This is a genomic window from Actinotalea caeni (assembly GCF_009733795.1).
In the GTDB taxonomy this organism is placed as follows: Bacteria; Actinomycetota; Actinomycetes; order Actinomycetales; family Beutenbergiaceae; genus Pseudactinotalea; species Pseudactinotalea caeni.
Genome location: NZ_WNXX01000018.1, coordinates 1 through 55177, shown reverse-complemented (window position 1 = coordinate 55177; position 55177 = coordinate 1). Strand labels below are relative to the sequence as shown.

The 55177-nt window shown below is 73.6% G+C and carries 58 protein-coding genes and 1 pseudogene (1 of these 59 cut by a window edge); 36 read left to right on the top strand and 23 right to left on the bottom strand.

Going from position 1 to position 55177, the window contains the following annotated elements; all coding sequences use genetic code 11:
• From GPA02_RS14570 to GPA02_RS14545, 6 genes are all read right to left on the bottom strand, one after another.
• On the bottom strand, positions 1–407 hold the start of the coding sequence (locus tag GPA02_RS14570; protein ID WP_156200907.1) for a hypothetical protein. Its footprint begins 520 nt before the window's first position; the window shows 407 of its 927 coding nt (coding positions 1–407); it begins with the start codon at positions 405–407; its stop codon lies off the left edge, out of view.
• A gap of 62 nt (positions 408–469) precedes the next feature.
• Positions 470–1081 carry an HdeD family acid-resistance protein gene (locus GPA02_RS14565; RefSeq protein WP_156200905.1) on the bottom strand — a complete coding sequence of 204 codons (612 nt, stop codon included), beginning with the start codon at positions 1079–1081 and terminating at the stop codon, positions 470–472.
• Between the two features lie 232 nt (positions 1082–1313).
• Entirely contained in the window at positions 1314–2327 is a 1014-nt protein-coding gene (locus tag GPA02_RS14560) for a sugar phosphate isomerase/epimerase family protein (RefSeq protein WP_156200903.1), read from the bottom strand.
• Between the two features lie 90 nt (positions 2328–2417).
• On the bottom strand, positions 2418–3518 hold the full coding sequence (locus GPA02_RS14555; protein ID WP_275689728.1) for a Gfo/Idh/MocA family protein: 1101 nt from the start codon (positions 3516–3518) through the stop codon (positions 2418–2420).
• Complete coding sequence (locus GPA02_RS14550; RefSeq protein WP_156200901.1) at positions 3515–4615, bottom strand: Gfo/Idh/MocA family protein; 1101 nt, start codon at positions 4613–4615, stop codon at positions 3515–3517. Before GPA02_RS14550 ends, GPA02_RS14555 begins: the two co-directional genes overlap by 4 nt.
• Complete coding sequence (locus tag GPA02_RS14545) at positions 4612–5388, bottom strand: sugar phosphate isomerase/epimerase family protein (RefSeq protein WP_240134064.1); 777 nt, start codon at positions 5386–5388, stop codon at positions 4612–4614. Before GPA02_RS14545 ends, GPA02_RS14550 begins: the two co-directional genes overlap by 4 nt.
• 122 nt (positions 5389–5510) lie before the next feature.
• On the opposite strand from GPA02_RS14545, the gene GPA02_RS14540 reads away from it, so the two are divergent.
• The 4 genes from GPA02_RS14540 (at position 5511) to GPA02_RS14525 (ending at position 9313) form a co-directional block, all read left to right on the top strand.
• Positions 5511–6746, top strand: a complete 1236-nt coding sequence (locus GPA02_RS14540; RefSeq protein ID WP_156200897.1) for an ROK family transcriptional regulator — start codon at positions 5511–5513, stop codon at positions 6744–6746.
• Positions 6743–7861 (top strand): Gfo/Idh/MocA family protein, encoded by a 1119-nt coding sequence (locus GPA02_RS14535; protein ID WP_156200895.1) that lies wholly within the window; start codon positions 6743–6745, stop codon positions 7859–7861. The genes GPA02_RS14540 and GPA02_RS14535 overlap by 4 nt, the downstream gene beginning before the upstream one ends.
• A gap of 3 nt (positions 7862–7864) precedes the next feature.
• Entirely contained in the window at positions 7865–8593 is a 729-nt protein-coding gene (locus GPA02_RS14530) for a ThuA domain-containing protein (RefSeq protein ID WP_156200893.1), read from the top strand.
• Between the two features lie 375 nt (positions 8594–8968).
• Positions 8969–9313 carry a YciI family protein gene (locus GPA02_RS14525; protein WP_156200891.1) on the top strand — a complete coding sequence of 115 codons (345 nt, stop codon included), beginning with the start codon at positions 8969–8971 and terminating at the stop codon, positions 9311–9313.
• 166 nt (positions 9314–9479) lie between these two features.
• On the opposite strand, the gene GPA02_RS14520 is transcribed toward GPA02_RS14525, so the two are convergent.
• Positions 9480–10130, bottom strand: coding sequence for a maleylpyruvate isomerase N-terminal domain-containing protein (locus GPA02_RS14520; protein WP_156200889.1), 651 nt, complete (start codon positions 10128–10130; stop codon positions 9480–9482).
• A gap of 53 nt (positions 10131–10183) precedes the next feature.
• On the bottom strand, positions 10184–11545 hold the full coding sequence (locus GPA02_RS14515) for an FAD-binding oxidoreductase (protein ID WP_156200887.1): 1362 nt from the start codon (positions 11543–11545) through the stop codon (positions 10184–10186).
• A 47-nt stretch (positions 11546–11592) separates the two neighbouring features.
• On the opposite strand from GPA02_RS14515, the gene pdxR reads away from it, so the two are divergent.
• Entirely contained in the window at positions 11593–13005 is a 1413-nt protein-coding gene (pdxR, locus tag GPA02_RS14510; protein WP_170296855.1) for a MocR-like pyridoxine biosynthesis transcription factor PdxR, read from the top strand.
• Here pdxR and GPA02_RS14505 read toward each other — a convergent pair.
• Positions 12924–14186 carry an MFS transporter gene (locus tag GPA02_RS14505; protein ID WP_156200885.1) on the bottom strand — a complete coding sequence of 421 codons (1263 nt, stop codon included), beginning with the start codon at positions 14184–14186 and terminating at the stop codon, positions 12924–12926. The genes pdxR and GPA02_RS14505 overlap by 82 nt on opposite strands.
• 32 nt (positions 14187–14218) lie before the next feature.
• Between GPA02_RS14505 and GPA02_RS14500 the strand changes: the two genes are divergently transcribed.
• The 4 genes from GPA02_RS14500 (at position 14219) to GPA02_RS14485 (ending at position 16915) form a co-directional block, all read left to right on the top strand.
• A complete protein-coding gene (locus GPA02_RS14500) occupies positions 14219–14605 on the top strand; it encodes a MerR family transcriptional regulator (protein ID WP_156200883.1) in 387 nt (128 codons plus the stop codon).
• Positions 14606–14664: 59 nt separating this feature from the next.
• Complete coding sequence (locus GPA02_RS14495) at positions 14665–15672, top strand: PHP domain-containing protein (RefSeq protein ID WP_156200881.1); 1008 nt, start codon at positions 14665–14667, stop codon at positions 15670–15672.
• Positions 15673–15743: 71 nt separating this feature from the next.
• On the top strand, positions 15744–16145 hold the full coding sequence (locus tag GPA02_RS14490) for a DUF2243 domain-containing protein (RefSeq protein WP_156200879.1): 402 nt from the start codon (positions 15744–15746) through the stop codon (positions 16143–16145).
• Positions 16142–16915, top strand: coding sequence for a cytochrome c oxidase assembly protein (locus GPA02_RS14485; protein WP_204986628.1), 774 nt, complete (start codon positions 16142–16144; stop codon positions 16913–16915). Before GPA02_RS14490 ends, GPA02_RS14485 begins: the two co-directional genes overlap by 4 nt.
• Before the next feature lie 22 nt (positions 16916–16937).
• On the opposite strand, the gene GPA02_RS14480 is transcribed toward GPA02_RS14485, so the two are convergent.
• The gene (locus GPA02_RS14480; protein ID WP_156200875.1) at positions 16938–19274 is read right to left on the bottom strand and encodes an AAA family ATPase; all 2337 of its coding nucleotides are present in this window, start codon (positions 19272–19274) and stop codon (positions 16938–16940) included.
• A gap of 26 nt (positions 19275–19300) precedes the next feature.
• Between GPA02_RS14480 and GPA02_RS18845 the strand changes: the two genes are divergently transcribed.
• Complete coding sequence (locus GPA02_RS18845; RefSeq protein WP_162457792.1) at positions 19301–19651, top strand: VOC family protein; 351 nt, start codon at positions 19301–19303, stop codon at positions 19649–19651.
• On the opposite strand, the gene GPA02_RS14470 is transcribed toward GPA02_RS18845, so the two are convergent.
• Positions 19572–19910 carry a winged helix-turn-helix transcriptional regulator gene (locus tag GPA02_RS14470; protein ID WP_156200871.1) on the bottom strand — a complete coding sequence of 113 codons (339 nt, stop codon included), beginning with the start codon at positions 19908–19910 and terminating at the stop codon, positions 19572–19574. The genes GPA02_RS18845 and GPA02_RS14470 overlap by 80 nt on opposite strands.
• Positions 19911–19986: 76 nt before the next feature.
• Here GPA02_RS14470 and GPA02_RS14465 point away from each other — a divergent pair, with 76 nt between their 5' ends.
• Positions 19987–20892, top strand: a complete 906-nt coding sequence (locus GPA02_RS14465) for an imine reductase family protein (protein WP_156200869.1) — start codon at positions 19987–19989, stop codon at positions 20890–20892.
• Positions 20893–20896: 4 nt separating this feature from the next.
• Here the strand turns inward: GPA02_RS14465 and GPA02_RS14460 are convergent, their stop codons facing one another.
• Positions 20897–21430 carry a putative immunity protein gene (locus GPA02_RS14460; protein ID WP_156200867.1) on the bottom strand — a complete coding sequence of 178 codons (534 nt, stop codon included), beginning with the start codon at positions 21428–21430 and terminating at the stop codon, positions 20897–20899.
• Positions 21427–21870 (bottom strand): DUF6194 family protein, encoded by a 444-nt coding sequence (locus GPA02_RS14455; protein WP_156200865.1) that lies wholly within the window; start codon positions 21868–21870, stop codon positions 21427–21429. The genes GPA02_RS14460 and GPA02_RS14455 overlap by 4 nt, the downstream gene beginning before the upstream one ends.
• A gap of 72 nt (positions 21871–21942) precedes the next feature.
• Here GPA02_RS14455 and GPA02_RS14450 point away from each other — a divergent pair, with 72 nt between their 5' ends.
• The 8 genes from GPA02_RS14450 (at position 21943) to GPA02_RS14415 (ending at position 31082) form a co-directional block, all read left to right on the top strand.
• Entirely contained in the window at positions 21943–22701 is a 759-nt protein-coding gene (locus GPA02_RS14450) for a MerR family transcriptional regulator (protein ID WP_156200863.1), read from the top strand.
• A gap of 10 nt (positions 22702–22711) precedes the next feature.
• Entirely contained in the window at positions 22712–25003 is a 2292-nt protein-coding gene (locus tag GPA02_RS14445) for an HAD-IB family hydrolase (protein ID WP_240134063.1), read from the top strand.
• On the top strand, positions 25000–25788 hold the full coding sequence (locus GPA02_RS14440) for an SDR family NAD(P)-dependent oxidoreductase (protein ID WP_156200861.1): 789 nt from the start codon (positions 25000–25002) through the stop codon (positions 25786–25788). The genes GPA02_RS14445 and GPA02_RS14440 overlap by 4 nt, the downstream gene beginning before the upstream one ends.
• Entirely contained in the window at positions 25785–26528 is a 744-nt protein-coding gene (locus tag GPA02_RS14435; protein ID WP_156200859.1) for a lysophospholipid acyltransferase family protein, read from the top strand. Before GPA02_RS14440 ends, GPA02_RS14435 begins: the two co-directional genes overlap by 4 nt.
• Positions 26529–26628: 100 nt before the next feature.
• Positions 26629–28311 (top strand): FAD-binding oxidoreductase, encoded by a 1683-nt coding sequence (locus tag GPA02_RS14430; protein ID WP_156200857.1) that lies wholly within the window; start codon positions 26629–26631, stop codon positions 28309–28311.
• A 235-nt stretch (positions 28312–28546) separates the two neighbouring features.
• Positions 28547–29479: a metal ABC transporter substrate-binding protein gene (locus GPA02_RS14425; protein WP_204986627.1), complete on the top strand. Its 933-nt coding sequence runs from the start codon at positions 28547–28549 to the stop codon at positions 29477–29479.
• Entirely contained in the window at positions 29476–30213 is a 738-nt protein-coding gene (locus tag GPA02_RS14420) for a metal ABC transporter ATP-binding protein (protein WP_156200855.1), read from the top strand. The genes GPA02_RS14425 and GPA02_RS14420 overlap by 4 nt, the downstream gene beginning before the upstream one ends.
• Positions 30213–31082 carry a metal ABC transporter permease gene (locus GPA02_RS14415; RefSeq protein WP_240134069.1) on the top strand — a complete coding sequence of 290 codons (870 nt, stop codon included), beginning with the start codon at positions 30213–30215 and terminating at the stop codon, positions 31080–31082. Before GPA02_RS14420 ends, GPA02_RS14415 begins: the two co-directional genes overlap by 1 nt.
• Here GPA02_RS14415 and GPA02_RS14410 read toward each other — a convergent pair.
• Complete coding sequence (locus GPA02_RS14410; RefSeq protein WP_156200853.1) at positions 31066–31743, bottom strand: metal-dependent transcriptional regulator; 678 nt, start codon at positions 31741–31743, stop codon at positions 31066–31068. The two genes, GPA02_RS14415 and GPA02_RS14410, sit on opposite strands and share 17 nt — an antisense overlap.
• A gap of 89 nt (positions 31744–31832) precedes the next feature.
• On the opposite strand from GPA02_RS14410, the gene GPA02_RS14405 reads away from it, so the two are divergent.
• The 7 genes from GPA02_RS14405 (at position 31833) to GPA02_RS14375 (ending at position 39141) form a co-directional block, all read left to right on the top strand.
• Positions 31833–32180 carry a hypothetical protein gene (locus GPA02_RS14405; RefSeq protein WP_156200851.1) on the top strand — a complete coding sequence of 116 codons (348 nt, stop codon included), beginning with the start codon at positions 31833–31835 and terminating at the stop codon, positions 32178–32180.
• A gap of 167 nt (positions 32181–32347) precedes the next feature.
• On the top strand, positions 32348–33865 hold the full coding sequence (locus GPA02_RS14400; RefSeq protein WP_156200849.1) for a sulfatase-like hydrolase/transferase: 1518 nt from the start codon (positions 32348–32350) through the stop codon (positions 33863–33865).
• Positions 33862–35184 carry an ABC transporter substrate-binding protein gene (locus GPA02_RS14395; RefSeq protein ID WP_156200847.1) on the top strand — a complete coding sequence of 441 codons (1323 nt, stop codon included), beginning with the start codon at positions 33862–33864 and terminating at the stop codon, positions 35182–35184. The genes GPA02_RS14400 and GPA02_RS14395 overlap by 4 nt, the downstream gene beginning before the upstream one ends.
• 49 nt (positions 35185–35233) lie before the next feature.
• Entirely contained in the window at positions 35234–36244 is a 1011-nt protein-coding gene (locus tag GPA02_RS14390) for a LacI family DNA-binding transcriptional regulator (RefSeq protein WP_156200845.1), read from the top strand.
• A 64-nt stretch (positions 36245–36308) separates the two neighbouring features.
• The gene (locus GPA02_RS14385; protein WP_156200843.1) at positions 36309–37448 is read left to right on the top strand and encodes a Rossmann-fold NAD(P)-binding domain-containing protein; all 1140 of its coding nucleotides are present in this window, start codon (positions 36309–36311) and stop codon (positions 37446–37448) included.
• Positions 37448–37747, top strand: a complete 300-nt coding sequence (locus GPA02_RS14380) for an NAD(P) transhydrogenase subunit alpha part 2 (RefSeq protein ID WP_156200841.1) — start codon at positions 37448–37450, stop codon at positions 37745–37747. The genes GPA02_RS14385 and GPA02_RS14380 overlap by 1 nt, the downstream gene beginning before the upstream one ends.
• Positions 37744–39141 carry an NAD(P)(+) transhydrogenase (Re/Si-specific) subunit beta gene (locus tag GPA02_RS14375; protein ID WP_156200839.1) on the top strand — a complete coding sequence of 466 codons (1398 nt, stop codon included), beginning with the start codon at positions 37744–37746 and terminating at the stop codon, positions 39139–39141. Before GPA02_RS14380 ends, GPA02_RS14375 begins: the two co-directional genes overlap by 4 nt.
• Here the strand turns inward: GPA02_RS14375 and GPA02_RS14370 are convergent.
• The 3 genes from GPA02_RS14370 to GPA02_RS14360 are packed head-to-tail and all read right to left on the bottom strand — an operon-like array spanning position 39128 to position 40556.
• Positions 39128–39718: a maleylpyruvate isomerase N-terminal domain-containing protein gene (locus GPA02_RS14370; protein WP_204986626.1), complete on the bottom strand. Its 591-nt coding sequence runs from the start codon at positions 39716–39718 to the stop codon at positions 39128–39130. The genes GPA02_RS14375 and GPA02_RS14370 overlap by 14 nt on opposite strands.
• Positions 39715–40206, bottom strand: coding sequence for an SRPBCC family protein (locus tag GPA02_RS14365; protein ID WP_156200837.1), 492 nt, complete (start codon positions 40204–40206; stop codon positions 39715–39717). The genes GPA02_RS14370 and GPA02_RS14365 overlap by 4 nt, the downstream gene beginning before the upstream one ends.
• Positions 40203–40556: an ArsR/SmtB family transcription factor gene (locus GPA02_RS14360; RefSeq protein ID WP_156200835.1), complete on the bottom strand. Its 354-nt coding sequence runs from the start codon at positions 40554–40556 to the stop codon at positions 40203–40205. The genes GPA02_RS14365 and GPA02_RS14360 overlap by 4 nt, the downstream gene beginning before the upstream one ends.
• Positions 40557–40763: 207 nt before the next feature.
• Here GPA02_RS14360 and GPA02_RS14355 point away from each other — a divergent pair, with 207 nt between their 5' ends.
• Complete coding sequence (locus GPA02_RS14355) at positions 40764–41732, top strand: hypothetical protein (protein WP_156200833.1); 969 nt, start codon at positions 40764–40766, stop codon at positions 41730–41732.
• A gap of 129 nt (positions 41733–41861) precedes the next feature.
• On the opposite strand, the gene GPA02_RS14350 is transcribed toward GPA02_RS14355, so the two are convergent.
• Genes GPA02_RS14350 through GPA02_RS14340 form a run of 3 tightly spaced genes read right to left on the bottom strand, consistent with a single transcriptional unit; the run spans position 41862 to position 43829 of the window.
• Positions 41862–42272, bottom strand: coding sequence for an NUDIX hydrolase (locus GPA02_RS14350; RefSeq protein WP_156200831.1), 411 nt, complete (start codon positions 42270–42272; stop codon positions 41862–41864).
• A 47-nt stretch (positions 42273–42319) separates the two neighbouring features.
• A complete protein-coding gene (locus GPA02_RS14345; protein ID WP_240134062.1) occupies positions 42320–42550 on the bottom strand; it encodes a hypothetical protein in 231 nt (76 codons plus the stop codon).
• Positions 42551–42557: 7 nt separating this feature from the next.
• Positions 42558–43829, bottom strand: a complete 1272-nt coding sequence (locus GPA02_RS14340) for an amidohydrolase (protein WP_156200829.1) — start codon at positions 43827–43829, stop codon at positions 42558–42560.
• Between the two features lie 123 nt (positions 43830–43952).
• On the opposite strand from GPA02_RS14340, the gene GPA02_RS14335 reads away from it, so the two are divergent.
• Positions 43953–46955, top strand: coding sequence for a glycoside hydrolase family 2 TIM barrel-domain containing protein (locus tag GPA02_RS14335; protein ID WP_156200827.1), 3003 nt, complete (start codon positions 43953–43955; stop codon positions 46953–46955).
• Positions 46952–47683, top strand: a complete 732-nt coding sequence (locus tag GPA02_RS14330; protein ID WP_204986625.1) for a glycerophosphodiester phosphodiesterase — start codon at positions 46952–46954, stop codon at positions 47681–47683. Before GPA02_RS14335 ends, GPA02_RS14330 begins: the two co-directional genes overlap by 4 nt.
• Positions 47684–47702: 19 nt before the next feature.
• On the opposite strand, the gene GPA02_RS14325 is transcribed toward GPA02_RS14330, so the two are convergent.
• Entirely contained in the window at positions 47703–48356 is a 654-nt protein-coding gene (locus GPA02_RS14325) for a response regulator (protein WP_156200825.1), read from the bottom strand.
• Complete coding sequence (locus tag GPA02_RS14320; RefSeq protein ID WP_156200823.1) at positions 48353–48610, bottom strand: hypothetical protein; 258 nt, start codon at positions 48608–48610, stop codon at positions 48353–48355. Before GPA02_RS14320 ends, GPA02_RS14325 begins: the two co-directional genes overlap by 4 nt.
• A 135-nt stretch (positions 48611–48745) precedes the next feature.
• Here GPA02_RS14320 and GPA02_RS14315 point away from each other — a divergent pair, with 135 nt between their 5' ends.
• The 7 genes from GPA02_RS14315 to GPA02_RS14285 all read left to right on the top strand — a co-directional run bounded on the left by GPA02_RS14315 (position 48746) and on the right by GPA02_RS14285 (position 55056).
• Positions 48746–49030 (top strand): hypothetical protein, encoded by a 285-nt coding sequence (locus GPA02_RS14315; protein WP_156200821.1) that lies wholly within the window; start codon positions 48746–48748, stop codon positions 49028–49030.
• 91 nt (positions 49031–49121) lie between these two features.
• Positions 49122–49616 (top strand): DoxX family membrane protein, encoded by a 495-nt coding sequence (locus tag GPA02_RS14310; RefSeq protein ID WP_156200819.1) that lies wholly within the window; start codon positions 49122–49124, stop codon positions 49614–49616.
• 573 nt (positions 49617–50189) lie between these two features.
• Positions 50190–50441, top strand: coding sequence for a glutaredoxin-like protein NrdH (gene nrdH, locus GPA02_RS14305; RefSeq protein ID WP_156200817.1), 252 nt, complete (start codon positions 50190–50192; stop codon positions 50439–50441).
• A gap of 187 nt (positions 50442–50628) precedes the next feature.
• Positions 50629–51054, top strand: coding sequence for a class Ib ribonucleoside-diphosphate reductase assembly flavoprotein NrdI (gene nrdI / locus GPA02_RS14300; RefSeq protein WP_170296854.1), 426 nt, complete (start codon positions 50629–50631; stop codon positions 51052–51054).
• A 44-nt stretch (positions 51055–51098) separates the two neighbouring features.
• Positions 51099–53204 (top strand): class 1b ribonucleoside-diphosphate reductase subunit alpha, encoded by a 2106-nt coding sequence (nrdE, locus tag GPA02_RS14295; RefSeq protein WP_420809364.1) that lies wholly within the window; start codon positions 51099–51101, stop codon positions 53202–53204.
• 149 nt (positions 53205–53353) lie between these two features.
• Positions 53354–54340, top strand: coding sequence for a class 1b ribonucleoside-diphosphate reductase subunit beta (gene nrdF, locus GPA02_RS14290; RefSeq protein WP_204986631.1), 987 nt, complete (start codon positions 53354–53356; stop codon positions 54338–54340).
• A 119-nt stretch (positions 54341–54459) separates the two neighbouring features.
• A complete protein-coding gene (locus GPA02_RS14285) occupies positions 54460–55056 on the top strand; it encodes a GNAT family N-acetyltransferase (RefSeq protein ID WP_156200811.1) in 597 nt (198 codons plus the stop codon).
• A 10-nt stretch (positions 55057–55066) separates the two neighbouring features.
• Here the strand turns inward: GPA02_RS14285 and GPA02_RS14280 are convergent.
• Positions 55067–55177, bottom strand: a pseudogene (locus GPA02_RS14280) (IS481 family transposase); the annotation flags it as partial.

The following is a 55177-nucleotide window of genomic DNA, read 5'->3' as shown; positions in this document are numbered from 1 at the left end:
GCCGCGTGCAGCGTGGCCTGCACCTGCTCGACGACGGCGGGCGTGAGCCGCTGCCCCAGCTCGGCGGCGAGCTCGGCGCCCTCCCGCGCGACGCGGGTGGTGAGCGCGCGCCGCTGCGAGGTCAGCATCCGCAGCGTCGCGGCGTCCATGTCCTCCTGCGCCGCGCGCATCTCCTCGCCGAGGGCGACCAGGTCCCCGATCCGCTCGGGCAGCTGCCGCACCATGAGGTTGACGACCCAGCCGGCCACCGCGGGCTTGCGCAGCGCCTTGACCGCGCTCGCCAGCCCGGGGTCGCCCTCGGCCTTCGCGCGCGCGGCGCGGGCGTTGCGGGCAGCGGTGAACTCCCCGGGCGGCAGCCCGTAGAGGTCGTGCGCGATGCCGGCCAGCGCACGCTCCGCCGTCGTCATCCCTCACGCTCCCCTGCCGCCGCGGCGGGCCCCACGACCCGTCGGCCCCGACGTTACGGCAGTCAGGCGTTCGAGTTGTTGATGAGCCCGTCGTCGGCGAGGTCCTCGACCACCTTGCGCACCAGGAACGCGTTGACCACGAGCGCGATGCCGAACACCAGCGCCGTCACGCCCACCAGCCAGATGAGGGTCGCGGCGCCGTAGCCGGGGTTGATCACCAGCGCGAGGCCGAACAGCACCGCGGCGACGCCCGCGACCAGCGCCCACAGCCAGCCGCGTGCGCCGAGCCGGCGCAGCTCGAAGGCCCCGACGATCCGGATGACGCCGATGACCAGCGCCCAGAACGCGACGAGCAGGGTGAGCGCGACCGCCGTCGTGCTCGGGTAGCGCAGCGCGATGATGCCGACGGCGACGCCCGCGATGCCCTGGAACACCAGCCAGCCCCAGCCCTCCTCGCGGTTGCGCACGCCGCCGACGAGTGCGAGCACGCCGTCGAGCAGGGAGTACACGCCGAAGAACACCATGATCGTCACGAGCGTCGCGCCCGTGAAGAACATCGCGAGCAGGCCGAAGACGATCGCGAGGACGCCCTCGAGGAGGACGAGCCACCACACGGTGGTGGCGAGCCTGCGCACCTCGGGCGGCGCGGCTCCGGGGACGACGGGCGAGGTCATGCGTGCGCTCCGATCGTTGAGACGTCCGGTGACCCGGACGCTACACCGCCGCGGCACCCCGGCGCCCGGGTTCGGCGCCCACGACCGTCCTCGCCGTCGTCCGGGCCCACCCCCGCCACGAGCCGCGAGCTCGTACACCCGTGCCGAGCTCGTACGGTGCACGCTACGAGCTCGGCACGGGCGTACGAGTCGGCGACCGGGCGTCGCGCACCCGGCCGCCGTCGCGACAGGCCTATTGGTTGCTGAAGGCGGCGTCGAAGGACGCCTCGGGCAGGTTCCACAGCAGCGAGCGGATGTACCCGACCGCCTCGGCGGCGCCGTGCAGGCGGTCCATCCCGGCGTCCTCCCACTCGACCGAGATCGGGCCGTCGTAGCCGATCGAGGCGAGCGCGCGGAAGGCGTCCTCCCACGGGATGTCGCCGTGACCGGTCGAGACGAAGTCCCAGCCGCGGCGCGGGTCCCCCCACGGCAGGTGCGAGCCGAGGATGCCCGAGCGGCCCGACGCCGGGCGGATCCGGGTGTCCTTGCAGTCGACGTGGTAGATCCGGTCGGCGAAGTCGGTGATGAACGCGACCGAGTCCACGCCCTGCCACGCCATGTGCGAGGGGTCCCAGTTGAACCCGAACGCCTCGCGGTGGTCGATCGCCTCGAGCGTGCGCACGCTCGTCCAGTGGTCGTAGGCGATCTCGCTGGGGTGCACCTCGTGCGCGAACCGCACGCCCTCGGCGTCGAACACGTCGAGGATCGGGTTCCACCGGTTCGCGAAGTCCTCGTAGCCCTCGTCGATGACCGACTGCGGCACCGGCGGGAACATCGCGACGTAGGGCCAGATCTTCGACCCCGTGAACCCGACGACGACGTCGACGCCCAGCTTGCGCGCGACCCGCGCCGCCCGCTTCATGTCCTCGGCGGCGCGCTGCCGCACGCCCTCGGGGTCGCCGTCGCCCCACACGTAGTCGCGCAGGATCGCCTGGTGGCGGAAGTCGATCGGGTCGTCGCAGACCGCCTGGCCGCCCAGGTGGTGCGAGATCGCCCAGCACTTGAGGCCGTGCCGGTCGAGGATCTCCAGGCGCTCGCGGACGTAGGCGTCGTCCTCGTCGGCGCGCTTGAGGTCGAGGTGGTCGCCGGACGCGGCGATCTCCAGGCCGTCGTAGCCCCACGCCGCCGCCTTCTCGGCGAGCTCCTCGAACGGCATGTCGGCCCACTGGCCGGTGAACAGCGTGACGGGCAGTCGGGACTCGGTCATGTGCTCTCCTTCGAGTGGGCGGAACCGGGTTGAAACCCCTGGAGGGGGCAGAAGTGGGTTGAAACCGTGCGGGGTCGGCGGGACGACGGGCTAGGCGGGTACGTCCACCCAACCATCGGTGGCCGCCGCGCGCAGCACGCTCTCGGTGACGACGGCGGCGCGCAGCCCGTCGGCGAACCGCGGCAGCCCGTCGGGGTCCTCGCCGCGCGCGGCGGCGTAGGAGTCGGCGACGAACGCCGCGAACGCGTCCGGGTAGCCCTGCGGGTGGCCGGACGGCACCACCGAGTAGCGGTTCGCGGCGTCGCTGTTCTGCGCGGCGTCGCGCGGCAGCAGCACGCTGCCCTCGCGCCGGCCGAGCCACAGCGTCTCCGGGTGCTCCTGGTCGAACGCGAGCGACTCGGCGGCCCCCGCGACCTCCAGGTGCAGCCGGTTCTTGCGCCCGGGCGCGACCTGCGAGACCAGCAGCGTGCCGACGGCGCCGCCCGCGGTCTCGACGACGAGCGCGGCGGCGTCCTCGTTGGTGACGCCGCGGTGCTGCGCCCGGTCGGCGACGAACGTGCGGGTCCGGCCTGCGATCCGCACGATCCGGTCGCCGGTGACGAACTCGACGAGGTCGACCAGGTGCGAGCCGATGTCGGCGAAGGCGCGCGAGGCACCCCCGAGGTCGGCGTCGACGCGCCAGTTGTCGTCGTCGGCGGTGAGCAGCCAGTCCTGCAGGTAGCTGGCCGCGACGGTCAGCATGCGGCCGGTGTCGCCGCGCGCCACCCGGTCGCGCGCCTCGCGCACCAGCGGGTGGAACCGGTAGACGAACGGGACGGTCGCGGTGCGGCCCGCGCCCGCCGCCTGCTCGACGAGCGCGGCGGCGTCGGCGACCGTGGTCGCCAGCGGCTTCTCGCAGACGACGTCGCGACCGGAGGCGAGCACCGCGGCCGCCTGCTCGGCGTGCAGCGCGTTGGGCGTGCACACGTGCACGACGTCGATCGACTCGTCCGCGAGCAGGTCCTCGAGCGAGGCGTGGCCACGATCGAACCCCAGCTGCTGCGCCGCCCGGGCAGCGGACTCCGGCGACGACGAGCTGAGCCCGACCAGCCGGGCACCGGCCAGCCGCGCCGATCGCGCGTGCACCTGCGCCATGAAGCCGCCGCCGACGACGCCGACCCCCAGCCCGGCCCCGGGCAGCGCGGCCGTCACAGCGTGGCCTCGGTCGGGTCCCAGGACACCTCCAGCGGCGGCGGCACCACCACCGTGCTGGCCACCTCGACCGGCCGCCGTGCCTCGCCGGCCTCGATGACCGACTGCATGACGTCGAGCACGTGGAACGCCAGGTCGCCCGATGCGCGCTCCGGCACCCCGGCGCGGATCGCCCGCACGAGCTCGACGACGCCGCTGCCACGACCCGCCGCCGAGCCCTCGCTCGGGCGCGTCTCGACGTCGTCGCGGCCCCGCGTGATCACGAGGTCGCCCGCGAACGTGTTCGGGTCGGGCACCGTGAGCGTCGCGTCGTCGCCGGTCACCTCGAACTGGGTGCGCGCGAGCTTGGAGTCGAAGGAGAAGATGCTCTGCGCCGTCGCGCCGCTCTCGAACTCCAGCAGCGTGGCGACGTGCGTGGGCACGTTGACCGGGAAGGTCTGACCCGCGAGCGGGCCGGACCCGATGACCCGCTCGGTCCGGGCGCGCGACGTCACCGCGTGCACCCGGGCGATCGGACCGAAGATCTGCACGAGCGCCGTCAGGTAGTAGGGGCCGATGTCGAACAGCGGGCCGGCTCCGATGTCGAACAGGAACGCCGGGTTCGGGTGCCAGGACTCCGGGCCGGCCGACTGCATGAGCGTCAGCGCGCCGTGCGGCGTGCCGATGCCGCCCTCGCCGATCAGCCGCAGCGCGGACTGGATGCCGGCGCCGAGGAAGGTGTCGGGCGCCGTCGCCACCCGCAGCCCGGCGTCGCGCGCGGCGTCGAGCAGCCGCTGCCCGCTGTCGCGGTCGAGCGCGAACGGCTTCTCGTTCCACACGTGCTTGCCGGCGGCGAGCGCCTGCTGCGCGACCTCGACGTGCACCGACGGCACGGTGAGGTTGACGACCACCTCGATCTCGTCGTCGGCCAGCAGCTCGGCGACCGTGCCCGACCGGGGCACCCCGTAGGCCTGCGCCTGGGTCGCGGCCCGCTCGGTGTCGAGGTCGGCGACGAACCGCACCTCGACGTCGGGGAACGTCGTGAGGTTCTTCAGGTACTGGTTGCTGATGTTGCCCGCGCCGATGATCCCGACGCCCGCGCGCCCGGTCCGGCTCATCGCTCGCCCCCGGTGAGGAAGCGGAAGCTCTCGGCGATCGCCTCGAACCGGTCGGAGCGGCTGTCGTCGAGCTCGACGACGTGCAGCGCGTGCGGCGTCGCGGCGAGGATCTCCCCGATCGGCTGGCTGCCCTGGCCGACGGCGACCTGGTCCTTGTTCTCCTTGGTGCCGGGGCCGTCCTTGACGTGGACCGCGACGACGCGCTCGCCCAGCCGGCGCAGCAGCTCGACGGGGTCGGCGCCGCCGACCGCGGCCCAGTAGGCGTCGACCTGCAGCCCGACCTCGGGCGCGAGCTGGTCGGCGAGCAGCTCCAGCCCGGTGCGGCCGTCGCCGCCCTCGGGGCGAGCCTCGAGCTCGAACGCGTGGTTGTGGTAGCCGACCGCGACGCCGTGCCGCGCCGCGACCGCCGCGGCCGCGTTGAGGCGCGCCGCGGTCTCGGCGACCTGGTCGGCGGTCTGCCAGTTCTCGGCGGCGTGGTGCGGGTCGATCACGGTCGTCACGCCGACCTGGGCGGCGGCCGCGAACAGCGCCTCCTGCTCGCCCTCGTCGGCGGTGATGAAGCTCTGGTGCGTCGTCGGTGCGCGCAGCCCGCTGGCCTGCAGCGCCTCGGCGAGCGCGGGTCCCCAGCTGGTGAAGCCGTAGGGCTCGACGAGCTGGTAGCCGATGTCGGCGATCCGCGCGAGGGTCCCGGTGAGGTCCTCCGCCGCGGCCTCGCGCACCGTGTAGAGCTGGACCGACAGGGCCGAGGGGGCCGCCAGGGGTGAGGTGGGCACACGTGCTCCTTCGTCGTCGTGCCGGCGCGTCCGGCTGAGACCACGGTCACACACTTCTGCGTAACGGTCAATCAGAAGTTCGATCATTGAACAGCAGTAGTGCGGTGTGCTGTACTCAAAAGATGCCGTCTGCCGCCCGCCGTGGACGCGCCGCCGGTCCCGGGCCCGGCGGCGTGCTCGAGCTGCTGCTCGACGGCGAGCCGCGCACCCGCGCCGAGATCGCCGCGCTCACCGGGCTGTCGCGCTCGACGGTCTCCGCCCGCGTCGACGCGCTGCTGCGCGCGGGCGTGCTCGCCCCGGCCGGCTCGGCGGCCTCCTCCGGCGGTCGACCGCCGGCGCGGGTGGCGTTCAACGCGGTCGCCCGGGTCGTCGTCGGCATCGACCTCGGCGCCACCCACGGCACCGTCGCGGTCTGCGACCTCGCCGGCGGCATGCTGGCGGCGGCCACCGTCGACCTCGACATCGCCGACGGCCCCGACCCCGTGCTCGACCTCGTGCTCGACACCGCTCGCGGCCTGCTCGACGGCGTCGGCCGGCCGGTCGCCGACGTCGCCGCCGTCGGGCTCGGCCTGCCGGGACCCGTCGAGCACGCGACCGGTCGCCCCGTGAACCCGCCGATCATGCCCGGCTGGGACCGCGTCGACGTCCCGGCGCTGGTCGCCGCCCGGCTCGCGACCGACGTCCCGGTGCTGGTCGACAACGACGTCAACGTGCTCGCGCTCGGCGAGCACGCGACGTCGTGGCCGGACGCCGACGACCTCGTCTACGTCAAGGTCGCGACCGGCATCGGCGCCGGCATCGTCGCCGGCGGCGTCCTGCAGCGCGGCGCGCGCGGCTCGGCCGGCGACCTGGGTCACGTGGTCGTGCCCTGGCACCCCGGCAGCCCGCGCCCGGCCACCGAGGTGCGCGACCTCGAGGACGTCGCGAGCGGCCCCGCGATCGCCGCTCGGCTGCGCGAGGCGGGGCTCGAGGCCCGCACGGGCGCCGACGTCGCCGCGCTCGCCCGCGCGGGCGAGCGCACCGCGCTGGAGCTGGTGCGCGACGCCGGGCGCGAGATCGGCGCGGTCGTCGCCGGCGTCGTCAACCTGCTCGGACCCTCGGTCGTCGTCATCGGCGGCAGCGTGTCGCGCGCCGGCGAGGAGCTGCTGGCCGGCGTGCGCGAGGTCGTCTACCGGCGGTCGCTGCCGCTGGCCACCGAGCACCTGCAGATCGTGGCGGCGCGCAGCGACGCCAACGCCGGCGCGCTCGGGGCGGCGATCATGGCCGCCCGGCACGCGCTGGCCCCCGAGACCATCGAGTCCTGGATCGACCCCGAGGCCGACCGCGCCGCGGGCACCGAGAGCGAAGGAGCCCCATGACCGCCGCCCCCTCCGGAGCCTCCGAGACCGAGCCGAGACCGCTGCGCGTCGGCGTCGTCGGCCTGGGCTGGGCCGGCCAGCAGCACATGAACCGCTACGCCGAGCGCCCCGACGTCGAGCTCGTCGGCATCGCCGGCCTGGAGGACGAGCGCCGCGCCGAGCTCGCCGAGCGCTACGGGGTGCAGGTCGCGGTGGCCGACTGGCAGGACCTGCTCGCGCAGGGCGAGCTCGACGCCGTCAGCGTCGCGACACCGACGTTCCTGCACGCGCCGGTCGCGATCGCGGCGCTCGAGGCGGGTGCGCACGTGCTGACCGAGAAGCCGATGGCCCGCACCAGCGCCGAGGCCGACGCGATGGTCGCCGCCGCGCGTGCGGCCGGCCGGGTGCTGCAGGTCGCCTTCAACTACCGCTACCGCGGAGACATCTCCGCGCTGCGCGAGCAGGTCGAGGCCGGCACCCTGGGCCGCGTCTACCACGCGCGCGCCTGGTGGCTGCGGCGCGCGGGCATCCCGACGCTCGGCTCGTGGTTCACCAACCGCGAGATGGCCGGCGGCGGCCCGCTCATCGACCTCGGCGTGCACGTGCTCGACGCGACCCTGCAGCTCATGGGACGCCCGAGCGTCGAGGCGGTCAGCGCCGTCACGCACGCCGAGCTGGGGCCGCGCGGGCTCGGCGGCGCCGCCACCGAGAAGTCGGGCGTCGGCTCGGCGTACGAGGTCGAGGACCTCGCGGTCGTGCTGCTGCGGATGTCGAACGGGGCCTCGCTCGCGCTGGAGTCCTCGTGGGCGACCCACCGCCCCAGCGGCGACGAGCTCGCGATCACCCTCTACGGCACCGACGCCGGTGCGGAGCTCAAGGTCGTCGACTACGCGCCCCAGACCGTGGTGCGCATCCACGGCGCGGCGCCGGACGGCGTCGACGACGTCGAGCTGCCCGAGCGGCCCGGCACCGGGCACGCGGGCGTCGTCGACGACTTCGTGGCCACGGTCGCCGACCCGGCGACCTGGCCCGAGCACGACGGCGCCCCGGCCGCGGAGCTGACCCGCGTGATCGAGGCCTGCTACCTCTCCGCCACGCGCGGGACCGAGATCCGACTCGACGAGCTGAAGGGCTGACCTGTGACGACCCGAGTCCTGGTGTGGAACGAGAACTGGCACGAGCAGACGCAGCCGGAGATCGCCGCGCTCTACCCCGCCGGCATCCACGGCGCGATCGCCGGCGGGCTGGTCGAGCTGCTGGGCGACGAGGTCGAGGTGGGCACCGCCACCCTCGACGACGCCGAGCACGGCCTGACCGAGGAGGTGCTCGCCCGCACCGACGTGCTGCTGTGGTGGGGGCACATGAAGCACGACGAGGTCTCCGACGAGGTCGTGGCGCGCGTGCAGCGCCACGTGCTCGGCGGGATGGGCCTCATCGTGCTGCACTCCGGCCACTACTCGAAGATCTTCAAGGCGCTCATGGGCACCACCTGCGGGCTGTCGTGGCGCAACGAGGGCGAGCGGGAGATCGTGTGGACGATCGACCCGACGCACCCGATCGCCGTCGGGGTGGAGCAGCCGTTCGTCATCGAGGCGCAGGAGATGTACGGCGAGCACTTCGACGTGCCACCGCCCGACGAGCTGGTGTTCGCGTCCTGGTTCGCCGGCGGCGAGCTGTTCCGCTCCGGCATGACGTTCCGGCGTGGCCGCGGCAAGGTCTTCTACTTCTCCCCCGGCGACCAGGAGTACCCGGTGTACTTCCACCCGCAGGTGCGCCGCGTGCTCGCCAACGCGGTGCGGTGGGCGGTCCCGGTCCCCGGCGAGCGCGCCGCCCGCGAGGCCCCCAACCAGCCCCGCACCTACGCCTGACCCCCACCCCACTTTCACCGCACTTTGCAACACCACGCGGTTTCACCGCACTTTGGAACATCACGCGGATTCACCGCACTCTGGAACACCTGCTATCGGCGCACTTCTTGACGCGGTGCCCAGGCGTGATGCCGTGGCGGTGTTGCACAGTGCGGTGTAAGAGGGCCGTGTTGCAAAGTGCGGTGAAAGTGGGCCGTGTTGCAAAGTGCGGTGAAACCAGGGGTGGTGGTGCCAGGGTGGGCGGAGCGTGGTCGGGGCTTCCGCGTGTGGTTCGACTCGTCGTCTCGCGTCCGTCGAGCCCCTTGCCCTGCGTTTGTCGAGTTCCGGCGGTGGTCGGCGTCACCACGGTGTCCGACACCCACGAAGGAGAGCACGATGCCGAAGTACCTGCTGCTGATCACCACCGACACGACGGTCCCGGCGAGCGAGGAGGACCACCAGGGCGCGCCCGACGTCGAGGCGTGGGCGCAGCGCCTGATCGACGCCGGCCGCTACGTCACCGGTGACCCGCTGGTGCCGGCCGCGCAGGCGCAGACCGTGCGCGTGCGCGGCGGCAAGATCCACCGCACCGACGGCCCGTTCACCGAGGCGGGCGAGGTGATCGCCGGGCTCGACGTCATCGAGGCCGACTCGCTCGCCGACGCCATCGAGGTCGCCGCCGGGCACCCGATGGCCTGGACCCACGCCGTCGAGGTGCGGGAGTTCACGCAGCTGCCCTGACCGCGCCGCGCGACCTCTGTGGACAGCATGGAGACGACGTTCGAGGCCTTGTCGCACCAGCTGCGGCTCGACGTCCTCGACCGGCTCCGGCGTGGCCCCAGCTCCGCGACCGTCCTGCTCGCGGAGCTGGGGGTCGGCCAGCCCCGGGTCGCCCGGCCCGCCCGCGTCAGAAGGCCGAGATCGGGCCGCCCCGCTCGGCCCGCGACAGCGCGCGTACGAGTGCGGGCTGGTCGTGCCGCCTCGACGCCAGCGCGAGCAGCAGCCGCGTCACCGGCTCGACGGCGGCGTCGGCGAAACGCGGCGTCGGCAGCCCCACGCTGACCGCGAGGTCGTCGGCGTGCACGACGATCTCCATGAGGCGCACCACGAGGAAGTCCTCGGTGGGGATGGCGACCTGCTGCCAGGGCACGAACGTCAGCGGACCGGCGCTCGCGAGCGCCGCCGGGAGCCGCGCGGCCGCGGAGTCCAGCGCCTCGACCGAGTCCCGCGCACCCGCCCGACCCATCGCGTTGAACTCGTCCCGGATCGAGATGTTGGCCTCGTGGCCGACGGGCGCGTCCAGCCAGTCCCAGGAGGCTGCGTAGGCCAGCAGCGACGGCCGCGGCGCCTCGGCCGGCACGGGGATCCCGAGGAAGTCCACCGCCGTCTCGGGCTGGCTGACCAGGTGGCGGGTGAGGCCGCCGACCGTCATCCCGGGCAGCGCCGACTCCTGCGACCAGGCGGCCGCCACCTCGGGCGCGCGCACGAGCGGGCCGATCTCGTCGACGGCGTCGAGCACCGTGCCGTGGTCGAGCGTGCCGACGAAGGTCAGGTCCATGACGTCACGCTAGGACCGCGCACCGACCCCGTGCTGGGAACCGGCCGGTCACCTCACATGACGTCGGCGCCGTCGCGTACCCGTGACGGCGTGATGTTGGCGTTGAGGCGGAACACGTTGTCGGGGTCGTAGGCGTCCTTGACGGCGGTGAGCCGCTGGAGCTTCGCGGGCGGGTAGGCGCGCCGCACGCCCGCCGCGTCGACGTCGCCGAGCGCGTTGACGTAGACGCCCGCCGCGAACGGCTCGACGGCGGCCGCGCACCGCCGCGCGACGGCCATCCGCTCGGCGTCCTCGGCCGGGTCCTCCCACCGGGCGCCCGCGATGTACTCGAACCTGCTGTCGCGGTGGCTGAACGGTGTCTCGTCCTCGCCGACGTCGGAGATCGCACCGCCGTAGGCCTGCAGGCTCCAGCTCGGGAGCAGCTCGGTCTGCCCGCCACGGCCGAGCATCGCGTCGATCGCGGCGTCGCTCAGGTCCGGCAGCAGGTGGCCCTTCCAGTAGCGCCGGTACTCGTGCCCGCCGACGGTGTCGTCGCGCGTCTGCAGCGCGAGGTAGGACAGCTCCTCGGTGCGCTCGGCCAGCGGGGTGCCCAGCGCCCCGAACGTCTGCCGCAGGCGGTACCCGCCGGCCGGGTCGCCGACCCACACGAAGCCGAGGGTGACGACGTCGCCGGCCGCGAACGCGGTGAACGTCGCCTGCCGGGGCGCCGTCGCGCTCAGGTCGCGCCAGGCGCGCATCGCCCCCGCGGCCTGCTCGACCGGCAGGTCGAGCTCGACCGACAGCGCCCGGGTGCCGACGGGGTGCAGCCGGAACTCGAACTCGGTGACGACCCCGAAGTTGCCGCCGCCGCCGCGCAGCCCCCAGTAGAGGTCGGGGTGCTCGTCGCGGCTCGCGCGCACGACCTCGCCCGAGGCGGTGACCACCTCGTAGGAGATGACGTTGTCGCAGGCCAGCCCGTGCTGACGGGCGAGCCAGCCCATGCCGCCGCCCAGCGTGAGCCCGCCGACGCCGGTGTGCGAGACGTTGCCGGCGGTCGTCGCGAGCCCGTGCTGCTGCGCGGCGACGTCGAGCGCACCCAGCAGCGCTCCTCCCTGCACCCAGGCGACGCGTCGTGCGGGGTCGACGAGCACGCCACCCATCGGCGTGAGGTCGATCATCAGCCCGTCCTCGGGCACGCCGTGCCCTTGCACGCTGTGCCCGCCGCAGCGGACACCGATCTCGAGGTCGAGCTCGCGCGCGGCGCGCACGCTCGCGACGACGTCGGCCACGGTCGTGCAGCGCACGATGAGTCGCGGGCGCCGGTCGATCATCGCGTTCCACACCGTGCGGAGGTCGTCGTAGCGGGGGTCGTCGGGGAAGACGCGCTCGCCGACGATGCCGTCGGTGAGCGCGGTCAGCCGTGCTCGGTCAGCCATGCCGAGGAGACTGACAGCGACTGGTCCGCCGGTTAAGGTCCAGTGGGGTGGGCGGATCTCGGACCGGTTCGGTGATCACCGGAGCGCTGCACCTCGACCTCGACCGCGACCGACCGGTCGCCCTGCACCGCCAGATCGAGACCGCGATCCGCGACGCGATCCGTTCGGGCCGGCTGCCGCTCGGGGCCGCGCTGCCCTCGACGCGCACGCTCTCCGCCGACCTCGGTGTCTCGCGCGGCACCGTCGTCGAGGCGTACCAGCAGCTGACGGCGGAGGGGTACCTGAGCAGCCGCGGCGGCGGCTACACCTACGTCGCGGCGGGGGCGCGGCCACCGCGCCCGACCCCACGGCCCGCACCCCCGTCGCGGCCACGGATCGACTTCGGCTACGGCCGTGCCGACGTCTCCAGCTTCCCGCGCGCGGCCTGGCTGCGCTCGGTCCGGCGCGTGCTGAACGACGCCCCCGGCGACCGGCTCGGCTACCTCAACGGGCGCGGCTCGCCGGAGCTGCGGGACGCGCTGTCCGGCTACCTCAACCGGGTGCGCGGCACCGACATCGACCCCGACCACATGGTGATCTGCAGCGGCTTCGCGCAGGGCGTCTCGCTCGTGCTGCACGCCGCCGCCGCGCGGGGGGCGCGCCGGCTCGCGGTCGAGGACCCGACGTCGCAGGACGCCGTCCAGGTCGCCCGGGCGCTCGGCCTGCAGGTCGTCGGGATCCCCGTCGGGGAGGACGGCGCCGACGTCGCCGCGCTCGCGGCCTCCGACGCCGACGTGGTCGTGCTGACGCCGTCGCACCAGTGGCCCCTCGGCGCGGTGCTGCCGCCCGAGTCGCGTGCGGCGGTGATCGAGTGGGCGGTGCGTCGCGGTGCGCTCGTCGTCGAGGACGACTACGACGCCGAGTACCGCTACGACCGGGCGCCGATCGGGGCGATGCAGGGGCTGGCGCCGGACCATGTCGTTCACGCGGGCTCGGTGTCGAAGACCCTGGCGCCCGGGCTGCGGCTCGGGTGGCTCGCCGTCCCCCACGACCTGGCGGACGCCGTCGCGGACGCCAAGATCCTCGCCGACCGCGGGTCGTCGTCGATCGAGCAGCTCGCGCTCGCCGACTTCCTGGAGCGCGGCGAGCTCGACCGGCACCTGCGCCGGATGCGCCCGGTGTACCGGCGCCGGCGCGACGTGCTGCTCGCCGCGCTGCGCGAGCGCCTCCCCGACCTCGAGCCGACCGGCGTCTCCGCCGGCATCCACCTCGTGGCGTGGCTCCCGCCCGACCTCGACGAGGAGTCCGTGATCGCCGCTGCCCGCGCCCGCGGCGTCGGCATCGCCGGGCTCCGGCCGCACCGGATGAGCCCCGCCGGGCGCGACGCGCTGATCTTCGGCTACTCCTCGATCGGCGAGCGCGCGATCGCCGAGGGCGTCGCGCTGGTCGCCGAGGCGATCGCCGACGTGCGCGGCCGCTGACGGCGGCTCCGTCGTACCGTCGACACCGCGAGCCCGAGCGCCGCGACGGCGGCGATCCCGGCGGCCGGGACCGGCAGCGCCGCGACGCCGGCCTGGACGACGACGAGGCTCGCCGTCGCTGCGCCGACGGCGATGCCGCCGTTGAAGACGACCGGGATCAGCGCGGCGGCGAGGTCCCGACGGCCGGTGCCCGCCCGTCGCAGGATCTCGGTCTGCGCGAGCGGCGGCAGAGCGCCGCTCGCGACGCCGAGCGCGAGGATCGCGACGAGGCCGAAGCCGGCGTGGCCCGCCCACGCCAGCGCGAGCAGCCCGGCGGCCGTCGCCGCCGCGGACCCGACGAGGGCGACCGTCGTGCGGCCGGAGAGCCGGCCGGCGACCACGATGCCGGCCGCGGACGCGAGCCCGAACGCGAGCAGCAGGGTGCCGACGCCGCCGGGCAGCAGCCCCGCGGCCGGCTCGCCGATCCGGGTGATGAACGTGTAGACGGCGTAGTGACCGACCAGCAGCAGCCCCACCAGGCCGATGACGGCGAGCACCGGGCCCAGCGGCCCCGCGGGCCTGCGCGCGGCGCCGTCGGCGGAGGTCGCGAGCCGTGGCCGGGTCGGCACCAGCGCGCGCACGAGCAGGGCGATGACCACCACGGCGACGGCGAGCAGGACGAACGCCGTCCGCCAGCTCGTCAGGTCCGCGACCAGGCGCGCCGCGGGCGTGCCGACGACCATGCCGAGCGTCGCGCCGCCGAGGACGACCGCGACCGCCGAGCCGAGCTGCTCCTCGGGCACGAGATCGGCGACGTGCGCGTTCGCGGTCGCCCACAGCAGCCCCACCGCCGCCGCCCCGACGAGCCGCGCGCCGAGCGCGATGCCGTAGCTCGGTGCCAGCGCGGTCAGCACCGACGACACCGCCAGCCCCAGCAGCCCCGCGACGACCAGCGCTCGCCTGTCGATGCGGCGCGTGGCGTGCGCGAGCGGCAGGCTCACGACCACGACGGCCAGCGCCCACACCGCCACCAGCTGGCCCGTGAGCGCCTCCGAGACGCCGAGACCGGCGCTCATCGGCAGCAGCAGGGCGGTCGGGAGCATCTCGGCCGTGACCATCACCAGGGTGGCGGCGCCGAGCGTGAGCAGCGCGGGCCACGGCAGGCCGGTGCCGGTCGGGACGGGAGACGTCTGCGTCGTCATGCGCTCGACGCTAGAGTCTGACACTGATGTCAATGTCAAGCACGGCTCTCAAGATCGGCGAGGTCGCCGAGCGCACCGGCGTCGCACCGCGCCTGATCCGGTACTACGAGCAGCAGGGCCTGCTCGCGCCGGACCGCGCCGACAACGGCTACCGCTCCTACCGCGAGGAGCACGTCGAGCGCGTGCAGCGGGTGGCCGGGCTGGTCCGCTCCGGACTGCCGACCCGGCTCGTCAAGGTCCTCCTCGACGCCGAGGACGCCGCCGCGAGCCAGCAGCCGACGTGCCCCCGCGAGGTCGCCGAGATGCTCGCGACCGAGCTCAGCGGTCTCGAGAGCCGGATCGCGTGCCTGTCACGCAGCCGCGACACGATCCGCACGTTCCTCGAGCGCACCCGCAACGGCGTCCTGCTGCCGGGCTGACGTCGGTGTCGGTCCCGGTTGTCCGGGTCCGCAGCGAGCGCCGCTGCCAGGATGGACGGGTGGATCCCGTCGCCGCGCTCCGTCGCATCGCGTTCCTGCTGGAGCGCCAGCTCGCCGAGACCCACCGCATCCGTGCCTACCGCCGCGCCGCCGACACCCTCGAGCGCATCGGCCCGGTCGAGGTCTCCCGGCTCGCCGCCGCGGGCGAGCTGACCTCGCTCGCCGGCATCGGTGCCAAGACGGCGCGCATCGCGCAGGAGGCGCTCGACGGCGGCGTCCCCGCCTACCTCGCCGAGCTCGAGGCGGGCGCGGGTCCGCTCGCCGACGGCGCCGCCGAGGTGCGGTCGTGGATCCGCGGCGACCTGCACACCCACTCGGAGGAGTCCGACGGCGGCTCCCCGATCGAGCACATGGCCGCCGCCGCGATCGAGACCGGCCTGGAGTACATCGCGCTCACCGACCACTCGCCGCGCCTCACCGTCGCCAACGGGCTCTCGCCCGAGCGGCTGCGCGACCAGCTGCGCCGGGTCGCCGCACTCAACGCCGAGCTCGCGCCCTTCCGGGTGCTCACGGGCATCGAGGTCGACATCCTCGACGACGGCTCGCTCGACCAGGAGCCTGAGCTGCTCGACCAGCTCGACGTCGTCGTCGCCTCGGTGCACTCGAAGCTGCGCATGGAGTCCGAGCCGATGACCCGCCGGATGGTGCGGGCGATCGCCAACCCGCGCGTCGACGTGCTGGGGCACTGCACCGGGCGGCGCGTGCTCACCGGCCGCGGCTTCCGCCCGGAGTCGACGTTCGACGCCGAGATCGTGTTCGAGGCGTGCCGCCGCTTCGACGTCGCGGTCGAGATCAACTCCCGCCCGGAGCGGCGTGACCCGCCGACCAGGCTCGTCGAGCTCGCGCTGGAGACCGGCTGCCTGTTCAGCGTCGACACCGACGCCCACGCGCCGGGCCAGCTCGACTTCCTCGACTACGGCTGCGCGCGCGTCGCCGACCTCGGCATCCCGCGCGACCGCATCGTCAACACGATGAGCGCCGACGACCTGCTCGCCTGGACGGCCTGAGGTGTCCGACGGCCCGCGCCCCGAGCCCCGCCGCAAGCGCCTGGTCCGCGGCGCTCGTCGGCGTCGGCGCCATGGCCGCCGTCGACGAGATCGTGTTCCACCAGCTGCTCGCGTGGCACCACTTCTACGACCGCGGCACGCCGCAGCTCGCGCTGCTCTCCGACGGCCTGCTGCACGCCGCCCAGCTCGTCGCGCTCGTCGCCGGCGGGTTCCTGCTCGCCGACCTGCACCGCCGCCGCGCGCTCGTGCGCCGGTCCGCGTGGGGCGGCCTTCTGCTCGGCGCGGGTGGCTTCCAGCTCTTCGACGGTCTCGTCAACCACAAGGTGCTGCGGGTCCACCAGGTCCGCTACGACGTCGAGCTGCTGCCCTACGACCTGGGATGGAACCTCGCCGCGGTGCTGCTGCTGGTGGCGGGCGCCGCGCTCGTGCTGACCGCCCGCCGTCGCCACCTCGACGGCGAGGGGTCCGGGTGACCTGGTGGGCGCCGGCACTCGTGGTCGGCGGGCTGCTCGCCGGCTACGGCACCGCGCTGCGGCGCCGTCCCGCCGGGCTGCCGGCGTGGCCGGTCGCGCGCACCGTCGCGTGGCTGCTGGGCGCGCTCGCGGTCGTGGTGGCGCTCAGCCCGCCGCTGGCCGGGCTCGTGCACGACGACCACCGCGCCCACATGGCTCAGCACCTGCTGCTCGCGATGTACGCGCCGCTCGCGCTGGTGCTGGCGGCGCCCGTCGAGCTCGTGCTCTCCGCCCTGCCTCGGGTGGGTGCGCGACGGTTTGCCCGCGTGCTGCGGTCGCCGGTGGTACGCGTGCTCGCGCACCCGGTCACGGCGGCGCTGCTCGACGTCGGTGGCCTGTTCGTGCTCTACCTGACGCCGCTGCTCGAGGCCACCGCGACCCGGCCGTGGCTGCACGCGCTGGTGCTCGCGCACATGCTGCTCGCCGGGTGCCTGTTCACGTGGGCGGTCCTCGGCCAGGGGCCGGGCCCGCGGCGGCCGCGGCTCGCGGTCCGGCTCGCCGTGCTCGTCGCCGCGGCCGGTGCGCACGCCTACCTCGCCACCCTGCTCTACGCGCGCGCCGAGATCCACGCCCACCACGACGCCCACGCCGCGACCATGCAGCAGGCCGCGCTGTGGATGTACTACGGCGGCGACGTCGCCGAGATCCTCCTCGCGGTCGCGCTGCTCGCCGCCTGGTACCGCCGCGGCGCCCGACGGCGTCCCGCACCGGCGGCCGCCGTCGCCACCTGACCTCGTGCTCGGTGGGCGGTCCTCACGCGGGGACGCGGTCGCCGACCCAGGCGAGGAACTCCTCGGCCGTGTAGACCGGGGTGCCGAGCTCGAGCGCGCGGCGGGCCTTGCCGCTCTGGGTGCCGGCCTCGGCGACGACGAGGGCGTCGCAGCGGGTCTTCGTGACCGTGCGCACCGGCTGTAGCCCGGCACGCTCGGCGAGGTCGTGGACCTCGTCGCGGTCGAGCGCGCCGCCGTCGGGCAGGTGGATCGTCCCGGTGAAGCACACGCGGGCGCCGGCGAGGAGCACGGCGTCGATCTCGGGGCGTGCGTGCTCGGCCAGCACGTCCTCGTCCAGCACCACGGTCCCGAGCGTGCGCTCGACCGCCCGCAGCCGTCGCACCACCTCGGGCGTCAGCGGGGTCGCGGCCGCCGCCTCGCGCAGCTGCGCGGCCACGACCGCGCGCGCCGGCCCGGTGTCGGCGTCGTCGGGCAGCGCCGCGTCCGGCTCGGCGCCCAGCAGCGCCGGGCCGAGCCGGCGGCTGAGCTCCAGGTAGGCGCTCAGCATCGGCAGCTCGGTCGTGCTCGGCGCCCTCACGTCGGTGTCGCGGCTCACCAGCATGCCCGCGTCGGGCAGCTCCTCGGCCCGCTCGAACGCGGTCGCGGCGGCGCCGGTCGTGCCCTCGGCGAGCGCGAGCGCCGAGCGCGCACGCTGCAGCGCCGTCCGGCCCTGCACCGGGCCGCGGCACTCGACGCCGAGCGGTAGCGGCACCACGTGCCCGAGCCGCTTGAGCTCGTGGTCCAGCAGCCCGATGGTGCGGTCGACGTCGGGCCCCACCGGCGTCCAGCCCTCCAGCAGCGGCGCGAGCACGGCCCACGCCTGCGCGAGCGTCGGCGCGAGCAGCACGTCGTCGACCCCGATGCCGTACGCGCCGCGCGCGTCGGCGAGGTCGCGCTGCGGGTTGACGAGCGTGCTCACCGCGGAGCCGTCGTCGAAGGCCACCGCCAGCTCGACCGGCCGCGGCCGCGACCGCATGCCCTCCTCCCCGACGGTGAGCAGCCCGATCGCGCAGCGCCGCTGCCCCACCCGGGCACCGGTGGTCTCGCGCAGGAACCGCACCACCCGCCGGTCGGTCTTCATGTCCTTGGGCAGCACCGGGCGCCGCAGCACAAGCCCGTCCAGCGAGGTGCAGCGGCTCAGCGCCACGTACAGCTGGCCGAAGTCGAAGGTGCCGCCGCGCAGGTCGACGACCAGCCGGTCGATCGTCTGCCCCTGGCTCTTGTGGATCGTGATCGCCCACGCGAGCGTGAACGGCAGCTGCGTGTAGGTACCGACCACCTCGCGGCGCAGCGTCCCCTGCCGCACCACCGGGCGCGTGACGTCCCACGTGTGGTGCCCGACGGCGACCGCCCGCCCGTTCTGCAGCCGCACCCGGGCCTCGGCCTCGTCCGGGTCCCACCCCGTGACGGTGCCGAGCGTGCCGTTCGCCCACCGGTCCGAGGGGTCGTTGCTCACGAGCATCACCTGGGCGCCGACCTTGAACCGCAGCAGGTCGGGCACCGGCGGCTCGAACCCCTCGAGGTCCCCGCTGGCCCACGCGTGGTGGACGATCTCGGGCTCCTCGATCGCCGCCAGCCGCGCGGTGTTGCGCGCCTGCACCATCCGGTTGGTGGGCGCGACGGTCAGCCACATCTCGCCGTCGGGCGGCTCGAAGTCGGGCTCGACGCGGGCGTCGAGGTCGTGCCGCGCCGAGCTCAGCAGGGTGCCCTCGCGGATCGCGTTGAGGGTCGCCGTCAGCCGGTCGTCGCCCTGCTGCCGGAACACCGTCGTCAGCGAGACGGTCGGGAACTCCTCCGGCCGGTAGCAGTCCGCGGAGAAGAAGTACGGCGTCGGGTAGGTCTCCAGCACGTGGCCGGCCTCGCCGGGCGGCACCACGGGCGGCAGCTGGAACAGGTCGCCCACCAGCACCACCTGCACGCCGCCGAAGGGCTCGCCGCGGCGCGGCCCGTACCGCGCCAGCGCGGCCTCGACGGCGTCGAGCAGGTCCGCCCGCACCATCGACGCCTCGTCGATGACGAGCGTCTCCAGCCCGGCGATCGTCTCGGCGAACCGGCCCGGGTGGTACCGCCCGGTGCGGACGTCGGCGAGCGCGGTGTCGGGCCGGAACCCGAACAGCCGGTGCAGCGTGTAGCCGTCGACGTTCAGCGCCGCGATCCCGGTCGGCGCCGCGACCACCACCTGTCGGCGGGTCTCGGCGACGAACCGCCGCACCAGCGTCGACTTGCCCGTGCCGGCCCGGCCGGTGAGGAAGAGGTTGCTGCCGCCGTGCAACAGGTCGAGGGCGCGGGAGAGCTCGGCGGTCTCCTGCGCGTGCGCCATGCCTCTCACCTCCGGACGGGCCCCACATCATCCTGGACCCTGGTGCTGCCTCGACCCACCCGCCCGGGGCCGGCTCTCAGCTGGGCCTCCGGTTCGTCGACGACGACGCCCCGCCGCAGGCCCGCCACCCGATGCACCTGCACCTGACCAGCGCCAGCCCGTCCGACCAGCAGGAGATCGTCGCTCGAGCGCTCGATCTCGGTGCCGGCCACCTCGACGTCGGGCAGCAGCCCGACGAGGCCCACGTCGCGCTCGTCGAGCCTGGCGGCTACGAGCCCTGTGTGATCGAGCCGGAGGTCAGCCGCCTGTTACCTCGGCGAGCGCGCCCGCGCCGTAGGCGTCGCCCCACTCCGCCAGCGGGTCGAGCAGGGCGTTGAGCTGCTCGCCCAGCGGCGTCAGCGCGTAGTCGACCCGCAGCGGGAAGCCCTCGTGCGCCGTCCGGCTCACCAGGCCGTCCCGCTCCAGCTCGCGCAGCTGGTCGGTGAGCACCTTCTCGGTGATGCCGCCGACGCCGCGGCGCAGCTCGGCGAACCGGTGGTCGCCCTCGTCGAGCCGCCACAGGATCGACGGCTTCCACTTCGAGCCGATCAAGCCGATGACGACGTTGACACCGCACTCCTGCGCGTCCCTGCTCATGGGGCTCACCTCCGGGTCGGTACCCACATGATTGTGCGTACTGGTGCGACATCGGCACCGGACCCAGCATGGACGCATGACCGCTACCACCACCACGGTCGCCGTGCTCGGGCTGGGCCCGATGGGTGTCGCGCTCGCCCGCGCGCTCGCCGCCGGGGGCAGCCGGGTCCGCGTCTGGAACCGCACCCCGCGCACCCTCGCCGAGCACGGGCTCGCCGACGTCGAGCGCGACGGCTCGCCCGCGCCGATCGAGCTCGCCGACGACCCCGCGGCCGCCGTCGCCGGCGCCGACCTCGTCGTCGTCTGCGTGCGCGACCACACCGCCAGCCGCGCGCTGCTCGAGACCGTCGCGCCGCACCTCGACGGCGCGGTGCTCGTCAACGTCTCCACGGGCTCGCCCGACCAGGCGACCCGGTCCGCGCGGCACGCCGAGGCGCTCGGCGTGCGCTACGTGACCGGCGCCGTCATGGTCCCCACCCCGATGGTCGGCACCGACGACTGCCTCGTCCTCTACGCGGGCGAGGAGGACGACGTCACGGTCGCGACCGCCGCGCTGACGCCGCTCGGCGGCACCGCCGACGTCGTCGGCAGCGATCACGCGGTGCCGCCCGTGCTCGACCTGGCGATGCTCGACATCTACTTCGCCGGCATGTACGCGTTCATGCACGCGGCCGCCCTCGTCGGCCGGCAGGGCGTCACACCGGCGCGCTTCCTGCCCTACGCCCAGGCGATCACCGAGACGCTCAACGGCTCGCTCCCGGGGCTCGCGGCGTCGGCGACCGAGCGGACCTACCGCACCGGCGACGCCCGCCTCGGCATGTGCCTGGCGTTCCAGGAGCACATCCTCACAGCCAGCGAGGAGGCCGGGGTGCCGAGCGAGCTGCCCGCCCTCATGCGCGACGCCTCCCGCCGGGCGGAGCGGGCCCACGGGTCCGGCATCGACTGGGACGTCGTCGCCGAGGAGCTGCTCGGCCCGCGATGACGCGTCACGGGGCCGCGACCCGCGCCTGCAGCTCGCGCACCACCTCCCCGAGCGCGCCCGAGGCGAGCAGCCCGGGCCCCAGCGGGCCGCTGGTGTGCGTGCCGACCGCGGGCAGCGCCCGCAGCGCGCGTCGGGTCGGCCCGGTCAGCTGCGCGAGCTGCCAGGCGATCTCGGTCGCGGCGGCGTCGGGCCGGTCCGGCTCGGCGAGCGCGCGTGCCCGCACGGCGTATCCGGCGGCACCGAGGGCGTGGGCGCCCATGTGCGCCACCGCCGCTGCCTGCGCCGCGGCCCGGGCAGCCGCCCTCCCGGCCGCGGTGCGTGCGGCGTGCGCGGCCCGCCCTGCCTCCAGCCGCCGGCGGATCTCGCCCGCGGCGTCCAGCTCGCCGCGGGCGAACCGCTCGGCGCGCTCGACGGCGTCCCGCACGCGGGGGTCGTCGGCCTCCGCCTCGTAGATCGGCAGCACCCGGGCGGCGCACGCCGCGGCCCAGCCGGCCAGCAGCCGCCGCTCCGGTAGCTCGAGGGTCTGCACCGAGGTCACGAGCGGGCCCGCTCCCGGCGCGCGGCCCGGGCTCGGGTCGCCTCGTGGGCCTCGTGGAGCAGTCGCCGCAGGGTCGCGGCGGTGCGCTCGCCCGGGTTGACGATCGACACCCAGCCCAGCGCCCCGTACGCGGGGTGCGCGGCGATCGCGTCGACCTCGGCCGGGTCCTCGGTGCTCACGACCTCGGCGGCGCGGTCGCGCCCCACGTGGACGTTGACCCGGAACCGGCCCGGCCCGAGCCGGGACGCCTCGTCGCCCGGGTAGTCCTTGGTCGTGATCGTCGCCCAGGGCTGGGTGCGCTCGGGCACGACGCCGTCGGGCGCGTGGTAGAGGAACGTGTCGCCCCACGCGAGCGTCGGCGACCCGTCGCCCTCGGCGGGCTGCACGACGAGGGCGCCGTCGAGCCCGCGGACCGTCTCGATGACCTGCTCGATCTCCATCCCTCTATCGTGAGGTTCACCTCCATGTGTGGATCTGACCGGCCACGATCGGCGAGATCACGGGCGGAGACGATGCCGAACCCTACAGAGCGCCTCACAAGCACCGCCCTCGGTCGGCTGGTCGGTTACTCGCCGCAGCAGGTGCGCGACCTCGAGCGGCTCGGGGTGCTGCCGCCCGCCGCGCGCGACCCCAACGGGTACCGTCGATGGACCAAGGAGCACGTCGTCGTGCTCCGCGCCTACCGGGCGCTCGCGGCCGCCATCGGCCCGGAGCCGGCCCGGCGGCTGCTGCCGGTGCTGCGCACGAGCCCGCTCGCCGAGGCGGCCGGGCAGGTCGACGAGCTGCACGCCTCGCTCGCGCGAGAGCGGGCTCGTGTGGTCGAGGCCCTGCGCGGCCTCGCCGTCGTGGTCGGCGAGCCCGACCTCCCCGCGGTGGAGGGCGATGCGATGACGATCGGCGAGCTCGCGCAGGCGCTCGACGTCCGTCCCTCGGCGCTGCGCCACTGGGAGCGCGCCGGGCTGCTCGCACCACGCCGTGCGGCCGCGGCGCGCCGCTACGACCCGCCCGCGGTCGCGGCGGCCCGCGTCGTCGCGGCGCTGCGGTCCGGCGGCTACCCCGTCCCGACGATCGCCCGCGTGCTCGACGAGCTCGCCCGGCACCGCACGACCCGCGACGCCCAGGACCTCCTCGACGCGCGGCTGTCCGACCTCGCCCGCCGCAGCCTCGCGCTGCTGGAGGCGGCCGCGGCGCTGCACGCGTTCCTGAGCGCTCGTGCGGAGCCCGGCCGTCGGCCCGGGGAGGGGTCGGCGGAACCGCGCCCACCCGCGTAAAGTGCGTTCGGTGTCGGATCCCTTGAGCAACGCCCATGTCCTGCTGACAGGGGCGACCGGTTTTGTGGGCCAGGCGGTCCTCGAGAAGCTGCTCTCGGCCTACCCCAGCACGCGCATCACGGTGCTCGTCCGGCCCCGCGGTGCGCTCACGGCGCAGATGCGCGTCGACAAGCTGATGCGCAAGCCGGTGTTCTCCGCCTGGCGCGAGAAGGTCGGTGCCGAGACCGCGGACGCGGAGGTCGCCCGTCGCGTCACCGCGCTCTCCGGCGACCTGGGCGACGTGCCGGACCTGCCGGGCGACATCGACGTCGTCATCCACTCCGCGTCCTCGGTCTCCTTCGACCTGCCGATCGACGAGGCCTTCGCCGCCAACGTCGACGGCCCGGTCAGCCTGTACGAGGCGCTGCTGCGATCGGGCTCCGACCCGCACGTGGTGCACGTGTCCACCTGCTACGTCGCCGGGCTGCGCAAGGGCGTCTCCGAGGAGCGCTCGCTCGACCACACGATCGACCGGCGGCTCGAGACCGCCCGTGCGCTCGCGGCCCGCGACGAGGCCGAGGCCGCGTCCCGCCGGCCGGACGTGCTCAAGCCGCTGCTGGCGCAGGCGCGCGCCACGCACCGCCGCGCCGGCGCGCAGGCCGTCGCCACCGCCGCCGAGGACGCCCGCAAGGCGTGGGTGAACGACCGACTCGTCGAGGCCGGGCGCACGCGCGCGCTCTCGCTCGGCTGGCCCGACGTCTACACCTTCACCAAGGCGCTCGGCGAGCGCGTGGCCGAGGAGCTGTGGGGTGCCGAGCACCGGCTCTCGGTCGTGCGGCCCACGATCATCGAGTCCTCGCTCGCCCACCCCTACCCGGGCTGGATCGACGGCTTCAAGGTCGCCGACCCGCTGATCGCGGCCTACGGCCGCGGCATGCTGCCGGAGTTCCCGGCGCTGCACGACACGATCCTCGACGTCATCCCGGTCGACCACGTCGTCAACGCGATCCTCGCCGCCGCGGCCGTGCCGCCCGCGCCCGGCGACGCGCAGTACTACCAGGTCGGCTCCGGGCTGCGGAACCCGCTGCGCTTCGGCGAGGTCATCCGGCTCGTGCGCGACTACTTCCGCGAGCACCCGCTGCTCGACGACGAGGGCAGCCGGGTGCAGGTGCCGAACTGGACGTTCCCGAACGGACCCGCCGTCGAGCGCAGCCTGCGCCGCCGCGAGGTCGCGGTCGAGGTCGCCGACAAGCTCGTCGGGCGGCTGCCGGCCAACGACACCACCCGCACCTGGATCTCCGGGATCTACAAGGCCAAGCGGGACCTGCGCACGCTGCGCAAGTTCACCGACCTCTACCAGCCGTACACGCAGACCGAGGTGGTCTTCGACGACGCCCGCACGCGTGCGCTGCACGACGCGCTGCCCGAGGACCGCAAGGCCGAGCACGGCTTCGACGTCACGGCGATCGACTGGCCGTACTACCTGCAGCAGGTGCACATCCCCAACGTGCCCGGCCTGATGCGGGCCCGCGAGCAGCGGCACCGTCCCGTCAGCGCCGGCGGCGCCGGGCTGCCGCAGCGCAGCGACGTGCTCGCGGTGTTCGACCTGCACGGCACGATCGCGGCCGCCAACCTGCTCGAGACCTACGTGTGGGTCGAGATGGCGCGCGGCCCGCACAAGGCGCTGGTCGACGTCTCCGGCATGGTCGGGCGGTCGATGGTCTATCTGCAGGCCGAGCAGCGCGACCGCGGCGACTTCATCCGCTCCTTCATGCGCCGCTACGCCGGCACCGAGGAGGCCGAGCTCAGGCGCCTCGTCGCGACCAAGGTGGCGCCGCTGCTGCGGTCGCGGATGCTGCGCGAGGCGCTCGAGCGCATCGAGGCGCACCGCGCCGCCGGGCACCGGCTCGTGCTCATCACGGGCCAGATCGACGTGTTCGTCGAGCCGATCGCGCACCTGTTCGACGAGGTGGTCGCCGGCTCGATGGAGACCGATGCGCAGGGTCGCTGGACCGGGCACCTCGCGATCTCGCCGCTCGTCGACGAGGCGCGCGCCACCTGGTTGCGCCGCTACGCGCGCGACCACGGCATGGACCTCACCGGGTCCTACGGCTACGGCGACACCTACGCGGACCGGCCCTGGCTCGAGCTCCTCGGGCACCCGACCGTCGTCAACCCCGACGCCAGCCTGTACCGGTACGCGCGCGAGAAGCGCTGGGCCGTGGAGTCGTGGACCACCGTGGCGGACAGTCGCTTCGGCACGATCGCCCGCAGCGTCGTCGGCGGCCTCACGGGGTCGCTGCCCACCCGGAGCCGGTCATGACCGGGTCCCCGCTCCGCGGCCGCGCCCTGGTCACCGGCGGCACGTCCGGCATCGGGCTCGCCTTCGCACGCGCGCTCGCCGCCCGCGGCTGCGACCTGCTGCTCGTCGCGCGCGACCCCGCCCGGCTGGAGGCGACCGCGGAGGAGCTGCACCGCCGCTTCGGCGTCGACGTCCAGACGATGAGCGCCGACCTCTCCGACCGCGACGACACCGAGCGGGTCGCGCAGCGGCTCGTCTCCGACTCCGACCCGATCGAGGTGCTCGTCAACAACGCGGGGCACGGCCTCCACGACCCGATCGCGCAGCGCGACCTCACCGTCCACCTGCGCGCGCTCGACGTCATGGTGCGTGCGGTGCTGGTGCTCGGCGGCCGTGGCGCCGCCGCGATGGCCGAGCGCGGGCACGGCGTCATCATCAACGTCGGGTCGGTCGCCGGGCTCATCGCGCAGAACAACTACTCGGCGATCAAGGCCTGGGTGAACACGTTCTCCGACGCCCTCGGCCTCGAGCTCGAGGGCACCGGCGTCCGGGTGCTGACGCTGCTCCCGGGCTGGGTGCGCACCGAGTTCCACGACCGCGCCGAGATCCGCACCTCGAAGATCCCCGACTGGCTGTGGCTCGACGCCGACCGGCTCGTCGGGGACGCGCTCGACGCGATCGACGCCGGCAAGAACCGCTCGATGCCGTCCAAGCGGTTCGCCGTCCTCGCCTTCCTCATCAGGATCGCGCCGCGACCGCTCGTGCGCGCGGCGACCGCGAAGCTGCGGAAGGGGGCCGCCCGGTGAGCCGACGACCGACCGACCGCTACCATTGGGCCTGGCACCGCGCCGTCCGGCGGATCTGCCAGCGCGTCATCCTCAAGGCGGTCATCGCCGCCGAGGTGAGCGTCACGGTCGAGGGCGAGCGCAACGTCGAGGGTCTGCAGGCGCCGTTCATCGTCGTCGGCAACCACTCCAGCCACCTCGACGCCGCGACGATGCTGTCGTACCTGCCCTACTCGCTCACGCGCGACCTGGCCACCGCCACCGCGGGCGACTACTTCTACAACAACAAGATCCGCAGCAACCTCGTCGGGCTGTTCTTCAACTCCTACCCCGTCGACCGCGGCGGCCGGAAGTCGAAGAACGCCGGGCTGAGCGTCTCGTTGCTGCGCTCGGGCGTGCCGCTGTGCATCTTCCCCGAGGGCACCCGCTCGCGCGACGGCGTGATGAAGTCGTTCAAGCCGGGCGCCGCGGCGCTCGCCCGCGCCCTGCGCGTCCCGGTGGTGCCGGTCGCGATCGTGGGCGCGCACGAGGCGATGCCCGTCGGCCGCAACTGGCCCAAGCCCGGCCGGCCGCCCGTCAAGCTGCTGATCGGCAAGCCGCTGCGGGTGCGCGCCGGCGAGTCGCTCGCGGACTTCAACGCACGCGTGGAGAACCGGGTCCGCGCGATGTACACCACCCAGTCGACGACCGTGCTCATCCACGACGAGGACCGGACGCGACGCCGCGGCCGTCACCTCGACGCGGCGGAGGACGCCTCGTGACGACCCCGGTGCGCCGGCGGCGAGCCACGAGACCAGCCTCCGGCGACGCACCACGACCCGCCGTCAAGGCCCGCACCCGGCAGGAGGAGCAGGAGCACGCATGACAGACGTGACGCACCAGAAGTGGTGGGGGTGGGGTGTCGAGGGCATCGCCTTCCACCACGAGGACAAGCCCCACTTCGCCCCGTTCGTGCTGGAGAAGATCGGCATCGATCTCTCCCAGCCCGGCACCCCGCCGCCGGACTTCGACGACATCGACGTCCCCGCGTCGCGGCTGAGCGACGAGCTCGGCGCAGCCCTGCGGGCCGCCGTCGGCGACCACCACGTCGTCACCGACGACATGGACCGGGTGGTGCACACCTACGGCAAGGGCATGCGCGACCTCGTGTGGGTCCGCGCCGGCCACCTGCCGCGCGTGCCGGACGTCATCGTCTACCCGGCCACCGAGGCCGAGGTGCAGGCGGTCGTCGACCTCGCCGTCGAGCACGACGCCGTCCTCATCCCGTTCGGCGGCGGCTCCAACATCTCCGGCAGCCTCACCCCGCCCGCGCGGGAGGAGCGCCAGATCATCTCGCTCGACATGGGCCGCATGAACCGTGTGCTCGAGATCGACGAGGGCTCCGGCCTCGCCCGCATCCAGGCCGGTGGGCTCGGCCCGGACATCGAGGCGCAGCTCAACCCGCGCGGCTGGACGATGGGCCACCAGCCCGACTCGTTCAAGCACTCGACGCTCGGTGGCTGGATCGCGACCCGCTCCTCGGGCATGCAGTCCGACCGCTACGGCGACATCGCCGACATCACGCGCGGCATGCGCGTCGTGCAGCCCGGCAAGGTGCTCGTGCTCCGCCCGCTGCCGTCGACGTCGACCGGGCCGAGCGTGCGCGAGATGATCCTCGGCTCCGAGGGTCGCCTCGGCGTCATCACCGAGGCGTGGGTGCACGTGCACCGGCTGCCGGAGAACCGCGAGGTCATCGCCTACCTGTTCCCCAACTGGGCGGCGGGTCTCAAGGCGATGCACGACATCTCGGTCTCCGACGCGACGCCGTCGATCACGCGCGTCTCCGACGCGAACGAGACCGGGTTCTCGCTCGCGACCCGCAAGGAGTCCTCGTCGCTGAGCAGCAAGGTCGGGCCGCTGCTGTTCGACCTGCTCGCCAAGCGTGGCTGGGACATGGACAAGGTCTGCATCTCCTACATCGGCTACGAGGGCGGCGCCGCCAAGGTGCGCGCCGACAAGTCGACGGTGGGGAAGATCATCGCCAAGAACGGCGGCATCAAGCTCGGCAAGGGCCCCGGTGCGCTGTACGACCAGAAGAAGTTCGACACCCCCTACATCCGCGACTTCCTGCTCGACCGCGGTGCGGTCGGCGACGTCAGCGAGACCGCGGCGCCGTGGGAGCGGCTGGGCGAGGTCTACCATCGCGCGATCAAGGCGACCAACGCGGCCTTCGAGGAGATCGGCGTCAAGGGGTACGTCATGTGCCACCTGTCGCACAGCTATCACGCGGGTGCGTGCCTGTACTTCACGTTCGGCTTCCCGCCCAACCCCGACGGCGACTTCCTCGAGCAGTACGACGTCGTCAAGCGCGCCATCCAGCAGGCGTTCATCGACGGCGGCGGCACGCTGTCCCACCACCACGGCGTCGGCACGGACCACGCCCCGTGGCTGGAGCAGGACATCTCGGTCGCGGGCGTCGACACGATGGTCGGGCTGCTGCGCTCGGTCGACCCGAAGCGCAACCTCAACCCCGGCACCCTCATCCCCGAGCACCGGGAGTGGTGACGGCGTAGCGCCTTCTCCTCGACGACCCCCGGCCGCCTCGTGGCGCCCGGGGGTCTCGTCGTCTCCGGCGGCGGAGAACGGGCGCTCGATGCCGGTGCACGCGGTTGCGGTGCTGGACGTCGGCATCGAGCGACGGATATCCGCCACTCGCCCCACCGGCCAGGGGGACTTGGCAAACCCGTCGCACCGAACTACGTTGAGCCGAAGTTGGTAGTTCTACCCACCGGAGGCACAGGTGCGAGGGGTGCGGTCGGCCGGCTCCGCGGTCGCAGGGCTCACGACGGTGCTGCTGGCTCTGCTGCTCGCCGGCTGCGGCGGCGCCGGCGCGGGCGAGCCCGACGACGACCGGCCGGTCGTGCTCACGACGTTCACCGTGCTCGCGGACATCGCCGCGAACGTCGCCGGCGACCGGCTGCGCGTGGAGTCGATCACCCGCCCGGGCGCGGAGATCCACGGGTACGAGCCGACGCCGAGCGACGTCGCGCGCGCCAGCGACGCCGACCTGATCCTCGACAACGGGCTCCACCTCGAGGCCTGGTTCGAGCAGTTCGTCACCGACCTCGACGTGCCGCACGTCGTGGTGTCCCAGAAGGTGGAGCCGATCGACATCGCCTCCGACGCCTACGCAGGCACGCCGAACCCGCACGCGTGGATGAGCCCGCTCAACGTCATCTCCTACGTCGAGGTCATGGTCGAGGCGTTCACCGAGCTCGACCCCGACGGCGCCGCGACCTTCCAGGCGAACGCTGACGCCTACACCGCCGAGCTGCAGGCGGTGCACGACGATCTCGTCGCCGCGCTCGCCGAGCTGCCGCCCTCCCACCGCACGCTCGTCACGTGCGAGGGCGCGTTCTCCTACCTCGCGCGCGACGCCGGCCTCACCGAGGCCTACATCTGGCCGGTCAACGCCGAGCAGCAGGCGACGCCCGCGCAGGTCGCGGCGGTCATCGAGCTCGTCGAGGACACGGGCGTGCCGGCGGTGTTCTGCGAGTCGACCGTCTCCGCGCGGCCGATGCAGCAGGTGGTCGACGCCACCGGCGCCGCGTTCGGCGGCACCCTCTACGTCGACTCGCTCTCGGAGCCCGACGGCCCCGTCCCCACCTACCTCGACCTCGTCCGCCACGACGTCGAGGTGATCGTCACGGCGCTGGCGGGAGGGGCCGGGTGAGCGCCGCCGTCGACGTCCGCGACGTCACCGTCCACTACGGCGACGTGCTCGCGCTCGACGGCGCGACGCTCGCGGTCGGGCACGGCCGGGTGTGCGGCCTCGTCGGCATGAACGGCTCGGGCAAGTCGACGCTGCTCAAGACGGTCACCGGTCTCGTCCGCCCGGACACCGGCGCCGTCGCGGTCGACGGCGTCCCTCCCGACGTCGCACGCCGCCAGGGCGTCGTCGGCTACGTGCCGCAGACCGAGGACATCGACTGGGACTTCCCGCTCTCGGTGCGCGACGTCGTCATGACCGGTCGCTACGGCCGCATGGGGCCGACCCGGCGCCCGCGGGCGGCGGACCGCGAGGCCGTCGCGCACGCGCTCGCACGGGTCGAGCTCACCGACCTCGCCGAGCGCCAGATCGGCGCGCTCTCCGGCGGTCAGCGCAAGCGCGCTTTCGTGGCGCGCGGGCTCGCGCAGGGCGCGACCGTGCTGCTGCTCGACGAGCCGTTCGCGGGCGTCGACAAGCGCTCGGAGGCCACGATCACCCGGTTGCTGCGCGAGCTCGCCGCGGGCGGCGCCACCGTGCTGGTCGCGACCCACGACCTGCACGCGCTGCCCGGGCTCGCCGACGAGGCGGTGCTGCTGATGCGGCGCGTGCTGCGCCACGGGCCCGTCGAGGACGTGCTGCGCCCCGAGCACCTCGCGCTCGCCTTCGGGCTCGACCCGCTGCGGGGGGAGGCGTCGTGATCGACCTGCTGCTGGAGCCGGTGAGCTACGAGTTCATGCAGCGCGCGCTCGCGACCGCGGTCGTGGCCTCGGTCGTGTGCGGCGTGCTGTCGTGCTGGCTGGTGCTCGTCGGCTGGTCGCTCATGGGCGACGCGGTGTCGCACTCGGTGCTCCCCGGGGTCGTGCTCGCGCACGTGCTCGGGATCCCGCTGTCGATCGGGGCGGCGGCGCTCGGCTTCCTCGCGGTCGCCCTCATCGGGGTGGTGCGCTCGACCAGCCGGGTCAAGGAGGACGCGGTGATAGGCATCGTGTTCACGACGCTGTTCGCGCTCGGGCTCGTGCTGGTGTCGGTGACGCCGAGCCAGACCGACCTCAACCACGTGCTCTTCGGCAACCTGCTCGGCGTCTCCCGGTCCGACCTCGTCGGTGTCGTCGTCCTGGGCGCGCTGGTGCTCGCGGTGCTGCTGCTCAAGCGGCGCGACCTCACGCTGCTCGCCTTCGACCCCACGCACGCCTACGCGATCGGGCTGAACCCGCGGCGGCTGAGCGCGCTGCTGCTCGGCCTGCTCGCCCTGACCGCCGTCGTGGCGCTGCAGGCGGTCGGGGTCGTGCTGGTCGTCGCGATGCTCATCATCCCCGGCGCCACCGCCTACCTGCTGACCGACAGGTTCCAGGTGATGCTCCTGGTGGCGCCCGCGATCGCCCTGGTGTGCGGCGTGACCGGCGTCTGTGCCAGCTACCACCTCGACACCTCGACCGGTCCGATGGTGGTGCTCGCCCAGGGTGCGGCGTTCGCGCTCGTCTACCTGCTGGCGCCCCGCCGCGGGGTGCTCGCCGCGCGCGTGGCGGCCGCGCGCCGCCGACGGCAGCTGGTCAGCCGGCCGGCGTGACCCAGACGGCGTCGGTCGCCGGGCGCCCCAGGGGCACCGGCGCGTCACCGCCCTCGACGAGGACCTCGACCGCGCCGGAGAACGGCGCGCCCTCGCGCACCTGCAGCACGGCGCCGACCCCGATGCCGCGCTCGGCGAAGAACCGCAGCAGGTCGGGGTCGTCGTCGGAGATCCGCTCGGCGACGACCGAGCCGCCCGCGGGCACCTCGGTGAGCCGGACGGCGTCCGGTCGCGTCACGGTGCCGTCGCGCGAGGGGATCGGGTCGCCGTGCGGGTCGCGGTCGGGGTGGCCGAGGTGGGCGTCGATGCGGTCGACGAGGAGGTCGGAGACCGCGTGCTCGAGGTGCTCGGCCTCGTCGTGCACCTCGTCCCAGGTGTAGCCGAGCACCTGCACGAGGAACGTCTCGATCAGCCGGTGCCGGCGCACCATCGCGACGGCGTGCGCGCGCCCCCGCTCGGTCAGCGTCACCGCGCCGTAGGGCGTGTGCCCGAGCAGCCCCTGCTCGGTCAGCTTGCGGATCGCGTCCGAGGCGGTCGACAGCCGCACGCCCGCCTTCTCGGCGACGGCGGTCGGCGTGATCGGGTCGGAGCTCCACTCCTGCAGCCCCCACACCACCTTGAGGTAGTTCTGGCTGCTCGTGGAGAGCTGGGACACCGACACACCGGCAAACTACCAACCGCGCCAGGGTGGGTGGTTCTGCCCGTCGGCGGGTGCCCGGCGACCCTCGGCGGTGCCCGAGGATGGTCGCCATGACGACCACCGCCCGCACCGCCCGCACCACCTCGACCGCCGCCCGCCTGGCGGCGCTCGCCGCCCTCACGGGGCTGACGCTCGCCGCGTGCGGCGGTGCCACGTCCTACTCGTCGCGGTGCGGTGACGGCCTGTGCACGGTCTCGCTCACGGGCGCCGGCGCTCAGGCCGAGGTGCTCGACGACACGATCACGGTCGAGCTCGAGGGTGCCGCCGACGGCACCGCCCGCTTCGCGATCGACGGGCAGCCCGCGACGTGCGCCGAGGGCGACGCGCTCGAGGTGGCCGGGTACGCCGTCGTCTGCACCGAGGTGGGCGACGACCGGCTCACGGTCGAGATCCGCTGACCCCCGCCGGCGAGACCGAACGACGGCGGCACCGGACCCGCAGCCGCGCGCGGCCGTCCGGTCGCCGTCCCGCCCGGTCTCGTCGGCTTGTCCCGGACCGAGGCGCTTCCACACACCTGTGACCCAACTCACTATTCTAGCGTTAGAATCTGTGCGACGCTAGGCCCGTGCCGTCGCCGGGGAAGCCGAACGTCCTGCTGGTGATGACCGACCAGCACCGCGCCGATCTCACCCGGGCCACCGGCTGCCCGCTCGACACCATGCCCACGCTCGACGCGACCGCGTCACGGGGCGCCCTGTTCCGCAACGCCTACACGGCGGCACCGCTGTGCGTGCCCGCCCGCGTGAGCATGCTGACCGGGCGGTTCCCCACCGCGCACCGCGTGCGCCAGAACAGCACCGGCGAGCACGCGCTCTACGACGCCGACCTGCTCGACGTGCTGCGCGAGCAGGGGTACGGCCTCGGGTTCGCCGGCAAGCCGCACATCCACCGGCCGCTGACCGACTTCGACGTCGCGAGCGGGCCCTACTGGCACGAGCGCGGTCCGACGGGCGAGGGCGAGGCCGGTGAGCAGGACAGGGCCTTCGACGCCTGGCTGCACGAGCTCGACCACGGCGTCGCGACCGAGCCGACGCCGTTCCCGCTCGAGCGGCAGCTGCCGTACCGGATCGTGTCGGACGCGATCGACGTCGTCGACCGGCTGACCGCGGACGACCCCGACCGCCCGTTCTTCTGCTGGGTGTCCTTCCCGGAGCCGCACAACCCGTACCAGGTGCCCTCGCCCTACTTCGAGCTGTTCCCCGAGGACGAGGTGCCCGACCGCCTGGCCGGCCCCGAGGCGCGCGACGCCAAGGGGCCGATGTTCCGCTGGCTCGGCGAGCTGTTCGAGAGCAAGCGACCCGGGTTCGACGACCGGTGGCGCCGCTACCGCGCCTCCTACCTCGGCATGCTGCGGCTGCTCGACGACCAGGTCGCGCGACTGCTCGATCACCTCGGCGACCAGCTGGCGGACACGGTCGTCGTGCACGTCGCCGACCACGGCGACTTCGTCGGCGAGTACGGCCTGCAGCGCAAGGGCGCGGGGATGCCGGAGGTGCTGATGCGGATCCCGATGCAGATCAGTGGTCCCGGCGTCGCGCCGGGCACGCAGGTCACCGAGCCCGTCTCGATCGTCGATCTCATGCCCACCCTGTGCGAGCTGGCCGGTGCCCCGATCCCCGACGGCGTGCAGGGGCGCAGCCTGGCGCCGCTGCTGCGCGGCGAGCCGGCACCGCCCGCCGAGTTCGGGTCGGTCTACGCCGAGCTCGGCTACGGCGGCGTCCCCTACCGCCACGACGAGCACCCGGAGCTGCACTTCTCCTATGACGGCCCCACGCTCGACGAGCTCAACACGGTGACGATGAGCGGCGGCACGCGGATGGTGCGGGCGGGGCGGCACAAGCTGACGCTCGACGCCGACGGCCGCGTCGAGCTCTACGACCTCGAGAGCGACCCGGCCGAGCTCGTCGACCTCGCCGACGACCCCGGGCTCGCCGACGTCCGCGGCGAGCTGCTACGGCTGCTCGGCCGCTGGATGATCCGCGTCGCCGACGACCTGCCGCGGGGTGCCTACGTCCCCAAGACCGTGCCGCACAACTGGCGCTGGGCCGACCTCGGCACCAGCACGACGGAGGGATCCACATGAGCGACCTGCAGCGACGCACGTTCCTCACCGCGGGCCTGGGCCTGCTCGGCGCGGGCGCGCTCGCGGCCTGCAGCCGGGGCGGCGGCGACGGCGACCGCGGCGGCGACGGGGGCACGAGCGGGTCCGGTGGTGGCGACGGCCTGCGGGTCGCCTGGTACGGCGGGCAGCCGGTGCACGACGGCATGGCCGCGGCGCTCGAGGCGTTCGGCGCGGACGACCCGGACCTGACGATCGCCACCGAGTCGGCGCCGTTCGACGACTTCTGGGACCGGCTCGCCACCCAGACCGCGGGCAACGACGCGCCCGACGTGTTCCGGATGTCGATGACCTACTTCGACGACTACGCGAGCCGCGGCGCGCTGCTCGACGTCGCCGACCTGCTGGGCGGCGGCGCCATCGACACCAGCGGTCTCGACGCCGACGTCGCGGCGAGCGGCGACGTCGCCGGCGGCACCTTCGGCGTCGGACAGAGCTCGATCGTGTTCGCCGTGTTCGTCGACCCGGTGCAGCTGGAGGACGCCGGGCTGAGCGCACCCGAGCTCGGGTGGAGCTGGGAGGAGTTCGACGCGCTCGCGACCGGGTTCGCCGAGGCGACGCCCGAGGGCACCTTCGGCTGCAACGACAACGGCGGCAACATCCAGGCGTTCGAGCCGTTCGCGCGCGACCGCGCCGGGGACCTGTTCACCGCCGACGGCGCGCTGGCCGTGGAGCCCGAGGTCGTCGAGGAGTGGTTCGCCATGTGGCAGGCGTGGCGCGAGGCCGGTGTGGTGCCGCCGCCCGACCTCACCGCGGAGACCCAGGGCTTCGAGAACGCGCTGCTCGTCAAGGGGCGGTGCGCGATGCAGTGGGGCTGGGTGCAGCAGGTCACCTTCTACCAGCCGCTCACCGAGAACCCGCTGCAGGTCGTCACGGTCCCGGCCGCCACCTCCGGCGACCTCGGCGGCATGTTCCTCAAGGCGCTCGACTTCTGGTGCATCTCGGCCCGGACGGCCGCGCCCGAGGCGGCCGCGTCGCTGGTCGACTTCCTCCTCAACGACCCGCGCGCCGTCGAGGCGATCGGGCTCACCCTGGGCGTGCCGCCGTCGCAGGCGGCGCGCGACCTGCTCGGTGCCGAGCCCGACTCCGCAGCCGGCCGGGCGATCGCCTACGTCGAGGAGCTCGCCGACCGCGTGGGCCCGCCGCCGCCCGCCTGGCCGGTCGGCTACGGCGAGATCATGGGCATCTTCTCGCGCGCGAACGAGCAGGTGGCGTTCGGCGAGACCGACGCGGCGACGGCGGCCGCGACCGTCGTCGCCGAGGCGCAGGCCGCGCTCGGCTGAGCCCGGCGCGACGGTAGCGTGCTCGCGTGACGGCAGGCCGGAGGTGCGCGTGGGGCGGGTGACGCTGCGCGAGGTCGCCGACCGCGCCGGGGTGTCGCTCAAGACCGTCACGAACGTCGTCCACCAGCGCAGCGTCGTGCGCCCCGCCACCCGCGACCGGGTGCTCGCGGCCATCGAGGAGCTGGGGTACCGGCCGAACCTGTCGGCCCGGAACCTGGCGCTCGGCCGCGCCGGCACGATCGCGCTGGTCGTGCCGCGCCTGGACATGCCCTACTTCGCCTCGCTCGCGATGCACGTGCTCGAGGAGGCCGAGCGGTACGGCTGGTTCGTGCTGATCGTGCAGACGCGCGGCGACGCCGAGGCCGAGCGGCGGGTGCTCGCGGGCACGTTCCCGCAGCGGCTCGACGGCATCGTCTTCGACCCCATCCACGTGAGCGCCGAGGAGATCCGCGACCGCGCCGACACGACCCCGCTGGTCCTCATCGGCGAGCACCGGGCCGAGGGTGTCGCCGACCACGTCGCCATCGACAACGTCGCGGCGGGCCGCACGGTCGTCGACCACCTCGTCGGCCTCGGCCGCCGCCGGATCGGCATGATCGGTGCCTCGCTCGACACCCCGGAGGACGTGCGCCGCGACGGCTACCTCGCGGGTCTGCGCGAGCACGGTCTCCCGGTCGTGCCCGACTGGGTGCGTCCGGTGCCGGCCAACACCGGTGAGGAGGGCGCGGCCGCCGTCACGACCCTGCTCGACGACGCCGCGGGCGGCGAGGTGCCCGACGCCCTGTTCTGCTCGGCCGACTGGCTCGCGCTCGGCGCGATCCGCGCCCTGGTCACACGCGGCCTGCGGGTGCCCGAGGACGTCGCCGTCGTCGGCTTCGACGACATCCCCTACGGGCGGGTGTCGACACCGACTCTCACGACGATCGCCTCGGCGCGCGACGAGATCGCCCGCGCCGCCGTCGAGAGCCTCGCCCGGCGGCTCGCCGGGCCGCAGCCGCTGCGCGAGATCCAGGCGGGGTTCGAGCTGGTCGTGCGCGAGAGCACGGTCGGGCGGGGCTGATCCGCTCGGCCTGGGCGCCGCGAAGGTCCTGCGGCGACCGCGCGGTCTTCCCTAGGGTGGGGGTGTGAGCACCCTCGTCGCCCTGCGGGAGCCGGACGGCGAGACGAGGGCCGCCCTCACCCCGGAGGCGGTGCGCACGATCGTCCGCCTCGGCCACCGCGTCGTCGTGCAGACCGGCATCGGCACGCACGCGTTCCACCCGGACGAGGCCTACGCCGACGCCGGCGCCGAGGTCCTCGAGGGCGCCCCGCTCGCCGACGCGCTGCGCGGCGCCGACCTGCTCGCCCACGTCGTGCCGCTCGAGCCCGAGCGGCTCGCGGTGCTGCAGCCGGGCACGATCACGCTCGGCCTGGCCGGCGCGCTCGACGACGAGCGCCGCGCCGCGCTGGCCGCCGCCGGCACGGTCACGCTCGCGTTCGAGCGGCTGCCGCGGATCTCGCGCGCCCAGGCGATGGACGTGCTCTCCAGCCAGTCGTTCGTCGCGGGCTACCGGGCGGTGCTGGAGGCGGCGGTGCGGCTGCCGCGGTTCTTCCCGCTCGCGATGACGGCGGCGGGCACGGTGCCGCCCGCGAAGGTCGTCGTGCTCGGCGTCGGCGTCGCCGGGCTGCAGGCGATCGCGACCGCGCGCCGGCTCGGCGCCACCGTCGCGGCCAACGACATCCGCCCGGACTCCGCCGAGGAGGTCCGCTCGGTCGGCGCCACCTTCATCGACGCCGGCGTCGGCACCGCCGAGGCGTCGGGCGGCTACGCACGGGCTCTCGCGGCGACCGCCGCCGAGGCCCAGCAGCAGGCGATCGCCCCGCACATCGCCGAGGCCGACGTCCTCATCACGACCGCGGCGGTGCCGGGCCGGCGCGCGCCCCGGCTCGTGACGACCGAGATGCTCGCCGCGATGCGGCCGGGCTCGGTCGCCGTCGACCTCGCGGCGGCCACCGGCGGCAACGTCGAGGGCTCGCAGCCCGGCGCGGAGGTGCGGGTGCCGTCCTCGCGCGGCGGCGGCGACGTCGTGCTCGTCGGGCTGGCGAACGCGGCGGGCGACCTGCCCACCGACGCCTCCCGGCTGTACGCGAAGAACGTGAGCAACGTCGTCGAGCTCCTCACGGTCCCGGGCGCCGAGGGCGAGGGCGCCACGCTCGCCGTCGACACGAACGACGAGGTGCTGGCGGGGATGCTCGTCGACGTGGCGCCTCAGGAGGCCGGCTGATGGACGCGATGACGACCCTGACGCTGCTCGTCCTCGCCGGCTTCGTGGGCGCCGAGGTCGTCTCGAAGGTGACGTCGCGCCTGCACACCCCGCTGATGTCGGGCACCAACGCGATCAGCGGCGTCGTGCTCATCGGGGCGATCGCCGCGATGGCCGGGACCACCAACCCGCTGCTCGTCGTGCTCGGCACGCTCGCGGTGCTGCTCGCCACGATCAACCTGGTCGGCGGGTTCGTCGTCACCGACCGGATGCTCGAGATGTTCAGCAGGCCGCAGGGCCGGCGAGGGGGCGACGAGTGACCCTGCTCCCCACGCCCGTCGCCGCGTTCGGCTACCTGCTCGCCGCGATCTGCTTCATCGTCGCGATCAAAGGCCTGGCCTCGCCGCGCACAGCCCGCCGCGGCAACCTGATCGGCGCCGCGGGTGCGGCGCTCGCGCTCGCGGTCGTGCTGCTCTCGACGGAGTTCGCCGGCGCGAACCTGGCGATCGTGCTGGTGACGATCGCCGCCGGCGCGGTGGTCTCGGTGCCGGTCGCCCGCCGCGTCGCGATCACCGACATGCCACAGCTGGTCGCGATCTTCAACGGCATCGGCGGCGGCGCCGCGGCGCTCATCGGGCTGATCGAGCTCACCCAGCACGAGGTGCTCGGCGTGCAGGGCGACGCGATGGCCGGGACCGCGATCGCGACCGGCATCGCGATCGGCTCGCTCACGCTGGTCGGGTCGCTGGTGACGTTCCTCAAGCTCCAGGGGTGGATGACGGCGCGGCCCGTCGTGCTGCCGGGCGCACCGGTGCTGTTCGGCGCCGCGGTGATCGGCACGATCGCCGGGGCCGCGGTGGTCGCAGCCACCGGGCAGGTGTGGTGGGGCGTCGTCGTGCTCGTCGTCGCCGGCGCGCTCGGCGTGCTGCTGGTGCTGCCGGTCGGCGGCGCCGACGTGCCGATCGTCATCTCGCTGCTCAACGCCACGACGGGGCTGGCGATCATCGGCACCGGCTGGGCCGTCGACAACGTGCTGCTGCTGGTCGCCGGGACGCTCATCGGCGCCGCCGGCACGATGCTCACCCTCGCGATGGCGCGCGGCATGGGCCGGTCGGTGAGCGGGATCCTCTTCGGCGCGCTGCGGGGCAGCTCGACGGCGGGGTCGACGCAGGCGTCGGACCGCCCGGTCCGCAGCGCCACCCCGGAGGACGTCGCGGTGGCGCTCGGCTACGCGCGCCGCGTCGTGGTCGTGCCCGGGTACGGGCTCGCGGTCGCGCAGGCCCAGCACGTCGTCGCCGAGCTCGTGGACGCGCTGCGGGAGCGCGGCGTCGACGCCGTCTACGGCATCCACCCGGTCGCGGGCCGGATGCCCGGCCACATGAACGTGCTGCTCGCGGAGGCGAACGTCGGCTACGAGCTGCTGGTCGAGGCCGGTGAGGTGAACCCGACGATGCCGTCGACCGACGTCGTCGTGGTCGTCGGCGCCAACGACGTCGTCAACCCCGCCGCGCGCACCGAGCCGTCGGCCCCGATCTACGGGATGCCGATCATCGACGCCGAGGCCGCGGGCCAGGTGTTCTTCCTCAAGCGGTCGATGCGCCCGGGCTTCGCCGGCATCGAGAACGAGCTGTTGTACTCGGCCAAGACCCAGGTGCTCTTCGGCGACGCCAAGGACTCGTTGGCCGCCGTGCACGCGGCGCTCAAGACCGTGTGACGGCGGGGATCCATCCCGGGTCGCGGCCGATGAACGCGACGAGCCGGGTCTGGGGGTCGGCGTCGTCGGGCACCGCGACGGCAGGGCCGTACTGGCCCGAGGCGCGCATGAGGTCCTCGATCGGGGTCATGCCCGCCAGCAGGGCGGCGCACCAGGCGGGGTCGAGCGCGACGGTGACGCCGGCCGCGCGGCCGAGGTCCCACGTGTGCATGAAGACGTCGGCGGTGTAGAACCGGTCGACCGCCTCCGCGAGCGGCTGCGCGGGCACGTGGTCGCGCTCGAACGTGCGCCCGGCGGTCGCGGGGTCGTCGAGGAGCGCCTGCACCGCGTCGGCCTGGTGCCGCCACGCCGCGACCGGGTCGTCGGGGCCGGGCCCGGCCGGCAGCGTCACGCCGCCGCCGGCCAGGAACCCGGGGAACCACTCGAGGAGGTGCCCGACGACGTCCCTCGCCCGCCACTGCGGCACGGGCGAGGGAGCGTCCCAGTCGGTGACCTGCGCCGCGACGGCGGCCAGGCCGGCGGCCACCCGCCGGTGCCGCTCGGCCGGCTCGAGCTCGGTCAGCGACCCCTGGGTCACCGGGCTCCCTCGGCGAGGAGGCCGTCCAGCTTGGCGTAGCCCTCGTGGACGCCGCTCTCCATGCCGGAGGCGAGCATGCCGTCACGCTCCTCGAAGGAGTCGCACAGCGACTGCGCGTGCAGCCGCGTGTAGCCGTCACCGAGGTCCTCGAACGTCAGCGTCTCGAGCGCGACACCCTGCGGGTAGCCCTCGAAGGTGAACGTCTGGACGATGCGCTGATCGTTGACCTCGTGGAAGCAGCCGCGGAAGGCGTACTCCTCGCCGTCGCGCCGGGCGACGTAGCGCCACTCGCCGCCGTCGCGGGCGTCCCAGACGACGATCTCGGTGTTCATGCCGTTCGGTCCGACCCAGCGGGCGAACAGCCCCGGGTCGGTGTGCGCGGCCAGCAGCTGCGCGGGCGTGGCCCGGAAGTCGCGCGTGATGCGGATGGCCGGCACCTTCTCGTCGGCCTCGATCGTGGCCTCGGCGAGGCGCGTGGTGGTGGTCATGATGCCTGTCCCTTCTGCTGGGTGTCGCTGTCGTCGTTCATCTGTGCCAGCACGGCGTCGAGCCGCTGGTAGCGCTGCTCGGCCTCACGCCGGTAGCGCTCGATCCACCTGGTCATGAGGTCGAACACCTCCGCCTCGAGGTGCACCTGACGGCGTTGCGCGTCCTTGGTCTTCGTCACCAGCCCGGCCTGCTCGAGCACCTTGAGGTGCTTGGAGACCGCCTGCACGCTGACGTCGTAGGGCGCCGCGAGCTCGGTGACCGACGCGTCCGCCGTCGCGAGCCGCGCGACGATGTCGCGCCGCGTCGGGTCGGCGAGTGCGGCGAAGACCTGGGAGAGCGTGTCCGTCATCAGCCGTCCTCAACTATCCGGTTGAGAAGAACGGTAGACGCCGGTGCACGGGTTGTCAACCGGATGGTTGAACAACCTCGTGGGGACCGGTCCAGGGTCGCGGCTCGGGGTCCGCGGCGGTCCGGTCGTGGCCGCGGTGCGCACCGATCGTGTCCGAGGGTCCGCCTCCCCATCGTGCTCGGCCGCGATCCCTGACATGTTGGTCGCATGGGATGGATGGACCGGTTCCGCAAGCGGGCCGACAGCGGTGACCGGACGCCACCACCTCGGGGGAGCGGCGAGGGCCCGCCCACGGGGAACCCGGGCGCCGAGCCGTTCGACGAGGAGGACCGCGCGCGCGTCGTCGCGATGGTGCGGCAGGAGTTCGCGCGGCTGGGCCGCGAGCTCGTGCCCGACGGCGCCGGGGTGCTGCGCGGCATCGACGGCCGCGCGTTCGGGCTCACGAACGTCGAGGCCACGCTGCGCCGCACGCCGCGCGAGCACTGGCCGGAGGTGGTGTCGGAGTTCGCCCGGATCATGAACGCCTCGATCGACGCGCCCGGGCCGCGCTCGCTCGCGCAGGTCCGCGACCGGCTCTACCTGCGGCTGCGGTCCGTGGACGGGCTGCCGCGGCCTCCCGAGTACGGCGAGCCGGTGCTGCCGGGGATCGTGCCGATGGTCGCGGTCGACCACCCCGAGCACATCGAGGAGGTCTCGAGCATCGACAACCTGGGCAGCTGGGAGGAGATCCGCGCGCTCGCGCTCGCGAACATCCGCGCGCTGCCGGCGATGAGCCACCACCCGATCACCGCCGACGACTCGCGCGCCGACGCGACGATCCACGTGTTCGACACCGACGACTACTTCGGCCCCTCGCGCGTGCTCGTGCTCCCCGACCTGCTGGAGCGCATCGGCGCCGCGCCGTCGACCGACGTCGTCGCGGTGGTGCCGAACCGGCACGTCGCCGCGATCCACCCGATCGCCGGGCCGGGGACCGTGATGGCGGTGCGCGGGCTCGTCGGTCTCGCGCGCAGCCAGTACGAGGGGGCGCCGGGCGCGCTCAGCCCGCACGTGTACTTCCTCGGCGCCGACGGCCGCCGGCAGCAGCTGACCGACATGAGCGGCGAGCAGGTGGCGATCCGGGTCGACGGCGCGGCGGAGGAGTCGTTCGCGCGGCACGGCGTGCTGGGCGGCTGAGCGGGTATCACCTCGGGGCCGCACCACTCCTGTCGTGCAGGAGGTGTCCGCGATGTCCGCACGTTCCGCCCGGTCGGCCCGGGCCGCCAGCCTCGCGCGCTGGGTCGAGGTGATGAGCGGGGCGCGGCGCTACCCGTCGAGCAGCCCCGCCATGCGCCGCGCGACGTCGACGAGCCCGACCCTGTCGAGGTCGTCGACGTCCGCCAGCGGTATCCAGGCGGCCTCGTCGGTCGAGCCGTCGCGCTCGTGGGCGAGCGTGCCGCCGACCACCCGCGCGCGGTAGAGCACGCGCAGCGCGTGCGCCGTGCGCCCGTCGACGCGGCGCGCCACGAGCGAGTCGATGCCCAGCAGCTCGTCGAGCTCGACGTCGTAGCCGGTCTCCTCGCGCACCTCGCGCACCGCGGCGTCGGCCGGGTCCTCGCCGGGCTCGATCCCGCCACCGGGCATCGTCCACCCCGACGCGCCGTGGTCGTTCCAGTGCGCGAGCAGCAGGCGTCCGTCCTGGACGACCACCGCGTACGCCGACACCCTCAGCTCCATCGGGCCAGTCTGTCGCACTGCGTCCCGGCCGCGGCAGGTGCCGGAGGTCAGCGGTGCGGGCGCTTCTCGTTGCCCTGCCGGTAGTTCCCGGTCGCGCGGGCGAGCAGGTGCTGGCGCCGCACCTCGTCGGCGTCCTCGAGCCGGGCGGCGAGGCGGGCGGCGTCGCGGCCGCCGATCACGGTGACCAGCCGCCCGCCGCGGAACACCCGCACCTGGCCCGAGCTGGTGACCTGGTGGTCGAAGGGGTCGTCGGCGAGGCCTGGCGGCAGCTCGGTCACGGCGTGGTCATCGCCCCAGGAAGGCCAGCGAGGAGGCGACGGCGGAGCGCACCCCGGTCTCGAGCGTCGGGTGGATGACGGGCGCGAAGTACGGCGAGTGGTTGCTCGGGATGTCCCGCTCGGTGCCGGTCGCGACCGCCTGGTCGTAGGCGGCCGGGTCCCAGCCGCCGATGAACCAGTACGCGTACGGCACGCCCCAGGCGCGCGGCAGCCAGGAGAAGTCCTCGCTGCCGGTGATCTGCTCGCCGTGCACGACCTCGAGTCCGGCGTCGAGCAGCGCCGCGCGGACGGTGGCGACGACGTCGGGGTCGTTGTCGGTCAGGGGCACCCGGTCGTAGGAGCTGATCTCGGGCTCGGCCGGGCAGCCGGCCGCGGCCGCCTCGCCGCGGCAGATCCGGGTGATCGCCTCGACGAGGCGGTCGTGCACGCCGTCGTCGTAGGAACGGATGTTGACGTGCAGCTCCGCCGTGGCCGGGATGATGTTCGCCTTCGTGCCCGCCTGCAGCATGCCCACGGTCACGACGCCGAACTCGAACGGCGAGAGCTCGCGCGCCACGACGGTCTGCAGCCGCGTCACGATCGCGGCCGCGACGACGACCGGGTCGATCGTGTAGTGCGGCATCGAGCCGTGCCCACCCTTGCCGTGCACGACGATCTTGAGGTTCTCCGAGCGCGACATCGCCGGCCCGGGCCGCAGGTGCACGCTGCCGGCGCGCTCGGCGCCGACGTGCTGCCCGATGACGACGTCCGGCCGCGGCAGCCGGTCGACGAGACCGTCCTCGACCATCGCGACCGCGCCGTCGCCGGTCTCCTCGGCGGGCTGGAAGAGCGCGACGAAGGTGCCCGACCAGGCGTCCCGGGCCCCCGCGAGCAGCGCGGCGGCGCCGAGCAGCCAGGTCATGTGGAAGTCGTGGCCGCAGGCGTGCATCGTCGGCCACTCCACGCCGTGGCGGTCGAGCCCGACGTCGGTCGAGGCGTAGGGCAGCCCCGTCGCCTCGGCGACCGGCAGCCCGTCCATGTCCGCCCGGAACACCACCACCGGGCCGGTCTCGCCGTCGCGGTCGTTGCGCAGCACCCCGACGACACCGGTGCCGCCGATGCCCTCGGTCACCTCGAAGCCGAGCTCGCGGAGCCGGGCGGCGCAGATCGCGGCGCTGCGGTGCTCGCGGTGCGACAGCTCGGGATGGGCGTGCAGGTCGGTGTAGGTGCTCTCGAGCCAGTCGAGACCGGGGAGGCCGGCGAGCACGGCGTCGGCGGCGGAAGGGGCGGCGTGCGTCATGCGGCCACCGTAGTAGGCCTGCTCATCGCGTCCGCTGATGAGCACGGCGCTGCGGTGCCAGGACCCGCAGGAGGCGCCACTAGGCTCCTGCGGACGGATTCTTTCAACCCTCAGGAGAAGTCGATGAGCTCGCTCCCGACCCACACCGACGTCGTCGTCCCCGCCGGGGTGCGAGGGCCACGGTTCCGGCCGCCGGCGGGCGCGAGCACGGCCGAGTCGCTCGACCTGAACGGCGAGTGGCGGTTCCGGCTCTTCGACGAGGCGCGTACGGGCGCGGACTCGGCGGACGTCGGCGCGGGCTGGGACACGATCGCGGTGCCCGGGCACTGGCAGCTCGCGGGTGCGCCGGACGCGTGGCCCTACGGCAAGCCCGCCTACACGAACGTGCTGTTCCCGATCCCCGTCGACCCGCCGAACGTGCCGCGGGAGAACCCGACCGGTGAGTACCGCCGCACCGTCGAGGTCCCCGAGACGTGGCTGGGCTCCGGGCGCGTGGTGCTCCGCTTCGAGGGCGTCGACTCCTGGTTCGAGGTCGCCGTCAACGGCACCCCGGTCGCGACCTCCCACGGCTCCCGGCTGCCGACCGAGATCGACGTCACCGAGCACGTGCAGGCGGGCGAGAACCTGCTCGCGGTGCGGGTGACGCAGTGGTCGGCGTTCACCTACGTCGAGGACCAGGACCAGTGGTGGCTGTCCGGCATCTTCCGCGACGTCGAGCTCGCGCACCGGCCCGAGGGCGGCATCGAGCACGTCTCGGTCGACGCCTCCTACGACCACACGACCGGCGAGGGCACGCTGCGCATCGACGTCGAGACGCTCGGCGACGCCGAGGCGACGGTCAGCGTCCCGGAGCTCGGGCTCGAGCTCGCCGCGGGCGAGGAGGCGACCGTCGCCGTCGAGCCGTGGAGCGCCGAGACGCCGCGGCTCTACGAGGCGCAGGTGCGCACCGCGGCCGAGACCGTCGTCGTGCGCGTCGGGTTCCGCACGATCGCGATCGTCGACGGCGTGTTCACCGTCAACGGGGCCCCGGTCAAGCTGTACGGCGTCAACCGCCACGAGTTCGAGCCGACCCGCGGCCGCGCCGTCACGCGCGAGACGATGCTCGCCGACGTGCTGCTGGCGAAGACCCACCACGTCAACGCGGTCCGCACCTCGCACTACCCGCCGCACCCGCACTTCCTCGACCTGTGCGACGCCTACGGGCTCTACGTCATCGACGAGAACGACCTGGAGACCCACGGCTTCGAGCCCAACGGGTGGCGCGACAACCCGACCGACTCCCCGGCCTGGCGCGACGTGCTGGTCGACCGGGTGCAGCGCATGGTCCGCCGCGACGCCCACCACCCGAGCATCGTCATGTGGTCGCTCGGCAACGAGGCCGGCGTCGGCCGCAACCTCGGCGAGATGGCCGCCGCGATCCGCGAGATCGACGACTCCCGCCCGCTGCACTACGAGGGCGACTGGACGGCGGAGCACACCGACGTCTACTCCCGCATGTACGCCTCGGTCGCCGAGACGCTGGAGATCGGGCGCGGCGAGGACCGTGCGCTGCAGCGCAACCAGCCCGACGACACGATCGACGGCGAGACCGCGGCCCGGCGGCGCACGCTGCCGTTCATCCAGTGCGAGTACGTGCACGCGATGGGCAACGGGCCGGGCGGCTTCAGCGACTACGACGAGGTGTTCGAGGCGTACCCGCGCCTCATGGGCGGCTTCGTGTGGGAGTGGATCGACCACGGCATCGCGACCCGCGACGCGGACGGCACGCCCTTCTACGGCTACGGCGGCGACTTCGGCGAGGAGCTGCACGACGGCACCTTCATCGCCGACGGGCTGCTGCTGCCGGACCGGACGCCGTCGCCCGGCATGGTGGAGATGGCGGCGGTGTACGCGCCGGTGCGGATCGAGGAGTTCCCGGGCCTGGACGGCGCGATCGAGATCCGCAACCGCTACGCGTTCCGCACCACCGAGCACGTCGACCTGCGCTGGACGCTGAGCGCCGACGGCGAGACCCTCGCGGAGGGCTCGCTGAGCGACGCCGTCGGGGTGCTGGAGCCGGGCGAGTCGGCGATCGTGTCGCTCGAGGCCGCCGGCATCGAGGTGCCCGAGGTGGGCGACGACGTCGACGTCTGGTGGCTGGTGCGCGCCGTCAGCCGCGAGAGCGGCGACCACGTGCCGGCCGAGCTGGGCGCGGGGCAGCTGCACGTGCAGGGCCGTGCGCCGCTGGCGCCGGTGTCCGGGTCGGTCGAGCGTGGCGAGGACGGCTTCGCCGTCGGCCCGGCGCGGTTCGACGGCGCAGGTCGCCTCGTCTCCCTCGGCGGCACCCCGGTGCGCACGTCGCGCGCCGACGCGTGGCGCGCCCCGACCGACAACGACGCCGCCGACAACGGGCCCGGCCGCCAGGACGCGCGGCTGTGGGAGCAGGCGGGCCTGACCCGGCTGCGCGAGCGGCTCGACGACGTCACGGTCGAGACCGACGAGCAGGGCGAGGCGCTCGTCGTCACGGGCCGGCTCGCCGGCGCGGCGAGCGAGTGCGGGCTGGCGGTCACCTGGACGTGGCGCGCCGACGCCGAGGACCCGCAGACGGTCGACGTCACGCTCGACCTGGTGCCCGAGGGCCGCTGGGCGGGGCCGCTGCCGCGGCTGGGGTGGCTGCTGGCGCTGGAGCAGGAGGGCGCGGGCGACGTCGTCGTCGACTGGGTCGGGCAGGGGCCGGGCGAGTCCTACGCCGACTCGGCGAAGGCGGCGCTGTTCGGCCGCTACCGCCACACGGTCGAGGAGCTGCAGACCCGGTACACGCACCCGCAGGAGAACGGCGCACGGCGCGGCGTGACCCGCGCGAGGATCGGGCTCGCCGCAGGTCCGCTCGAGCTGCGAGCCGGCGAGGTGACGCTCGGCGTCGACGAGATCGACGGCGTCGAGCTCACGGCACGGCCGTGGTCGGACCAGGCGCTCGCGGCGGCGCGGCACCCGCACGAGCTGTGGCCCGACGGCGCCCTGTGGCTGCACGTCGACGTCGCCCAGCACGGTGTCGGCTCGGCCGCGTGCGGGCCGGGTGTGCTCCCGAACGCGACGCTGGAGCCGGCTCCGGCGCGGCTGCAGGTGCGGCTGCGGGCCGGCGCGTGAGCCGCCGCTTCGTCACGGTCGGCCACCGGGGCGCGATGGCGCACCGGCCCGAGAACAGCCTCGCGTCGTTCGCGCTGGCCGAGGAGGCGGGTGTCGACCAGATCGAGCTCGACGTCCGCATGACCGCCGACGGCGAGCTGGTCGTGCTGCACGACGACACCCTCGACCGGGTCGCGGCCGACGAGCGCGGGCGCGGCCACGGGCCGGTGGCGGAGCTGACCCTCGCCGAGCTGCGCGAGATCCCGCTCGCCTCGGGGCTCCCGGTCGTCACGCTGGCGGAGGCCTACGAGGCGACGAGCGTCGAGATCCAGGCGGAGATCAAGGCACCGGCGTGCGTCGAGGCCTTCGCAGCGTTCCTGCGGTCGCACCCCGCGCACGCCGCGCGCACGTGGGTGACGAGCTTCCACCCGGAGCCGCTGGTGGCGCTGCGCACGCTGCTGCCCGACGTGCCGCGCGGGCTGATCGTCGGGTCGCACCCCGACGCGGACGGGCAGCCCGCGCTCGCGGCCGCGCTGGCGGAGATCGCGGCGAGCGCGTTCTACTGCCACTGGACCGGCCTGACGCCCGAGCACGTCGCGCACTGGCAGGGCCTCGGCTACCAGGTGCACGCCTGGCCGCTGCGCGAGCGGGACGATCTCGAGCGTGCGCTGGCGTGGGGTGTCGACGGCGGCACCGCCGACGACCCGCTCGCGCTCCTGGCGTGGCTGCGGGAGGCGGCGTCGGCCTGACGGCGGTGCGGGCCTGGGATCAGTCCACGAGGCCCGACTGGTAGGCGAACACGACCAGCTGCGCGCGGTCGCGTGCACCGAGCTTGATCATCGCGCGGCTCACGTGGGTGCGTGCGGTGGCGGGGCTGAGCACGAGCTCGGAGGCGATCTCGTCGTTGGACAGTCCGCGCCCGACGAGCGCGACGACCTCGCGCTCGCGCGCGGTGAGGTCACCGATCCTGGGGTGCGGCGTGAGCACGCGCGCCCGGGCCTCCAGCAGCTCGCTCACCACTCGGCGGGTCACCGACGGCGCGAGCAGCGCCTGCCCCTCCTGCACCACCCGGATCGCCGCGAGGATCTCGTCGGGCCCGGCGTCCTTGAGGAGGAAGCCGCTGGCGCCGAAGCGCAGCGAGTCGAGCACGTACGCGTCGGTCTCGAAGGTCGTGAGCACGATGACGCGGGTGTGCTCGAGCTCGGGCGCGGCGCCGATGCGCCGGGTCGCCTCCAGGCCGTCGACGCCGGGCATCCGGATGTCCATGAGCACGACGTCGGGGCGGTGCCGGCGCGCGAGAGCGACGGCGTCGAGGCCGTCGGCGGCCTCGGCGACCAGCTCCAGGCCGTCCTCGTCCTCGATCAGTGCGCGGAGCCCGCGGCGCACGATGTCCTGGTCGTCGGCGATCAGCACCGAGATCACGGGGCCTCCTCCGTCGGGAGCGTGGCCCGCACGACGAACCGTGGCGGGCCGGGGTCGATGTCGAGGGTGCCGCCCGCGGCGGCGACGCGGTCGCGCATGCCCGGCAGGCCCATCCCGGAGCCGGTGACGGGCGTCGCGCCCCCGCCGAGCGGTGCAGCAACAGTCGCCAGACGCCCGACGAGGTCGAGAGCCACGAAGCGCCCGCACCACAGTCCTGGCGCGGGCTCGTCCACGTACTGCGGGTCGCGGTGCATGACACCCGCGCGTCCCGGCTGCTCCGCGCCGACCCCCTACGTCACCGGACGTACCCGGAGTCACGCACCCCGGCGGATCCGCACGGAGCCCCGGCGCCGGACGCTGGTGGCATCCCCACACGAAGGAGGCTCCCCATGGAGATCGTCACGCAGGTCCTGGCCGACGGCCCCTGGCACGGCGGCTACGGCCCGCCGTTCCCGTTCTGGATCTTCCCGCTGGTCTGGCTGCTGCTGATCGGCGGCGCCGTGACCGCCGTCGTCGTGCGTGCGGAGCCCGAGGCCACGTGCTCTCCCCGCCCGGTCGCGGTCGACCCCTGGGGGTCAGCCCCCAGGCGCGCGTCGGCCCGCCGGGCGTCGCCGCGTGAACGAGGGTCGACGCCGGACGTCGCCGGACGTCGCCCGCTCCGCGCCGAGGCGTAGCGCAGGTGACGCTCACGGGCCGATGGCAGCGAGGCCCGTTCCCGGGAGCGTGGACGACGTCGTCAACCACCCGCACACGAAGGAGCGCACCATGTCGACCTGGACGACCGCACCACTGCCCTCACAAGCCCCGGACCGCCCGCCGTCACGCCTGGTGGCGCGCACCCGCGACCTGCTCGCCGCCCACAGCGTGACGCTGCTGCGGGTGAGCCTGGGCCTGGTCTTCGTGGCCTTCGGGATCCCGAAGCTCGTGCCCGGCCTCAGCCCGGCCGAGGACCTCGCCTCGGCGACGATCGAGGTCCTCACGCTCGGTCTCGTGGGCGGCCAGGCCGCCGTCTTCCTGACGGCGGTGATCGAGACCGTGATCGGGCTCACCCTGCTCACCGGCAGGCTCCTCAAGGTCGGTCTCGTGATGCTGGCCGTGGCGCTCGTCGGGATCATGTCGCCGCTGGTGCTGTTCCCCGACCTCATGTACGCCGGCGGCCCCAGCCTGGAGGCGCAGTACGTGTTCAAGGACATCGTGCTGGCGGCGGCCGGGCTCGTCGTCGGGGCGCACGCCCTCGGTGCCCGGCTCCGCACCTCCTGACCGCCCCGCCGCACGGCCCGCCCCGACCCGGGAGCGGGCCGTCGGCGTGTCGCACCGCGCCCTCCCGGCACCGCGGGGCTCGAGGGGCGCGTGGGGCACCCGGGACGGCGAGCCGTCCCGGTTGCCTGTGGACGGGGTGGACGAGCTGTGCACGCGAGGTTGAACTTCTCCACCGCCCGACGGCGCCGGATCGCGCCGTTCCTGTGGACCCGCGCACCCCTCCCGCGGGGTGTGCACAGCCCTGTCCACACGGTTGCCCGAGCCACCCACAGGAGGGCCCTGATCGTGCACATCGACACGCCGTCGACGTGTGGACGACACGCAGGCCGCGACACGCCAGACACAACACCTAGGGGTATCGCGCGATGTCGGCCACTAGGTGTAGTGTCGAAGACGTGGGCGGAGCACATCCGCCTCCGAATGACAAAGTTGTAGTTACATCGCCGTCGTCCGACGGCGCGAAGCCCCTGATCACGGGCCTCGCGAGCCGGTTCGGACGGGGTCGGCGGGTGATTGCACAGCGCAGGAACAGGGCACGAGCTGCGGCCGCCGCGGCCAGGGAGGGGAACCCGGATGACCATCACCGTTTTCAGCAAGCCGGCATGCGTGCAGTGCGACGCCACCTACCGGGCGCTGAACAAGTACGGCCTCGAGTACACGATCGTGGACATCAGCAAGGACGCCGAGGCCCTCGAGTCGGTGAAGGCCCTCGGCTACCAGCAGGCCCCCGTCGTGTTCGCCGACGGCGACCACTGGTCGGGTTTCCGGCCCGACCGCATCAAGGCCCTCGTCGCCGCCTCCCAGCAGAGCGCCGCGATCGCCTGACGGCGTCACGCCGTCACCGGCGGTCCACGACCGCCGACAGCTCCACACAGACCCTGCGTACCCCGTCCGAGACCGGTTCCGGGCGGGGTGCGCAGCACCACCTTCCGACCGGGAGGGCCCGGGACGGGTTGCCTTGCCGCACCCTCGCGCGCCCACCCCTGAGCACCACCGAGAGGAGACGAGCAGCGTGAGCACGAGCACCGCGACCCAGCAGCTGTCGCTCGTCTACTTCTCGTCGGTCTCGGAGAACACGAAGCGATTCGTGGACCGCCTCGGCCTGCCCGCGCAGCGCATCCCGCTGCGTCCGACCGAGCCGCACCTGGTCGTCACCGAGCCCTACGTGCTGTTCGTCCCCACCTACGGGGGCGGCAACGGACAGGGCGCGGTGCCGAAGCAGGTCATCAAGTTCCTCAACGACGAGCGCAACCGCCGGCTGCTGCGCGGCGTGGTCTCCGCGGGGAACACCAACTTCGGGTCCGCCTACTGCATCGCCGGCGACATCATCGCCGCGAAGTGCGGCGTGCCCCACCTGTACAAGTTCGAGCTTCTGGGAACGACCGAGGACGTGGACAACGTCCGAGAGGGGATGGAACGACTGTGGCTGCCACGCTGACCGAGACCGAGGAGATCGCACCAACCGCGGTCGCGCAGGGCGAGATGGACTACCACGCCCTCAACGCGCTCCTCAACCTGTACGGCCCCAACGGCGAGATCCAGTTCGACAAGGACAAGGAGGCGGCGCGGCAGTACTTCCTGCAGCACGTCAACCAGAACACGGTCTTCTTCCACAACCTGCGGGAGAAGCTGAACTACCTCATCGAGCACGGCTACTACGAGAGCGAGGTGCTCGACAAGTACCCGTTCGAGTTCCTCCAGCAGATCTTCGACCACGCCTACGCGAAGAAGTTCCGCTTCCAGACCTTCCTCGGCGCGTTCAAGTACTACACGTCGTACACCCTCAAGACCTTCGACGGGAAGCGTTACCTCGAGCGCTTCGAGGACCGCGTCGTCATGGTCGCGCTCACGCTCGCCGACGGCGACCAGCAGTTCGCGCTCGAGATGGTCGACGAGATCATCTCCGGCCGGTTCCAGCCCGCCACGCCGACCTTCCTCAACTCCGGCAAGAAGCAGCGCGGCGAGCCCGTCTCCTGCTTCCTGCTGCGCATCGAGGACAACATGGAGTCGATCGCCCGCGCGATCAACTCCGCGCTGCAGCTGTCCAAGCGCGGCGGCGGTGTCGCCCTGCTGCTGTCCAACATCCGCGAGCACGGCGCCCCGATCAAGAAGATCGAGAACCAGTCCTCCGGCGTCATCCCCGTGATGAAGCTGCTCGAGGACTCCTTCTCCTACGCCAACCAGCTCGGCGCGCGCCAGGGCGCGGGTGCGGTGTACCTGCACGCGCACCACCCCGACATCATGCGGTTCCTCGACACCAAGCGTGAGAACGCCGACGAGAAGATCCGCATCAAGACGCTCTCGCTCGGTGTCGTCATCCCCGACATCACCTTCGAGCTCGCGAAGAAGAACGAGGACATGTACCTGTTCTCGCCCTACGACGTCGAGCGCGTGTACGGGGTGCCGTTCGCCGAGATCAACGTCACCGAGAAGTACCACGAGATGGTCGACGACGGCCGGATCCGCAAGAAGAAGATCAAGGCCCGCGAGTTCTTCACCACGATCGCCGAGATCCAGTTCGAGTCCGGCTACCCGTACATCATGTTCGAGGACACGGTGAACCGGGCGAACCCGATCGAGGGCAAGATCACGCACTCGAACCTGTGCAGCGAGATCCTCCAGGTGTCGACGGCGTCGACCTACAACGAGGACCTGTCCTACGCCCACGTCGGCAAGGACATCTCCTGCAACCTCGGCTCGCTCAACATCGCGCTGACGATGGACTCGCCCGACCTCGGCAAGACCGTCGGCACCGCGATCCGGGCGCTCACCGCCGTCAGCGACCAGACGAGGATCAAGTCCGTGCCCAGCATCGAGAAGGGCAACGAGTCCAGCCACGCGATCGGCCTCGGCCAGATGAACCTCCACGGCTACCTCGCGCGGGAGCGGATCCACTACGGGTCCGAGGAGGGCATCGACTTCACCAACATCTACTTCTACACGGTGCTGTTCCACGCCCTCACCGAGTCGAACAAGCTCGCGATCGAGCGGGGCCGCGCCTTCGGCGGCTTCGAGAAGAGCAAGTACGCCAGCGGTGAGTTCTTCGACAAGTACACCGAGCAGGAGTGGAAGCCGGCGACCGAGCGGGTCGCGCAGCTGTTCGCCGACGCCAACGTGCACATCCCCACGCAGGACGACTGGCGCGCGCTCAAGGCCTCGGTCATGGAGCACGGCATCTACAACCAGAACCTGCAGGCCGTGCCGCCGACCGGCTCGATCAGCTACATCAACAACTCGACCTCCTCGATCCACCCGGTCCCGAGCAAGATCGAGATCCGCAAGGAAGGCAAGATCGGGCGCGTCTACTACCCGGCGCCGTTCATGACGAACGACAACCTGGAGTACTTCCAGGACGCGTACGAGATCGGCTACGAGAAGATCATCGACACCTACGCGGCTGCCACGCAGCACGTGGACCAGGGGCTCAGCCTCACGCTGTTCTTCAAGGACACCGTCACCACTCGTGACCTCAACCGGGCGCAGATCTACGCCTGGCGCAAGGGCATCAAGACGCTCTACTACATCCGGCTCCGCCAGATGGCGCTCGAGGGCACCGAGGTGGAGGGCTGCGTCAGCTGCATGCTGTGACGCCGCGGCGCGGGGGCGCGAGCCCCCGCGCCACCGCCGGGCGGCCGCCGCGCCCGGCACGAACAGACAGTCCATGACCCGAGGGGCCACCGCCCCGGTCCGAGGAGGCCCTCGGACGAACCGTGCAAGGAAGTGACGACGTGACCGCAGTGACCGCAGCCCACGGCGACAAGCCGAGGCTCGTGAGCCGGGTGTCGGCGATCAACTGGAACCGCATCGAGGACGAGAAGGACCTCGAGGTCTGGGAGCGCCTGACCGGCAACTTCTGGCTGCCCGAGAAGGTGCCGCTCTCCAACGACATCCAGAGCTGGCACACGCTCAAGGAGCACGAGCAGCGCATGACCACCCGGGTGTTCACCGGGCTCACGATGCTCGACACCATCCAGGGCACCGTCGGCGCGGTCAGCCTCATCCCGGACGCGCGCACCCCGCACGAGGAGGCGGTGTACACCAACATCGCGTTCATGGAGTCGGTGCACGCCAAGAGCTACTCCTCGATCTTCTCCACGCTGATCTCCTCCCAGGAGATCGACGAGGCGTTCCGCTGGAGCGAGGAGAACGAGAACCTGCAGGAGAAGGCCCGGATCGTCCTCGACTACTACCGCGGCGACGACCCGGAGAAGCGCAAGGTCGCCTCCACGATGCTGGAGTCGTTCCTCTTCTACTCGGGCTTCTACGCGCCGATGTACTGGTCGAGCCACGCCAAGCTCACCAACACCGCGGACCTGATCCGACTGATCATCCGCGACGAGGCGGTGCACGGCTACTACATCGGCTACAAGTACCAGCGCGCCCTGCAGGACGCCTCCCCCGAGCGCCGTCAGGAGCTCAAGGACTACACCTTCGAGCTGCTCTTCGAGCTGTACGAGAACGAGGAGCAGTACACCGAGGACCTCTACGACCCGCTGGGGCTCACGGAGGACGTCAAGGCGTTCCTGCGCTACAACGCCAACAAGGCGCTCATGAACCTGGGCTACGAGGGCCTGTTCCCGAAGGACCAGACCAACGTCAACCCCGCGATCCTCTCGGCGCTGTCCCCCAACGCCGACGAGAACCACGACTTCTTCTCAGGCTCCGGCTCCTCCTACGTGATCGGCAAGGCCGTCAACACCGAGGACGAGGACTGGGACTTCTAGGGTCGTTCGCCGACCCGCCGGGATGACCGAGGCCCGGAGCCGTCACGGCTCCGGGCCTCGTCGCGTGACGACGAAAATCGCTCCGCACCGACCCCCGCCCGGGTGGTAGGAGTGGGCCGATGACGAACACGGACACCGCCACCACGCGCCCGGTGCTGCGCACCGCGCGCCTCGAGCTGCGACCGATGCGGCCCGAGCACCTGCCGCTGCTTGAGCAGCTCGACACCGACCCCGAGGTGATGCGCTACCTCCTCGGCCGCGCCCGCACGCCCGAGGAGATCGCCGAGTTCTGGGGCCCGCGCTGCGCCGACACCGACGCCGACCGCACCGGCCTCGGCTACTGGGTGGGCTTCGTCGACGGCGAGTTCGTCGGGTGGTGGGACGCCTCGCCGTCGCGCCCCGTGCCCGAGCGGCCCACGACGGCGGAGCTCGGCTGGCGGGTCCGGCGCGACCGCTGGGGGCGCGGGCTGGCGACGGAGGGCGCCCGGGCCGTCGTCGAGCACTGCTTCACGGCCGTGGGCCTGGAGCGGCTCTGGGCCGAGACGATGGCGGTCAACGCCGCCAGCCGCGGCGTCATGCGCAAGCTCGGCATGCGCCACGTGCGCACCGAGGTGCGCGAGTGGGAGGACCCGCTGCCCGGTTCCGAGCACGGCGAGGTGGTCTACGAGCTCACCCGCGCCGAGTGGCTCGCGGCCCGCGGGGCCGACGGCGCCTAGTTGTACTCGGTCAGCACGTTGGTGACAGTCGGCTGATCGGTGGCTTGCCTCCGCAGGCGGTGTGGGCTCGAGCGTAGTTGTAGTGCTTGAGCCATGGGGCCAGCGCGTCGGCTCGGGCGGT

Coding starts and splice junctions, on each gene's coding strand:
- GPA02_RS14565 (WP_156200905.1), bottom strand. CDS start 1,081: ATGACCTCGCCCGTCGTCCCCGGAGCCGCGCCGCCCGAGGTGCGCAGG.
- GPA02_RS14560 (WP_156200903.1), bottom strand. CDS start 2,327: ATGACCGAGTCCCGACTGCCCGTCACGCTGTTCACCGGCCAGTGGGCC.
- GPA02_RS14550 (WP_156200901.1), bottom strand. CDS start 4,615: ATGAGCCGGACCGGGCGCGCGGGCGTCGGGATCATCGGCGCGGGCAAC.
- GPA02_RS14540 (WP_156200897.1), top strand. CDS start 5,511: ATGCCGTCTGCCGCCCGCCGTGGACGCGCCGCCGGTCCCGGGCCCGGC.
- GPA02_RS14535 (WP_156200895.1), top strand. CDS start 6,743: ATGACCGCCGCCCCCTCCGGAGCCTCCGAGACCGAGCCGAGACCGCTG.
- GPA02_RS14525 (WP_156200891.1), top strand. CDS start 8,969: ATGCCGAAGTACCTGCTGCTGATCACCACCGACACGACGGTCCCGGCG.
- GPA02_RS14520 (WP_156200889.1), bottom strand. CDS start 10,130: ATGGACCTGACCTTCGTCGGCACGCTCGACCACGGCACGGTGCTCGAC.
- GPA02_RS14515 (WP_156200887.1), bottom strand. CDS start 11,545: ATGGCTGACCGAGCACGGCTGACCGCGCTCACCGACGGCATCGTCGGC.
- GPA02_RS14505 (WP_156200885.1), bottom strand. CDS start 14,186: ATGACGACGCAGACGTCTCCCGTCCCGACCGGCACCGGCCTGCCGTGG.
- GPA02_RS14500 (WP_156200883.1), top strand. CDS start 14,219: ATGTCAAGCACGGCTCTCAAGATCGGCGAGGTCGCCGAGCGCACCGGC.
- GPA02_RS14490 (WP_156200879.1), top strand. CDS start 15,744: ATGGCCGCCGTCGACGAGATCGTGTTCCACCAGCTGCTCGCGTGGCAC.
- GPA02_RS14480 (WP_156200875.1), bottom strand. CDS start 19,274: ATGGCGCACGCGCAGGAGACCGCCGAGCTCTCCCGCGCCCTCGACCTG.
- GPA02_RS14470 (WP_156200871.1), bottom strand. CDS start 19,910: ATGAGCAGGGACGCGCAGGAGTGCGGTGTCAACGTCGTCATCGGCTTG.
- GPA02_RS14465 (WP_156200869.1), top strand. CDS start 19,987: ATGACCGCTACCACCACCACGGTCGCCGTGCTCGGGCTGGGCCCGATG.
- GPA02_RS14455 (WP_156200865.1), bottom strand. CDS start 21,870: ATGGAGATCGAGCAGGTCATCGAGACGGTCCGCGGGCTCGACGGCGCC.
- GPA02_RS14450 (WP_156200863.1), top strand. CDS start 21,943: ATGCCGAACCCTACAGAGCGCCTCACAAGCACCGCCCTCGGTCGGCTG.
- GPA02_RS14440 (WP_156200861.1), top strand. CDS start 25,000: ATGACCGGGTCCCCGCTCCGCGGCCGCGCCCTGGTCACCGGCGGCACG.
- GPA02_RS14430 (WP_156200857.1), top strand. CDS start 26,629: ATGACAGACGTGACGCACCAGAAGTGGTGGGGGTGGGGTGTCGAGGGC.
- GPA02_RS14405 (WP_156200851.1), top strand. CDS start 31,833: ATGACGACCACCGCCCGCACCGCCCGCACCACCTCGACCGCCGCCCGC.
- GPA02_RS14395 (WP_156200847.1), top strand. CDS start 33,862: ATGAGCGACCTGCAGCGACGCACGTTCCTCACCGCGGGCCTGGGCCTG.
- GPA02_RS14380 (WP_156200841.1), top strand. CDS start 37,448: ATGGACGCGATGACGACCCTGACGCTGCTCGTCCTCGCCGGCTTCGTG.
- GPA02_RS14365 (WP_156200837.1), bottom strand. CDS start 40,206: ATGACCACCACCACGCGCCTCGCCGAGGCCACGATCGAGGCCGACGAG.
- GPA02_RS14360 (WP_156200835.1), bottom strand. CDS start 40,556: ATGACGGACACGCTCTCCCAGGTCTTCGCCGCACTCGCCGACCCGACG.
- GPA02_RS14355 (WP_156200833.1), top strand. CDS start 40,764: ATGGGATGGATGGACCGGTTCCGCAAGCGGGCCGACAGCGGTGACCGG.
- GPA02_RS14350 (WP_156200831.1), bottom strand. CDS start 42,272: ATGGAGCTGAGGGTGTCGGCGTACGCGGTGGTCGTCCAGGACGGACGC.
- GPA02_RS14340 (WP_156200829.1), bottom strand. CDS start 43,829: ATGACGCACGCCGCCCCTTCCGCCGCCGACGCCGTGCTCGCCGGCCTC.
- GPA02_RS14335 (WP_156200827.1), top strand. CDS start 43,953: ATGAGCTCGCTCCCGACCCACACCGACGTCGTCGTCCCCGCCGGGGTG.
- GPA02_RS14320 (WP_156200823.1), bottom strand. CDS start 48,610: ATGCACCGCGACCCGCAGTACGTGGACGAGCCCGCGCCAGGACTGTGG.
- GPA02_RS14315 (WP_156200821.1), top strand. CDS start 48,746: ATGGAGATCGTCACGCAGGTCCTGGCCGACGGCCCCTGGCACGGCGGC.
- GPA02_RS14310 (WP_156200819.1), top strand. CDS start 49,122: ATGTCGACCTGGACGACCGCACCACTGCCCTCACAAGCCCCGGACCGC.
- nrdH (WP_156200817.1), top strand. CDS start 50,190: ATGACCATCACCGTTTTCAGCAAGCCGGCATGCGTGCAGTGCGACGCC.
- nrdE (WP_420809364.1), top strand. CDS start 51,099: ATGGACTACCACGCCCTCAACGCGCTCCTCAACCTGTACGGCCCCAAC.
- GPA02_RS14285 (WP_156200811.1), top strand. CDS start 54,460: ATGACGAACACGGACACCGCCACCACGCGCCCGGTGCTGCGCACCGCG.